The organism is Dietzia sp. 111N12-1, assembly GCF_001658045.1.
GTDB lineage: Bacteria > Actinomycetota > Actinomycetes > Mycobacteriales > Mycobacteriaceae > Dietzia > Dietzia kunjamensis.
The window spans coordinates 1-57,671 of record NZ_LSSV01000031.1; the positions used below are offsets into that span (position 1 = coordinate 1).

55 protein-coding genes, 1 tRNA gene and 1 riboswitch (1 of these 57 running past the window's edge) are annotated in these 57,671 nt (G+C 70.7%); of the genes, 40 read left to right on the top strand and 16 right to left on the bottom strand.

The window, feature by feature from the left end; genetic code table 11:
- The first annotated feature begins 124 nt into the window (after positions 1 to 124).
- The 34 genes from AYO52_RS18695 to AYO52_RS08300 all read left to right on the top strand — a co-directional run bounded on the left by AYO52_RS18695 (position 125) and on the right by AYO52_RS08300 (position 33,698).
- Positions 125 to 1,210, top strand: a complete 1,086-nt coding sequence (locus AYO52_RS18695) for a hypothetical protein (protein WP_216635316.1) — start codon at positions 125 to 127, stop codon at positions 1,208 to 1,210.
- Between the two features lie 5 nt (positions 1,211 to 1,215).
- Positions 1,216 to 2,214, top strand: a complete 999-nt coding sequence (locus AYO52_RS08140) for an HAD-IIA family hydrolase (protein ID WP_067715722.1) — start codon at positions 1,216 to 1,218, stop codon at positions 2,212 to 2,214.
- A gap of 10 nt (positions 2,215 to 2,224) precedes the next feature.
- Positions 2,225 to 2,437: a hypothetical protein gene (locus tag AYO52_RS08145; protein WP_067715725.1), complete on the top strand. Its 213-nt coding sequence runs from the start codon at positions 2,225 to 2,227 to the stop codon at positions 2,435 to 2,437.
- Positions 2,437 to 3,258 (top strand): TlyA family RNA methyltransferase, encoded by an 822-nt coding sequence (locus AYO52_RS08150; protein ID WP_067715729.1) that lies wholly within the window; start codon positions 2,437 to 2,439, stop codon positions 3,256 to 3,258. The genes AYO52_RS08145 and AYO52_RS08150 overlap by 1 nt, the downstream gene beginning before the upstream one ends.
- The gene (locus AYO52_RS08155) at positions 3,255 to 4,184 is read left to right on the top strand and encodes an NAD kinase (protein WP_067715732.1); all 930 of its coding nucleotides are present in this window, start codon (positions 3,255 to 3,257) and stop codon (positions 4,182 to 4,184) included. Before AYO52_RS08150 ends, AYO52_RS08155 begins: the two co-directional genes overlap by 4 nt.
- A 9-nt stretch (positions 4,185 to 4,193) precedes the next feature.
- A complete protein-coding gene (gene recN, locus AYO52_RS08160) occupies positions 4,194 to 5,939 on the top strand; it encodes a DNA repair protein RecN (protein WP_067715735.1) in 1,746 nt (581 codons plus the stop codon).
- A 58-nt stretch (positions 5,940 to 5,997) separates the two neighbouring features.
- A complete protein-coding gene (steA, locus tag AYO52_RS08165) occupies positions 5,998 to 7,170 on the top strand; it encodes a putative cytokinetic ring protein SteA (protein WP_067715738.1) in 1,173 nt (390 codons plus the stop codon).
- Complete coding sequence (locus AYO52_RS08170; protein ID WP_067715740.1) at positions 7,167 to 8,099, top strand: copper transporter; 933 nt, start codon at positions 7,167 to 7,169, stop codon at positions 8,097 to 8,099. The genes steA and AYO52_RS08170 overlap by 4 nt, the downstream gene beginning before the upstream one ends.
- 58 nt (positions 8,100 to 8,157) lie before the next feature.
- On the top strand, positions 8,158 to 9,987 hold the full coding sequence (locus AYO52_RS08175) for a CTP synthase (protein ID WP_067715743.1): 1,830 nt from the start codon (positions 8,158 to 8,160) through the stop codon (positions 9,985 to 9,987).
- 5 nt (positions 9,988 to 9,992) lie between these two features.
- Positions 9,993 to 10,562, top strand: a complete 570-nt coding sequence (locus AYO52_RS08180) for an NUDIX hydrolase (protein ID WP_067715746.1) — start codon at positions 9,993 to 9,995, stop codon at positions 10,560 to 10,562.
- Between the two features lie 16 nt (positions 10,563 to 10,578).
- Positions 10,579 to 11,529, top strand: a complete 951-nt coding sequence (locus AYO52_RS08185; RefSeq protein WP_082923875.1) for a site-specific tyrosine recombinase XerD — start codon at positions 10,579 to 10,581, stop codon at positions 11,527 to 11,529.
- Positions 11,530 to 11,631: 102 nt separating this feature from the next.
- A complete protein-coding gene (locus AYO52_RS08190; RefSeq protein WP_067715749.1) occupies positions 11,632 to 12,507 on the top strand; it encodes a ParA family protein in 876 nt (291 codons plus the stop codon).
- A gap of 7 nt (positions 12,508 to 12,514) precedes the next feature.
- Entirely contained in the window at positions 12,515 to 13,360 is an 846-nt protein-coding gene (locus AYO52_RS08195) for a ScpA family protein (RefSeq protein WP_067715751.1), read from the top strand.
- The gene (scpB, locus tag AYO52_RS08200) at positions 13,351 to 14,064 is read left to right on the top strand and encodes an SMC-Scp complex subunit ScpB (RefSeq protein ID WP_067715754.1); all 714 of its coding nucleotides are present in this window, start codon (positions 13,351 to 13,353) and stop codon (positions 14,062 to 14,064) included. Before AYO52_RS08195 ends, scpB begins: the two co-directional genes overlap by 10 nt.
- Complete coding sequence (locus AYO52_RS08205) at positions 13,988 to 14,830, top strand: pseudouridine synthase (protein ID WP_371517504.1); 843 nt, start codon at positions 13,988 to 13,990, stop codon at positions 14,828 to 14,830. Before scpB ends, AYO52_RS08205 begins: the two co-directional genes overlap by 77 nt.
- A complete protein-coding gene (cmk, locus tag AYO52_RS08210; RefSeq protein ID WP_067715760.1) occupies positions 14,827 to 15,555 on the top strand; it encodes a (d)CMP kinase in 729 nt (242 codons plus the stop codon). The genes AYO52_RS08205 and cmk overlap by 4 nt, the downstream gene beginning before the upstream one ends.
- On the top strand, positions 15,552 to 17,018 hold the full coding sequence (gene der, locus AYO52_RS08215; protein WP_067715763.1) for a ribosome biogenesis GTPase Der: 1,467 nt from the start codon (positions 15,552 to 15,554) through the stop codon (positions 17,016 to 17,018). Before cmk ends, der begins: the two co-directional genes overlap by 4 nt.
- Positions 17,019 to 17,089: 71 nt before the next feature.
- Positions 17,090 to 17,163, top strand: a tRNA-Pro gene (locus AYO52_RS08220).
- A gap of 174 nt (positions 17,164 to 17,337) precedes the next feature.
- Positions 17,338 to 17,964: a DUF4178 domain-containing protein gene (locus AYO52_RS08225; protein WP_067715765.1), complete on the top strand. Its 627-nt coding sequence runs from the start codon at positions 17,338 to 17,340 to the stop codon at positions 17,962 to 17,964.
- Positions 17,961 to 18,581, top strand: a complete 621-nt coding sequence (locus AYO52_RS08230) for a DUF2617 family protein (RefSeq protein WP_067715768.1) — start codon at positions 17,961 to 17,963, stop codon at positions 18,579 to 18,581. Before AYO52_RS08225 ends, AYO52_RS08230 begins: the two co-directional genes overlap by 4 nt.
- Positions 18,578 to 18,997 (top strand): DUF4247 domain-containing protein, encoded by a 420-nt coding sequence (locus tag AYO52_RS08235; protein ID WP_067715770.1) that lies wholly within the window; start codon positions 18,578 to 18,580, stop codon positions 18,995 to 18,997. The genes AYO52_RS08230 and AYO52_RS08235 overlap by 4 nt, the downstream gene beginning before the upstream one ends.
- Positions 18,998 to 19,040: 43 nt before the next feature.
- Complete coding sequence (locus AYO52_RS08240) at positions 19,041 to 19,493, top strand: DUF350 domain-containing protein (protein ID WP_067715773.1); 453 nt, start codon at positions 19,041 to 19,043, stop codon at positions 19,491 to 19,493.
- Positions 19,494 to 19,515: 22 nt separating this feature from the next.
- Positions 19,516 to 21,117: a polyamine aminopropyltransferase gene (locus AYO52_RS08245; RefSeq protein WP_067715776.1), complete on the top strand. Its 1,602-nt coding sequence runs from the start codon at positions 19,516 to 19,518 to the stop codon at positions 21,115 to 21,117.
- Positions 21,118 to 21,232: 115 nt separating this feature from the next.
- Complete coding sequence (locus tag AYO52_RS08250; protein ID WP_067715779.1) at positions 21,233 to 22,372, top strand: hypothetical protein; 1,140 nt, start codon at positions 21,233 to 21,235, stop codon at positions 22,370 to 22,372.
- A gap of 87 nt (positions 22,373 to 22,459) precedes the next feature.
- On the top strand, positions 22,460 to 24,757 hold the full coding sequence (secA2, locus tag AYO52_RS08255) for an accessory Sec system translocase SecA2 (RefSeq protein ID WP_067715782.1): 2,298 nt from the start codon (positions 22,460 to 22,462) through the stop codon (positions 24,755 to 24,757).
- Positions 24,754 to 25,518, top strand: coding sequence for a CDP-alcohol phosphatidyltransferase family protein (locus AYO52_RS08260; protein ID WP_082923877.1), 765 nt, complete (start codon positions 24,754 to 24,756; stop codon positions 25,516 to 25,518). Before secA2 ends, AYO52_RS08260 begins: the two co-directional genes overlap by 4 nt.
- A 47-nt stretch (positions 25,519 to 25,565) precedes the next feature.
- On the top strand, positions 25,566 to 25,970 hold the full coding sequence (gene gcvH / locus AYO52_RS08265; protein ID WP_067715784.1) for a glycine cleavage system protein GcvH: 405 nt from the start codon (positions 25,566 to 25,568) through the stop codon (positions 25,968 to 25,970).
- A 121-nt stretch (positions 25,971 to 26,091) separates the two neighbouring features.
- Positions 26,092 to 26,511 carry an FHA domain-containing protein gene (locus AYO52_RS08270; RefSeq protein WP_172812138.1) on the top strand — a complete coding sequence of 140 codons (420 nt, stop codon included), beginning with the start codon at positions 26,092 to 26,094 and terminating at the stop codon, positions 26,509 to 26,511.
- Positions 26,508 to 27,242 carry a MerR family transcriptional regulator gene (locus tag AYO52_RS08275; protein WP_067715790.1) on the top strand — a complete coding sequence of 245 codons (735 nt, stop codon included), beginning with the start codon at positions 26,508 to 26,510 and terminating at the stop codon, positions 27,240 to 27,242. The genes AYO52_RS08270 and AYO52_RS08275 overlap by 4 nt, the downstream gene beginning before the upstream one ends.
- A gap of 80 nt (positions 27,243 to 27,322) precedes the next feature.
- Positions 27,323 to 27,823 (top strand): bifunctional nuclease family protein, encoded by a 501-nt coding sequence (locus AYO52_RS08280; protein ID WP_096907250.1) that lies wholly within the window; start codon positions 27,323 to 27,325, stop codon positions 27,821 to 27,823.
- 350 nt (positions 27,824 to 28,173) lie between these two features.
- Positions 28,174 to 28,713 carry a MerR family transcriptional regulator gene (locus tag AYO52_RS08285; RefSeq protein WP_235027748.1) on the top strand — a complete coding sequence of 180 codons (540 nt, stop codon included), beginning with the start codon at positions 28,174 to 28,176 and terminating at the stop codon, positions 28,711 to 28,713.
- 34 nt (positions 28,714 to 28,747) lie between these two features.
- Positions 28,748 to 28,846: riboswitch (glycine riboswitch) on the top strand.
- 177 nt (positions 28,847 to 29,023) lie between these two features.
- Positions 29,024 to 31,903 (top strand): aminomethyl-transferring glycine dehydrogenase, encoded by a 2,880-nt coding sequence (gene gcvP, locus AYO52_RS08290; protein ID WP_172812136.1) that lies wholly within the window; start codon positions 29,024 to 29,026, stop codon positions 31,901 to 31,903.
- A gap of 50 nt (positions 31,904 to 31,953) precedes the next feature.
- A complete protein-coding gene (locus AYO52_RS08295) occupies positions 31,954 to 32,781 on the top strand; it encodes a hypothetical protein (RefSeq protein ID WP_067715796.1) in 828 nt (275 codons plus the stop codon).
- A 26-nt stretch (positions 32,782 to 32,807) separates the two neighbouring features.
- The gene (locus AYO52_RS08300) at positions 32,808 to 33,698 is read left to right on the top strand and encodes an alpha/beta fold hydrolase (protein WP_082923882.1); all 891 of its coding nucleotides are present in this window, start codon (positions 32,808 to 32,810) and stop codon (positions 33,696 to 33,698) included.
- Here the strand turns inward: AYO52_RS08300 and AYO52_RS08305 are convergent.
- The gene (locus AYO52_RS08305) at positions 33,673 to 35,229 is read right to left on the bottom strand and encodes a fatty acyl-CoA synthetase (protein WP_067715801.1); all 1,557 of its coding nucleotides are present in this window, start codon (positions 35,227 to 35,229) and stop codon (positions 33,673 to 33,675) included. The two genes, AYO52_RS08300 and AYO52_RS08305, sit on opposite strands and share 26 nt — an antisense overlap.
- A gap of 42 nt (positions 35,230 to 35,271) precedes the next feature.
- Positions 35,272 to 35,520, bottom strand: a complete 249-nt coding sequence (locus tag AYO52_RS08310; protein ID WP_120283106.1) for a hypothetical protein — start codon at positions 35,518 to 35,520, stop codon at positions 35,272 to 35,274.
- 140 nt (positions 35,521 to 35,660) lie between these two features.
- On the opposite strand from AYO52_RS08310, the gene AYO52_RS08315 reads away from it, so the two are divergent.
- Entirely contained in the window at positions 35,661 to 36,044 is a 384-nt protein-coding gene (locus tag AYO52_RS08315) for a YchJ family protein (RefSeq protein ID WP_067715806.1), read from the top strand.
- On the opposite strand, the gene AYO52_RS08320 is transcribed toward AYO52_RS08315, so the two are convergent.
- From AYO52_RS08320 to AYO52_RS08350, 7 genes are all read right to left on the bottom strand, one after another.
- A complete protein-coding gene (locus AYO52_RS08320; protein ID WP_067715809.1) occupies positions 36,041 to 36,580 on the bottom strand; it encodes a hypothetical protein in 540 nt (179 codons plus the stop codon). The two genes, AYO52_RS08315 and AYO52_RS08320, sit on opposite strands and share 4 nt — an antisense overlap.
- 55 nt (positions 36,581 to 36,635) lie before the next feature.
- Complete coding sequence (locus tag AYO52_RS08325) at positions 36,636 to 37,637, bottom strand: hypothetical protein (RefSeq protein ID WP_067715812.1); 1,002 nt, start codon at positions 37,635 to 37,637, stop codon at positions 36,636 to 36,638.
- Between the two features lie 79 nt (positions 37,638 to 37,716).
- The gene (locus tag AYO52_RS08330; RefSeq protein ID WP_067715878.1) at positions 37,717 to 38,532 is read right to left on the bottom strand and encodes an NUDIX hydrolase; all 816 of its coding nucleotides are present in this window, start codon (positions 38,530 to 38,532) and stop codon (positions 37,717 to 37,719) included.
- A 52-nt stretch (positions 38,533 to 38,584) separates the two neighbouring features.
- The gene (locus AYO52_RS08335) at positions 38,585 to 39,205 is read right to left on the bottom strand and encodes a TetR/AcrR family transcriptional regulator (protein ID WP_067715815.1); all 621 of its coding nucleotides are present in this window, start codon (positions 39,203 to 39,205) and stop codon (positions 38,585 to 38,587) included.
- Complete coding sequence (locus AYO52_RS08340) at positions 39,202 to 39,660, bottom strand: DUF3817 domain-containing protein (protein WP_172812137.1); 459 nt, start codon at positions 39,658 to 39,660, stop codon at positions 39,202 to 39,204. The genes AYO52_RS08335 and AYO52_RS08340 overlap by 4 nt, the downstream gene beginning before the upstream one ends.
- An 85-nt stretch (positions 39,661 to 39,745) precedes the next feature.
- Positions 39,746 to 42,292, bottom strand: coding sequence for an RNA helicase (locus AYO52_RS08345; RefSeq protein ID WP_067715821.1), 2,547 nt, complete (start codon positions 42,290 to 42,292; stop codon positions 39,746 to 39,748).
- Positions 42,293 to 42,319: 27 nt separating this feature from the next.
- Positions 42,320 to 43,270: a proteasome assembly chaperone family protein gene (locus AYO52_RS08350; protein ID WP_067715823.1), complete on the bottom strand. Its 951-nt coding sequence runs from the start codon at positions 43,268 to 43,270 to the stop codon at positions 42,320 to 42,322.
- A 286-nt stretch (positions 43,271 to 43,556) separates the two neighbouring features.
- Between AYO52_RS08350 and AYO52_RS08355 the strand changes: the two genes are divergently transcribed.
- Positions 43,557 to 44,714: a DUF4192 family protein gene (locus AYO52_RS08355; protein WP_253702005.1), complete on the top strand. Its 1,158-nt coding sequence runs from the start codon at positions 43,557 to 43,559 to the stop codon at positions 44,712 to 44,714.
- Between the two features lie 11 nt (positions 44,715 to 44,725).
- Here the strand turns inward: AYO52_RS08355 and galE are convergent, their stop codons facing one another.
- On the bottom strand, positions 44,726 to 45,706 hold the full coding sequence (gene galE, locus AYO52_RS08360; RefSeq protein ID WP_067715826.1) for a UDP-glucose 4-epimerase GalE: 981 nt from the start codon (positions 45,704 to 45,706) through the stop codon (positions 44,726 to 44,728).
- Positions 45,703 to 46,392, bottom strand: coding sequence for a metal-dependent transcriptional regulator (locus AYO52_RS08365; protein WP_067715884.1), 690 nt, complete (start codon positions 46,390 to 46,392; stop codon positions 45,703 to 45,705). Before AYO52_RS08365 ends, galE begins: the two co-directional genes overlap by 4 nt.
- Positions 46,393 to 46,621: 229 nt before the next feature.
- On the opposite strand from AYO52_RS08365, the gene AYO52_RS08370 reads away from it, so the two are divergent.
- Both AYO52_RS08370 and AYO52_RS08375 read left to right on the top strand, forming a co-directional pair.
- Complete coding sequence (locus AYO52_RS08370; protein WP_067715829.1) at positions 46,622 to 47,854, top strand: acetoin utilization protein AcuC; 1,233 nt, start codon at positions 46,622 to 46,624, stop codon at positions 47,852 to 47,854.
- 57 nt (positions 47,855 to 47,911) lie between these two features.
- Positions 47,912 to 50,662 carry a GNAT family N-acetyltransferase gene (locus tag AYO52_RS08375; RefSeq protein ID WP_082923878.1) on the top strand — a complete coding sequence of 917 codons (2,751 nt, stop codon included), beginning with the start codon at positions 47,912 to 47,914 and terminating at the stop codon, positions 50,660 to 50,662.
- Positions 50,663 to 50,825: 163 nt separating this feature from the next.
- Here AYO52_RS08375 and AYO52_RS08380 read toward each other — a convergent pair whose 3' ends face one another.
- The 4 genes from AYO52_RS08380 to AYO52_RS08395 all read right to left on the bottom strand — a co-directional run bounded on the left by AYO52_RS08380 (position 50,826) and on the right by AYO52_RS08395 (position 54,423).
- A complete protein-coding gene (locus tag AYO52_RS08380) occupies positions 50,826 to 51,794 on the bottom strand; it encodes a sigma-70 family RNA polymerase sigma factor (RefSeq protein WP_067715832.1) in 969 nt (322 codons plus the stop codon).
- 162 nt (positions 51,795 to 51,956) lie between these two features.
- Positions 51,957 to 52,394 carry a D-aminoacyl-tRNA deacylase gene (gene dtd, locus AYO52_RS08385; RefSeq protein WP_067715834.1) on the bottom strand — a complete coding sequence of 146 codons (438 nt, stop codon included), beginning with the start codon at positions 52,392 to 52,394 and terminating at the stop codon, positions 51,957 to 51,959.
- Positions 52,391 to 53,986, bottom strand: coding sequence for a class I SAM-dependent methyltransferase (locus tag AYO52_RS08390; RefSeq protein ID WP_067715837.1), 1,596 nt, complete (start codon positions 53,984 to 53,986; stop codon positions 52,391 to 52,393). The genes dtd and AYO52_RS08390 overlap by 4 nt, the downstream gene beginning before the upstream one ends.
- Entirely contained in the window at positions 53,983 to 54,423 is a 441-nt protein-coding gene (locus tag AYO52_RS08395) for a DUF3099 domain-containing protein (RefSeq protein ID WP_082923879.1), read from the bottom strand. Before AYO52_RS08395 ends, AYO52_RS08390 begins: the two co-directional genes overlap by 4 nt.
- 58 nt (positions 54,424 to 54,481) lie before the next feature.
- On the opposite strand from AYO52_RS08395, the gene AYO52_RS08400 reads away from it, so the two are divergent.
- Together AYO52_RS08400 and AYO52_RS08405 are read left to right on the top strand one after the other, a co-directional pair.
- On the top strand, positions 54,482 to 54,727 hold the full coding sequence (locus AYO52_RS08400; protein WP_017837712.1) for a DUF3039 domain-containing protein: 246 nt from the start codon (positions 54,482 to 54,484) through the stop codon (positions 54,725 to 54,727).
- Complete coding sequence (locus AYO52_RS08405; protein WP_067715840.1) at positions 54,720 to 56,558, top strand: DEAD/DEAH box helicase; 1,839 nt, start codon at positions 54,720 to 54,722, stop codon at positions 56,556 to 56,558. Before AYO52_RS08400 ends, AYO52_RS08405 begins: the two co-directional genes overlap by 8 nt.
- Before the next feature lie 216 nt (positions 56,559 to 56,774).
- Here AYO52_RS08405 and AYO52_RS08410 read toward each other — a convergent pair whose 3' ends face one another.
- Positions 56,775 to 57,671, bottom strand: the 3' portion of a protein-coding gene (locus AYO52_RS08410) for an RNA polymerase sigma factor (protein WP_067715843.1). Its footprint extends 480 nt past the window's final position; the window shows 897 of its 1,377 coding nt (coding positions 481-1,377); its start codon lies beyond the right edge, outside the window; its stop codon occupies positions 56,775 to 56,777.

Consider the following 57,671-nt stretch of genomic DNA (forward strand, 5'->3'; position numbering starts at 1 on the left):
TAGGTCACCGCCGAACACAACTTCATGACCAGCGGGAGGGACTATATGTTCCTCCCGCTGGTCGCATTTGTACCCTTCTACCCACTCCAGTGCCGGTCTGCCCGGCGCACGTAAGGTGAACGACGTGAACGAACCTCGGTCCGAGAACACCGACCGCTCGCCCCGACGCGGCGACCGCGACGTACCCCGCCGGGGAGATCGGGTGCCACAGGAGCGTCGGAGAGACAACAGCTCGTACGGCGAGCGTCGCGGAAAGCGGTACGACGGCTCGGAGACAGGCCGGTCGGACGGTGCGAAGCAGGCCGATCGACAGGATGCACGTCCGCGTTCCGCCGGCGACGACACCGCACGCCGCGGTGCCGCCTCTGACGGGGGAAGCGGTCCCCGGCGGGCCTCCGTCGGCGGTCGCGGCGGCGGAAATCGACGCGACGGCGGAGACCGACGCGGAGCCGGCGCCCCGGGCGGAGCCCGGCGGGGTGGCCGTACCGGAGACGACCGTAGATCGGAAGGTCGTCCCGGTCAGGAGGCACGCCAGGCGGCCAGAGCTGACGAGCCGCAGCTCCCCGATGACATCGAGGCCGCCGACCTCGACCTCGAGATCCGTCGTGACCTGCGCAGTCTGGACAAGTCCAACGCCGAGTCCGTGGCCAAGCACATGGTGGCGGCGATGTACCTCGTCGACGAAGACCCGCAGCTCGCGCTCGCGCACGGTCGCGCGGCCAAGAACAGGGCCGGGCGCATCGGTGTCGTCCGGGAGACCCTCGGTGTGTTGGCGTACCGCGCCGGCGAATGGTCGGAAGCGTTGAGCGAACTCCGGGCGGCCCGCCGGATCTCCGGCGGGCCGGGCCTGCTGGCGATGATGGCCGATTGCGAACGAGGCCTCGAGAGGCCCCAACGTGCCATCGAACTGGCCCGTGGAGAGGAATCCCGGTTGCTCGAAGGTGACGAGCTCATCGAACTCCGCATCGTGGAGGCCGGTGCCCGGGTGGACATGGGCCAGTTGGACGCTGCCCTGGTGACCCTCCAGGACGCCGGCCTCGACAAGGACGCCCGCGGTGAGTCCGCGGCGCGTCTCGACTACGCCTACGCCGAGGTGCTGCTCGTCGCCGATCGCAAGAAGGAGGCGGCCAACTGGTTCGGTCACGCCGTCACCGCGGACCCCGAGCAGACCACCGACGCGGAGGCGCGTCTCGCGGAGCTCGAGGCGTAGGTCAGTTGAGCTCCCTTTCGCTGGCCGCACGGCACGACGCCCTACTCGTCGATCTCGACGGCACTCTCATCCGCGGTAGCCAGCCGATCCCGGGGGCCGCGGAGGCGCTCGCGAACGCGGGGCTCCCCGTGGTCTACGTGACGAACAACGCGAGCCGCTCGCCCAGGGACACCGCCGACCATCTTCGGTCGCTCGGCTTCTCCGCCGGTGCCGACGACGTCATGACCAGCGCGCAGGCCGCGGTGGTGATGGCTGCGGACCATGTCGATCCCGGTGCCAGGGTCCTGGTGGTGGGACACGACAGTTTCCGCGACCTCGCCCGGCAGGCCGGGTACGAGGTCGTCCTGTCCGCCGACGACGATCCGGAGGTCGTCCTGCAGGGACTGTCCCGGGAACTGACCTGGTCGGATCTGGCCGAGGGATGTCTGGCGATCCGTCGGGGTGTGCCCTGGGTCGCGTCCAACGTGGACGCCACGTTGCCCACCGAACGAGGCCTGCTCCCCGGGAACGGGTCCCTGGTCGCCGCCCTCCGTGCGGCGACCGATCGCGAGCCCCTGGTCGCGGGCAAACCGGCCGCCGGCGTGTTGACCGCCGCCGCGGATCTGGTCGGTTCCACCCGCCCGCTGGTCATCGGTGACCGCCTCGATACGGACATCCAGGGTGCGGTCGCCGCCGGGATGCCGTCGCTCATGGTGCTGACCGGCGTCCACGGCGTCGACGATCTCCTGGTCGCGGATCCCGACAGCCGGGCCACCTACCTGGCGGACGATCTCTCCGCACTGTCTGCCTCGGCGGAGGCCAGCCGGATCGACGCCGCAGTGGAGTTGGACGGAACGGTCGAGAACGGTGCCCTGCACCTGGCCAGCGCGCCGGAGGCGCTCGATCGGCTCGATCTCGCCCGTGCGGTGGTCAGACTGGCGTGGCGTCACGAGTCGAAGGCATTCCGGGCGGCCGACGAGGGTCTGCGATCCCGGCTGGCGGGTGCAGGCCTCGGCGTCGGCTAGCGTGTAGGCCGTGACGACCCCCGGACCACAGCCACGCCCCGGGCCCGCGGGCCCCGACACCGACGAACTCCGCTCGACGTTCGACGATCTGCTCGCCGATTCCGTCGGGGGCCAGGGCGCTGGACCGGACGGCTCATCTGTCCGGGACGACCAGGTGGCCGCCCTCGACGCCGCCCACGAGCTCCTCGCGCTGGCGCTGACGGCGCTGGACAGTCGGCGCTGATGGTCGCGAAGCGGATGCGGCTGGACGCCGAACTGGTTCGCCGCAAGATCTGTGACAGTCGGGAACGCGCCCGTGATCTCATCGATTCCGGGCGCGTGATCGTCAACGGGGTGGCAGCCACCAAGCCCGCGACCCAGGTCGAGCCGACCACATCGATCGCGCTCACCGCCTCCGATGAACCGGACTGGGCATCCCGCGGAGCCCACAAACTGGTCGGAGCCCTCGAGGCGTTCTCCGACGTGCCGGTCTCCGGAGCTCGGTGTCTCGACGCAGGCGCGTCGACCGGCGGGTTCACCGATGTCCTGCTCTCGCGTGGCGCCACCCGCGTCGAGGCGGTGGACGTGGGGTACGGACAGTTGGTGTGGCGCCTGCGCAGCGACGAGCGCGTGGGCGTGCACGACAAGACCAACGTCCGCTCCCTGACCCCGGACGACATCGGTGGCCCGGTGGACCTCGTGGTCTCCGACCTGTCGTTCATCTCGCTCGCACTCGTCCTGCCCGCGCTCGCAGCGTGCGTGCGCCCGGGAGGCGACCTGTTGCCGATGGTCAAGCCCCAGTTCGAGGTGGGCCGCGAGCGTGTCGGCCAGGGCGGTGTGGTGCGCGACCCGGCACTGCGGATCGAGGCGGTCACCGGTGTCGCCCGGGCTGCCGCGGCACTCGGACTGGAGCCGCTGGGATGCGTCGCCAGCCCGCTCCCCGGCCCGTCCGGGAACGTCGAGTACTTCCTCCACCTCCGTAAGGTCGGCGCGGGAGAGCGACTCGAGATGAGCGCCGAGGCGCAGCAGGCCATACGGACGGCAGTAGAGGAGGGCCCGCAATGAACGGCACGCCCGGACCGGTGCACTCGCGCAGGATCCTGCTCGTCCCCAACGTCGCCCGGCAGGACATCGTCGCCACCGTCGCCCAGGTGGTCAACGCGTGCGCGACCAGGGGCATCGCGGTACGGATGGTGGAGGGCACCAGCGAGAGCGTCGCCACGGGGGCGGGCGTGGAGACGGTCCCTGACATCCCCGAGGCCGCCGAAGGGTGTGAACTCGTCCTGGTCCTCGGTGGTGACGGCACGTTCCTGCGCGCCTGCCAGTACGCCAACGCCGCGGACGTGCCGATCCTGGGGGTCAATCTCGGACACATCGGCTTCCTCGCCGAGTCGGAGGTCTCCTCGCTCAGTGGCGTCGTCGAGCAGATCGCGGCGAAGGACTACAGGGTGGTCGAACGGATGACGGTGGAGGCCACCGTCATCCACGGGGACACCGTCCTGGCCCGGGACTGGGCACTCAACGAAGTCAGCATCGAGAAGGTCTCCCGGCAGGGCGTCCTCGAGGCGTCCGTGGAGATCGACGGCCGACCGGTCAGTGACTACGGCTGTGACGGCATGTTGGTCTCCACGCCGACCGGGTCGACCGCCTACGCGTTCTCGGCCGGCGGGCCGATCGTCTGGCCCGAACTCGACGCCATCCTCGTGGTCCCCAACAACGCCCACGCGCTGTTCGCCCGTCCGATGGTCGTGGCACCCTCCTCCAGGGTCGCGGTGGAGACCGGGGTGCATTCCGGCCCGGCAGTGGTGGTGGTGGACGGACGACGCCTCGTCGACGTCCCGCCGGGCAGCCGGGTCGAGGTGGTGCGGGGCGCGCGCCCGGTCAAGTGGGTCCGACTGGACGACTCGCCGTTCACCGACAGACTGGTCACGAAGTTCGAACTGCCCGTCACCGGGTGGCGTGGGCGGTCCGCTGTCCGGCCCCTCACCTAGGGTGGGTGCGTGCTCACGGAACTTCGGATCAGCGGCCTCGGCGTCATCGACGAGGCCGTGGCCGATTTCTCGCCCGGGCTGTCGGTGCTCACCGGCGAGACCGGCGCGGGCAAGACGATGGTGGTCACGGGACTGAGGCTCCTGGCCGGAGGGCGCGCGGACCCCGGGCGTGTCCGGCGCGGTGCGGAGAAGGCACTCGTCGAAGGGCGCTTCGACCTGGCCGCGACGGCCACTATGGACGCCGCCGACCGACGCGACCTCGACGAGTTGCTCGAGGACACCGACGTCGAACTCGACGAGGACGGCAGTGTCATCGCCGCACGCCGGGTGGGTGCGGACGGCCGTTCGCGTGCCCGGCTCGGGGGGAGGTCTGTCCCCGCCGGGACCCTCGCCCGCTTCTGCGCGCCGGTGCTGGCCGTGCACGGCCAGAACGATCAGCTGCGTCTGCTCCGTCCGGACAGGCAGCGAGACGCCGTCGACGCCCACGGTGGGGACGAGGCGCGGGCGGCCCTCGACGCCTACCGCGACACCTATCGGCTGTGGCGGGACGCCGAGCGTTCACTGGCGGAGCGCACCGGTCGGGCTCGTGAGCTGGCCCGGGAAGCCGACCTGCTGCGGATGGGACTCGAGGAGATCGATGCCCTGGGGCCCGAGCCCGGGGAGGAGGCCGAACTCGACGCCCGCATCCGCCGACTCACCGATTCCGAGGAACTGCGAGAGGTCGCGGGGCAGGCCCACGACGTCCTCGCCGGTGACGGCGAGACCAGCGAGCCGGTGGTGGGCGTCCTCGACCAGTTGCGGCACCGTCTGGCCGCTGCCGGTGACCCCGCGCTCGACCCGATCGCCACCAGCATCGGCCAGGCCGTCGCGGCGCTCGGAGATGCCGCGACCGAGCTCGGCCTGTACCTGGCCGAGCTGCCGGTCGACGCGGCGGTCCTCGACTCGGCATTGGAACGACGCCACGACCTCAGGGCGTTGACCCGGAAGTACGGCACCGATGTCGACGACGTGCTCGCGTGGGCGGACAGGGCCCGTACGCGGCTCGGTGAGGTCGACACCTCCGACTCCGCCGTCGCCGAACTCCGTTCCACCGTGGAGCGCCTCGCTGCCGAACTCGACGAGCGCGGAGCCACACTGACGCGCATCCGACGCGCCGCCGGGGACGATCTCGCCGAGAGGGTGTCCGCCGAGCTGGCAGAGCTGTCGATGGGCGGGGCCCGGCTCGTGGTCCGGGTCACCCGATCAGGCGAAGGCCTCGACGGCGCCTCGGAGTCGGGTCTCGACGACGTCGAGCTGGCGCTCGACGGGCCGTCGGGCATCGTCCCGCTCGGCCGAGGCGCGTCGGGAGGCGAGCTGTCGAGGGTGATGCTCGCGCTCGAGGTGGTGCTGGCCGAGAGATCCGGGGGAGGGACCCTGGTGTTCGACGAGGTCGACGCGGGAGTGGGCGGCCGGGCGGCGTTGAGCATCGGTAAGCGGCTGGCCAGACTGGCCAGAACCCACCAGGTCATCGCGGTGACCCACCTCGCCCAGGTCGCGGCGTACGCCGACACGCACCTGGTCGTGCACAAGGACACCGGCGCCGGGGGATCGGACGGGGTCGTCTCCGGGGTCACGGCGGTCGCCGACTCCGATCGGGTGACCGAACTCGCCCGGATGCTCGCCGGTATGGAGGACACCGACACAGGTCTGGCACATGCGCGGGAGTTGCTGGAGAAGGCACAACGGGAAAAGTCTCAAGCTCAAGTCGACCGTTAATCCGACACGCCGGGCAGACCTCCCTGGTCACGTGAATCACACGCGTGATACTCGGCGCATGAAGATGTCGGGTCTGCTCAGCCGCCGTTCCACTGACCTCGCCGGTGTCGTGGGCACCGTCCGCCAGATCGAGGTGGGGTCACAGGTCCCCAGGAAGCTCGGCGCCAAGGACGTCGCCGTGCTCGATCTCAACCGCGCGCCCGCCGACACCGCCCGCGCTCTCGTCGACGCCGGGGTGACGGCAGTGGTGCACGTGCCCCGTCAGGGGGAGGAGATGCTCCCCCGCGCCGCGTTCCGGATCCTCGCCGCGTCGACGATCCCGGTCATCGAGGACGCGGACCTGTCCGGGGTCGCCGACGGGACCCGGGTGCGGATCGACGACGGTGTCGTCTACTCGGTCAAGTCGGAGGACGAGATCACGAGCGGCCGCGAGGTGGACTCGGCCACGCTCCTCGCCGAGGTGGACACCGCGGAGAGCGGGTACGTCGAGTCGGCGCTGGCGCACCTGGCCAACGCCACCGAGTTCCTCAGCCTCGAGCACCCGCTGCTGCTGGACGGCGAGGGCCTCCCGTCGATCGACGTCGACTTCACCGACCGCCATGTCGTGGTGGTCACCGGTGACGCGGCCGCGCGCGGCCAGCTCGCCGAGCTCAAGCCGTTCATCCGGGAGTACCGACCGCTGCTGGTCGGCGTGGGTGCCGGCGCGGAGTTCCTGCGCTCCGCTCGGCTGACGGCCGACGTCGTCGTCGCGACCCCCACGGACGTGTCCGACGAGGTCCTCACCGACGGCGCCGTCCTGGTGGTGCCCGCCGACCGCGACGGGCGCGCGGAGGGCCTCGAGAGGATCACAGAGCTCGGACTGGGGGCCACGACATTCCCCGCCGCCGCGACCGCGAGGGACATGGCGCTGCTGCTGGCCTACCACGGGGGCGCCGAGATGATCGTGGTGACCGGCGACGACAGGGGGCTCGAGAACGCGTTCCGCGACTCGTCCGCGCCCTCGTCCACGATGGTCGACACGACCGTCTCCTCCCGCTTGGTCCACGCCGACGCCTGCGCGACCCTGTACCGGTCTCGTGGCGCCGGGATCGGACTCGCCCTGGTCGTGCTCGCCGCCCTGATCGCGGTGGCCGCGGTCGTGGTGGCTCGCGACGCCGCCGCGGACCTGCTCATCTGGGCCGTCGAGACCTGGAACTCCTTCGCGCTCTGGGTCCAGGGGCTCTTCCGTTGATCTCCCTGCGTCGCCACGTCCTGACGCTGGTGGCCGTCTTCCTCGCTCTCGCGGTGGGGGTCGTCCTCGGGTCGACGTCCGTGGCGACGTCCATCAGGGACGCGGTGGTCGAGCGTGAGGAGACGACGGCGGCGCGGCTCGAGGCGTCGCAGGACGATCTGGCCGCGGAGCGGCTCGCCGTCGACCGACTCGACTCGCTGGCGGGAGACCTCACCCCGGCCGTCGTGGACGGTCGGCTCGACGGGAGGCCGGTCCTGACGATCGTGGCACCCGGCGCCTCCGACGAGGACGTCTCGGCGGCCCGCGAGGTCATCGACGCCGCCGGCGGGATCGACGCCGGCCGCGTCACCCTGACGGACATGGCCGTCGACCCGGAGGCGGACGCGGAACTCCAGGCGCTCGTCGCGAACCTGCCCATCGGCACCGCCCCGGCCGCTGATGCGGACCTCGGTACCCAGCTGGGCACGGCGCTCGGTCGCGCGGGGCTGCTGCGCGCCGAGGACGCGGAACCGCACCTCGAGGACGACGACCGGGAAACGGTCCTCACCACCCTCGCGGATGCGGGGATCATCGGCTACGAACCCGGGACCCTTCGGCCCGGACAGCTCGCGTTGGTCGTGACCGGGCCCCGGGACGAGGAATCGACCGGGGTCCGTGTCGCCGCCCTGGCCCGCACCCTCGACGGTGAGGGCGCCGGCGCGGTGGTCGCGGTGCGGACGGGCGACTCCGGGGGACGCGACGCGGTCAGCATCCTGCGGTCCTCGGCGGAGGAGGACGTCTCGACCATCGATGACGCCGGTACCGAGGCGGGACGTCTGGCGACGACGCTGGCGCTGGCGGAGCAGCTCGACGGTGGGCAGGGTCACTACGGGCTGAGGCCGGACGCGACCGCCGCGGCGCCGTCGCTCCCCCCGACGCCGGAGCGGTGATAGCCTGAAGCCCCGTGGGGTGCACCGGAGCCACACCAGCATTCATCCATTCCGGCGTATGGACACGGGAGTCCCGTTGGCACTGAACCGAACCGCATCGCGGTCCGAGACCAAGCACATCTTCGTCACCGGCGGCGTGGCGTCGTCGCTGGGCAAGGGGCTCACCGCCTCGAGTCTCGGGCAGTTGCTCACCGCCCGCGGTCTCCGTGTGACCATGCAGAAGCTGGACCCGTACATCAACGTGGACCCCGGCACGATGAACCCCTTCCAGCACGGCGAGGTGTTCGTCACGGAGGACGGCGCCGAGGCCGACCTGGATCTCGGCCACTACGAGCGGTTCCTCGACCGCGATCTGGACGCGAAGGCCAACGTCACCACCGGGCAGGTGTACTCCGCGGTCATCGCCAAGGAGCGCCGCGGCGAGTACCTCGGTGACACCGTGCAGGTGATCCCGCACATCACTGACGCCATCAAGGACCGCATCATCGCGATGGGCGATTCCGATGACCAGGGGCGCCGCCCCGACGTGGTCATCACCGAGGTCGGTGGGACCGTCGGTGACATCGAGTCCCAGCCCTTCCTCGAGGCGTGCCGGCAGGTCCGCCACGAGGTGGGCCGCGAGAACATCTTCTTCCTGCACGTGTCGCTGGTCCCGTACCTCGCGCCGTCGGGTGAGCTCAAGACCAAGCCCACGCAGCACTCGGTGGCCGCGCTGCGCTCGATCGGCATCGTCCCCGACGGGTTGATCCTGCGCTCGGACCGGGACGTCACCGACGGGCTCAAGGCCAAGATCGCGCTGATGTGCGACGTGGACCTCGAGGGCGTCGTGTCCACCCCGGACGCCCCGAGCATCTACGACATCCCCAAGGTGCTGTTCAACGAGCACCTCGACACGCACGTCATCCGGCGGCTCAACCTGCCATTCCGGGACGTCGACTGGACCGTGTGGGGCGACCTGCTCCAGCGCGTCCACGAGCCGCGCGAGGAGGTCGAGATCGCCCTCGTGGGCAAGTACATCGACCTGCCCGACGCGTACCTCTCGGTCACCGAGGCGCTGCGCGCCGGCGGCTTCGCGCACCACGCCCGCGTCAACATCCGGTGGGTGGAGTCCGACGCCTGCACCACCGAGGCCGGCGCGCGCGAGGCGCTCCGTGGTGTGGACGGCATGCTCATCCCCGGCGGGTTCGGTATCCGGGGGATCGAGGGCAAGCTCGGCGCGATCTCGTGGTCCCGCAAGAACCGCATCCCGCTGCTCGGGCTGTGCCTCGGTCTCCAGTGCTCGGTGATCGAGGCTGCCCGCTCGGTCGGGCTCGAGGGCGCCTCCTCCACCGAGTTCGACCCCGATGCCGAGCACCCGGTCATCTCGACCATGGCCGATCAGGTGGACGCGGTCGCCGGCAACGCCGACCTCGGCGGCACCATGCGTCTGGGCTCCTACCCGGCCACGCTCACCAAGGGCTCGGTCGTGGCCGAGGCGTACGGGTCCACCGAGATCACCGAACGCCACCGCCACCGCTACGAGGTCAACAACGCCTACCGCGACAGGATCGCCGAGTCCGGCCTGCAGTTCTCGGGGACCTCCCCGGACGGGCACCTGGTCGAGTTCGTCGAGTACCCGCGCGAGCATCACCCGTTCTTCGTCGCCACCCAGGCTCACCCGGAGTACAAGTCGCGTCCGACCCGCCCCCACCCGTTGTTCGTCGCGTTCATCAAGGCCGCGCTGGACTACGAGAACGAGATGCGGCTGCCCGTCGAACCGTGGCGCTCCGGTCAGGGCGGGGGCTCCACTCCGGAGACGGTGGACGCGCCGGACGCCAAGACGTCCAGCGTCCGTGCCGACGAGGTGGACACCGAGACGGCCTCCGACCCCCGCGCGGACGGGAGCTGACCGGCGTGTCCGAGCGCGGTGCCCCCGGGACGCACGACTACCGCACCGTCGCGAGCCGTGAGATCTTCGACGGCCGCGTCGTGCGGCTGCGTGTGGACACCCTGACCATGCCGGGCGGGGGCACCGCCGACCGGGAGATCTGCGGGCACGACGACGCCGTCGCGGTGATCGCCCTCGACGACGACGACCGGATCACCCTCGTCCGGCAGTACCGGCACGCCGTGGGGGAGCGACTCTGGGAACTGCCCGCAGGGCTGTGCGACGTCGACGGCGAGGAGCCCTTGGCGACCGCGCGCCGTGAGCTCGCCGAGGAGACCGGTCTCGAGGCCGAGCACTGGCGCCCGGTGATCGAGATGATCCCGTCCCCGGGGTTCTGCACGGAGCGCGTCCACGTGTACCTGGCCACCGGACTCCGGCAGGTCGAGCGCCCGGAGGCGGAGCACGAGGAGGCGGACATGGAGGTCGCGCGCATGCCGTTCGCCGAGGCCGTCGACGCCGTGCTGGACGGCCGGATCGTCAACGGTATCGCCGTGGCCGGCATCCTCGCGGCCCACTCGGTGATCGACCGGTCCTGACGGGATCGGACCCCCGGTGACCTCGGAGGGCGGCGCCACCGTGCAGATCCGCGGGTATCTGGACCACCTCGCCGTCGAGAAGGGGGCCTCGGCCCACACCCTGGCCGCGTACCGCCGCGACCTGGAGAAGTACCACCGCTATCTCGCGGCTTCGGGCGTCGACGACCTGACGTCCGTGACCGAGGCGCACGTGGAGGAGTTCCGCACCCGGTTGGCCACCGCCGACCCGGACGAGGGACGGAAGGCCCTGGCCCCCAGCTCGATCGCGCGGACCATGGCGGCGGTCCGCGGTCTCCACCGGTTCGCCACCCGTGACGGGGTGACCGCCCTCGACGCGGCCGCCGCCGTCACCCCGCCCCGTCCGCCGCGGCGGCTCCCCAAGGCACTGCCGGTCGACCGGATGATCGCGGTGATCGAGGCGGCCGGCGCCACCGAGACGGACACCGACCCCGCACGCCTGCGCGATCGCGCGATGCTCGAGTTGCTCTACGCCTCCGGTGCCCGGGCCGCCGAACTCGTCGGGCTCGACGTCGACGACCTCGACGGTCTCGACCACCCGGACGGTGGAGCGGTGATCCTGCGGGGCAAGGGTGGTAAGGAGCGGATCGTCCCGGTCGGGCGTCCGGCGTGCGAGGCGGTGGGGGCCTATCTGGTGCGTGCCCGACCCGCGCTCGCCACCCGAGGGGGCCCGGCCCTGTTCCTCAACGCCCGCGGTGGGCGCGTCACCAGGCAGACCCTGTGGAACGTGGTGTCGGTCGCGGCACGACGCGCCGGTGTGCAGCAGGACGTCTCACCACACTCGTTCCGGCACTCGTTCGCCACCCATCTCCTCGACGGCGGGGCGGACATCCGTGTGGTCCAGGAGCTGCTGGGACACTCCTCGGTCACCACCACGCAGGTGTACACCCTCGTCACCGTCGACACGCTCCGAGAGGTCTGGGCCGAGTGTCACCCCCGGGCACGGTAACGTGACCGTGGATACGGCCCGGCGCGCTCGAGACGGCACGCTCGACACGGCACGGGTGAGACGGCGAGGAGAGGAGATGCGGTGGCGCTGAACACTGGGGCGATGGACCCCGCGTTGTTCTCCCGCGCCGAGCTCCTGGGCGCCGACGACCCGGCGGCCGGCGAGGGGTTCTCCGCGATCCCCGAACCGGAAACACTGTCCTCGCACGGGCCCGCCGTGGTGTTGTCGATGTGCAACCAGAAGGGCGGCGTCGGCAAGACCACCAGCACGATCAACCTCGCGGCGGCACTGGCGGAGTACGGCCGCAGGGTGCTCGTTGTGGATCTCGATCCCCAGGGGGCGCTGTCCGCGGGCCTGGGCATCCCGCACCACCAGCTCGATCTCACCGTCTATAACCTGCTCGTGGACAACTCCGTGTCGACGGAGGAGGTCCTGGTCCGGACCCGTGTCGAGGGCGTGGACCTCATCCCCGCCAACATCGACCTGTCGGCCGCGGAGATCCAGCTCGTCAACGAGGTCGGTCGCGAGCAGGCGCTGGGCCGCGCCCTGTACCCGGTCCTGGACCGCTACGACTTCGTCCTCGTCGACTGCCAGCCGTCGCTGGGCCTGCTCACCGTCAACGCGCTGGCGTGCTCGGACGGCGTGCTCATCCCCATGGAGTGCGAGTACTTCTCGCTGCGCGGGTTGGCGCTGCTGACGGACACGATCGACAAGGTGCGCGACCGCATCAACCCCCGACTGCACCTCACAGGCATCCTCATCACGATGTTCGACCGTCGGACGGTCCACGCCCGCGACGTGCTCAGCCGGGTCGTGGAGGTGTTCGGAGACAAGGTGTTCGACACCCTCGTCACCCGCACCGTCCGGTTCCCGGAGACCACCGTCGCCGGCGAGCCGATCACCACGTGGGCTCCGAAGTCCGCGGGTGCGCAGGCCTACCGCGCCCTGGCGCGCGAGGTCATCCAGCGCGGCAGGTGACCGGGCGGTGACCGGCGTCGGGCCCCCGTCGGGTCAGGACCCGGTCGGGTCGGCGACGGAGGTCGGGGACCCGCGGGCGTTCACCGTCCACCTGACCAACTTCACCGGTCCGTTCGACCTGCTGTTGGGGCTCATCGACTCCAAGCGCCTCGACGTCACGGAGGTGGCCCTCCACGCCGTCACCGACGAGTTCATCGCGCACACCCGCCGCCTGGGCACGGAGGCCGGGCTCGAGGAGGTCACCGAGTTCCTGGTCGTCGCGGCGACACTGCTCGACCTCAAGACGGCCCGACTCGTCCCGTCCGGCGAGGTCCAGGATCCCGAGGACCTGGCCCTGCTCCAGGCCCGGGACATGCTCTTCGCCCGCCTGCTGCAGTTCCGGGCGTTCCGTCAGGTCGCGGAGCTGTTCGGTGAGCTCGACCGCACCGCGCGCCACGCGTACCCGAGGACCGCCGGGCCCGACGAGGAGTTCCTGGGACTGCTCCCCGAGGTGGAGCTCGGGGTGGATCCCGACCAGTTCGCCACCATCGCCGCGGTCGCGTTCCGGCCACGGCCGGTCGACGAGGTGGGGGTGGGGCACATCCACGCTCCCGTCGTCTCGGTCCCCGAGCAGGCGGGCCGCGTCCTCGAGCTGTTGAAGTTCCACGGCGAGGGTCGGTGGGTGGACTTCCGCGACCTGATCACGGGGTGCGACGACTCCCTCGTCGTCGTCGCCAGGTTCCTCGCCCTGTTGGAGTTGTACCGGGCGCGCGCGGTCGCGCTCGCCCAGGACGAGGCACTGGGGGACCTGTTGGTGAGGTGGACGGGCGTGGACGCCGACGAGGTGACGAAGGGAAGGGACGAGTGGACGTGAGCGACGTGTCGGGGCCCGGCGCCCCCGAGCCGGTGGCGATCGGGGACGACGACGAGCCCGGTGTGCCGGAGCCAGAGGGGCCGCCGCTCCGTGCCCGGCTCGAGGCCCTGGTGCTGGTGGTGGACCAACCGACACCGGAGAGTGCACTGGCCGCGGCCGCCGGGTCGACGGCGGCCGAGGTCGAGGCCGAGCTGCGGGCGTGGCGCGACGAGCTCACGGCCGCGGGGAGCGGGATGGACCTGCGTCGCAGCGCCGACGGCTGGCGTCTCTACACCCGCCGAGACCTGGCGCCGTACGTGGAACGGCTCCTCACGGACGGCACCCGATCCACGCTGACCCGGGCCGCGCTGGAGACCCTCGCCGTGATCGCCTACCGGCAGCCGGTCACCCGGTCGCGGGTCGCGGCGGTCCGCGGGGTGAACGTCGACGGCGTGATGAGGACACTTGTGGCGCGCGGGCTGGCGGTGGAATGCGGCACAGATGCGGACACCGGGGGCATCCTGTATAGGACCACAGAGCTATTTCTGGAAAGATTGGGACTCACGTCGCTCGACGAGCTGCCGGACATCGCCCCGTTGCTGCCGGATGTCGACCTGGTCGACGAGATGAGCGACGACCCCGCGGACGATCCGCGGATCCCACTGGGGCGGCGCCGAACCGCGGCGCCCGACCCCACTCCCCGAGACGACGACGAAGAGATGTGACGTTTTCATGACTGAATCCGCTGGCCGAGACGGCGCACCGGTCCGCCTCCAGAAGATCCTGGCCCAGGCCGGGGTCGCCTCCCGCCGGGCCTCCGAAGAGCTCATCGCCCGGGGACGGGTGGAGGTCGACGGCAAGAAGGTGCGCGAGATGGGCGTCAAGGTCGACCCCGCCACGGCGGTCATCCGCGTGGACGGCACCCGCATCGTCCTGGACGACACCCTGGTCTACCTCGCACTGAACAAGCCCCGCGGCTACCACACCACCATGTCCGACGAGAAGGGCCGGCCCTGTGTCGGCGACCTCGTCGCGGACCGCGTGGACGCCGGGCAGCGGCTGTTCCACGTCGGGCGTCTCGACGCCGAGACCGAGGGGCTGCTCCTGGTGACCAACGACGGGGAGCTGGCGCACCGCCTCATGCACCCGTCCTACGAGGTCTCCAAGACCTACATGGCGACCGTCACCGGCGTCGTGGGTAAGGGCGTCAACAAGCAGCTGCGCGCCGGGGTGACCCTGGAGGACGGACCCGCCAAGGTCGACCAGTTCTCGATCCTCGACGTCCACGACGGGCGCTCGCTGGTCAAGGTCGTGCTCCACGAGGGTCGCAAGCACATCGTCCGGCGGCTGCTCGCCGAGGTCGGGCACCCGGTCGAGGCGCTCGTCCGGACCCGGTTCGGGGCCATCGCGCTCGGTGACCAGCGCGCGGGCACCTTCCGCAAGCTGGGCCGCAAAGAGGTCTCCGACCTGTACGAGGCGGTAGGCCTGTGAGCGCCCCGAGCGCCCCGGCCGCGCGTCGACGTATCGCGATCGACGGCCCCGCCGGCACCGGGAAGTCCACCCTGGCCCGCACCCTGGCACGGCGTATCGGCGGCGCGTACCTCGACACCGGCGCGATGTACCGGGTGGCGACCCTGCAGGTCCTGCGCGCCGGGATCGACCCGGAGGACGCGGCCGCCGTGATCGCCGCCACGGCCGACCTGCCTCTGGAGATCGGCACCGACGCCGGAGCCGAGCGCGTCCTGCTCGCCGGTGAGGACGTCAGCGAGGAGATCCGCACCGCCCGCGTCACGGCTGCGGTCTCGGCGGTGTCCGCCGTGCCCGAGGTCCGCCAGAACCTGGTCCTCCTGCAGCGACGGCTGGCCGCCAGCGGGGGCACCGTCGTCCTCGAGGGGCGTGACATCGGCACAGTCGTGCTGCCGGACGCCGAGGTGAAGGTCTACCTCACCGCCAGCCCGGAGGTGCGGGCCCGGCGCCGCACCGACCAGGACCTGGCCGCCGGCCGCAGGGCCGACTACGACGAGGTGCTGGCCGCCGTCATCGAACGCGACCGCAAGGACTCCACGCGCGCCGCGAGCCCCCTGAGGCCTGCCGACGACGCGGTCGTCATCGACACCTCCGACCTGACCCTCGACGAGGTGCTCGACCGCCTGGTCGCGCTCGCCGAGGGAATCCACGCGTCGCACGGCGCCACCGCAGAAGGGACCGCACTGTGACCACCAACGAGGACAGCACCGACTTCGACCTGCCCACCGGGCCCGGCGAGGAGACCATCGAGGACGGCTGGAACGACGACACCGACTGGGAGGCGGTCGCCGCGGAGTTCGCCGACGAGATCGGGGCCGTGACCGAGGGCGTGGAGATCCTGCCCACCGTCGCGATCGTCGGCCGACCCAACGTCGGCAAGTCCACCCTGGTGAACCGCATCATCGGCCGCCGGGAGGCCGTCGTCGAGGACGTCCCGGGCGTCACGCGCGACCGGGTCTCCTACGAGGCGCTGTGGAACGGCCGCACCTTCATGGTGCAGGACACCGGTGGCTGGGAGCAGGACGCCAAGGGCATGCACCGCTCCATCGCGCAGCAGGCCGAGATCGCCATGGGCACGGCCGACCTCATCGTGCTGGTGTGCGACGGCACGGTGGGCATCACCGCCGCCGACGCCACGGTGGCCAAGAGCCTGCGTCGGTCCGACACCCCGGTCATCCTCGCCGTCAACAAGGTCGACAGTGAGAAGGCCGAACTGGAGGCGGCCGAGTTCTGGTCCCTCGGCCTGGACGAGCCCCACGCCATCTCCGCCGCCCACGGTCGCGGCACGGCGGATCTCCTCGACGAGATCCTCCGGCAGCTGCCGTCCAAGGCGAGGATGCGCGAGGCCACCGACGTGCCGCGGCGCGTCGCGCTCGTCGGCAAGCCCAACGTCGGCAAGTCGAGCCTGCTCAACAAGCTGACCGGCGAGGAGCGCTCCGTGGTCGACAACGTCGCCGGCACCACCGTCGACCCCGTCGACTCGCTCGTGGAGCTCGGGGGACGCACCTGGCGGTTCGTCGACACCGCCGGCCTGCGCCGCAAGGTCAACCAGGCCTACGGTCACGAGTACTACGCCTCTCTGCGTACCCGTGGCGCGATCGAGGCGGCCGAGGTCGTCGTCCTGCTCCTCGACGCCTCGGAGCCCATCACCGAGCAGGACCTGCGGGTGATCTCGATGGTCGCCGACGCCGGCCGGGCGCTGGTGATCGCCTTCAACAAATGGGACCTGGTCGACGAGGACCGGCGGTACGACCTCGACAAGGAGATCGACCGCGAACTGTCCCGGGTGCTGAGCTGGGCCCACCGGGTCAACATTTCGGCCAGGACCGGCCGCGCCTTGGCCAAGCTCGTGCCCGCGATGGAGACGGCGCTGGACTCCTGGGACAAGCGGATCCCCACCGGGCCCCTCAACACGTGGATGAGCGAGGTCGTCGCCGCGACCCCGCCGCCCATGCGTGGTGGTCGTCTGCCGCGGATCAGGTTCTGCACCCAGGCCACCACCCGGCCCCCGACGTTCGTGTTCTTCTCCACGGGGTTCCTCGAGGCCGGATACCGGCGCTTCCTCGAGCGTCGCCTCCGTGAGACCTTCGGCTTCGATGGTTCCCCGGTCCGGGTGAACGTGCGGGTCAAGGAGCGTCGACAGCGCAAGTGACCTGCCGATTGGAGTCCGACGGAACCGGTGCGCTAGGGTAATCGAGTCGCCGCGCGAGCCGCGGTGGCGGACGGGCTGTGGCGCAGCTTGGTAGCGCACTTGACTGGGGGTCAAGGGGTCGCAGGTTCAAATCCTGTCAGCCCGACACAGATCAGGGCCGGTTTCCCGAGAGGGGGACCGGCTCTGAGTCCATTTCCGCGGTTCACTCCGGTTCAAGCGGCGGGTCACGCCCGCAGAATCCGGGGTGCGTTAGCCTGGCCTGGTCACGAAACGGCGACCCGGGTCGACCGTCAGTCTTCGATCCAGGAGTGAGCGCGCGGTGGGAGAGCTACTCGTCATAGCGGGGCTGGTAGTCGCGGTGATCGCGGTCGTCGGGATCATCGTCAAGGCACGGGGTGGCACGAAGCCCGAGGCGGCCGGACCCCGCCTCGACCCGCTCGCCGCCGACCGGCCGGTCCACGGCTTCGGCCCGCGAGAGCTCGGCCCCGGTGCGATCGTCTCCTACGGCGGCATCGACTATGTGGTCCGCGGCTCGGTCACCCTTCGCCAGGGCCCGTATATCTGGTGGGAGCATCTCCTGGAGGGCGGCGACGGAGCGCAGTGGTTGGGCGTCGAGGAGGACGAGGGAACCCTCGAGCTCACCTGGTGGAACACCCGCAAGGGACTCGGCGTCAGCCCCGGATCCGAGGTGATCGTCGACGATCGGGTCCATCGGCTCGAGGAGTCGGGTGAGGCGGAGTACTCGTGCGAGGGAACCACCGGTCTGCCCGAGCGCGGCCGGATGCGGTACCAGGACATGCGTACCGGGGACGGCAGCTCGCTGCTGTCCTTCGAGGACTGGGACGGGGCCGGCTGGGAGGTCTCCTCCGGACGCCCGATGTCCCGGGGTGAGCTGACCGTCTACCCGGCGCCCCCCGTCGCCGGCGACCCGGACTACAGACGGTGACCGTCCACGACCTCGCCACGGAACCGAGTGATGTGGCGGCCGCGGCACTGGGTTACCGGGTCGGCGTGACGCCCGAGCGGAACGCCCTCGTCTCCACCGTTCTCGAGCACCCCGCACTCGACAGCGCTCTACGCCTGTCCATCCTCGGGGCGTCACACGCGGTGACGCTGATGATCGACGGACGCGACGCGATGACCGAGGAGGTGTCCTGCCGCGCAACGGCAGACGGCGGGGCGCCTCTGCCGGCCGAGGAGTCCTTTCCCGGTCCGTGGGGTGTCCACCATCTGCGCGGGACCACCGAGACCCTCGCCGCCGCCGACTTCGGGGCGGTCGTGGAGCGACTGACGTCGCTCGCGGCAGCCGATCCGACCGTGCTCGCGGGACGGTTCCCGGGCTCTGACGGGGCGCTCACGGTGGTGGCTCCGACGCCGGACGACACGGGCTGGTCGTGGGTCACCTGGCATCTCTACCCGGCTGGAGACGACTCCGGGGAGTGCGGTGGCGACGTCGTCGCCACCACGTCCCGGTTGCACGTCGCCGGGGTGCACGTCGCCGGGGTGCACGTCGCCGGGCTGGCCGGCGCTGGGGTGGACGTTGCAGAGGGGGTGGCCTCGTGAAGCCCTACCGCGGGTGGATCATCGCGCTCGTCGCCGGACTGTGCGCGGTCCTGCTGGGCCTCGTCCTGGTGGGGTCCGGCACGAATGCCGTGCGTTATGTCCGTGAGAACTACTCCCCGGTGGCCGGCGCGTCCCAGACCTACGAGTGCCGGGGCGACCGGGACTCCACGGCGAGGGACATCAGCAACCACGAGCGGCCGGACGCCGACCAGCTGAACGAGGACACCCGGTACCTGAGGTACGGGGACGACATGATCGTCGTCGGCCGCTCCGGCGATCTCGCCTGTCGTGTCCAGCTCGACGAGAACTCGCGCACGCTCCGTTCCGGAGGCTTCATCTTCCTCGGCGGGGCCTTCGGGCCGGGCAGCCCGGCGCGGTCCGCCGGGGGCAGCTCCGGCGGGGTCGGCGTGAAGTGACCCACGAGACGCCCACAGATCACCCGAACCCCGAGGAGACACGGTGACCATCGCCGCCGGAACCGCCGACCACGTACCCGAACTCCTGGACGGGATCGGGGTGTCGCTGGCGTACTTCGGCGTCGGCGCCCTGGTCCTGGCGCTGGGTTTCGTCATGCTCGACCTGCTGACGCCGGGCAGCCTGCGCCACCACGTGTTCGTCGACCACCGTCCCAACGCCGCGGCGCTGTTCGTGTCCTCGGCGTTCTCCCTCGCGATCATCGTCGTCACCGTGATGACCAACGCCTCGGACTCCCTGGTGTTGGGCCTGATCGACGTCGCCGTCTACGGCCTGCTCGGCGTGATCTTCCAGGCCGTCACCCTGGTGATCCTGGAACTGCTGGTCCCCGGCAGGTTCCGCGACCTCGTCGGCGCGCCACGGTTCAGCACCGCCGCACTCGCCGTCGCGGCCACACTCCTCGCCGTCTCCGCCGTGAACGCGGCCGCCATTGCCTGACGAGGTCGGCACGGCGGTTCCCGTGCCGACGGAGGCGGACCCTGCCGGAGAACCCCCGCCGCGCGCCGGCCGCTGGTGGCGTCCTGTCGTGCTGGCCTCCGTCGCCGCGTGCGCCGCCTGCGGGCTCATCTACGAGCTCGCCCTCCTCACGCTCGCGACGACAGTCCAGGGCGGAGGGATCGTCGCCACGAGTCTCGTGGTGGCCGGGTACGTCGCGGCCCTCGGCCTCGGCGCATTGCTGGCCAAGCCGTTCGTCGACCGCCCGGCGTCGAGCTTCGTCGCCGTCGAGTCGACGCTGGGGCTCGTCGGTGGGGCGTCGGCCACGGCGCTCTATGTGACCTTCACGACCCTGGGGTCGGACTCGGCGTCGTTGGTGACGCTGGTGGTGGCCACCGCCGCGATCGGCGTGCTGGTGGGCGCAGAGGTGCCACTGCTCATGTCCCTGCTGCAGACCGGCCGCCGGACCGGGTCGGCCGAGGCCGGCCGGGTACTGGCCGATCTCAACGCCGCCGACTACCTGGGGGCGCTCGTCGGGGGACTGCTGTGGCCGTTCCTGCTCCTGCCGTCGTTCGGGATGCAGCAGGCCGCCGCCATCACGGGGGTGGTCAACGTGGCCGCCGCGGCCGTGCTGCTCGCGCTCGCGTTGCGGGGTCTGCTGACCCGGACGCAGACTGCCGTAGCGGCGTTGTCGCTCGCGCTGGTCGCGGCTCTGCTGGGCACGCTGCTCGTCGCGCTCGACGACGTCACCGAGTGGTCGCGGTCCAAGCTGTACCCGGACCCGGTGCTCTCCCACACCCAGTCCGCCTACCAGGAGATCGTCGTCACCAGAGCGAGGTACAACGGCCGCACGGACCGCCGTCTGTACCTCGACGGCACGCTCCAGTACTCGAGTCTGGACGAGTACCGGTACACCGAGGCGCTGGTCCAGCCCGCGATGGCCGAGCGGCCCGGCGACGTGTTGGTACTCGGCGGCGGCGACGGTCTGGCGGCCCGAGACCTCCTGGCCGTGCCGGGCGTTCGGCGAGTGGTCCAGGTGGAGCTCGACCCGGCCGTGCTGGAGATCGCCCGCACCGAGCTGCGCGCGGACAACCGGGGTTCCCTCGACGACCCGCGCGTCGAGGTGGTGGTCGACGACGCCTTCGCGTGGCTGCGCCGGGGCGGCGACGGCGCCGTGCCGCCGGGCGGCTTCGGGGCGGTGCTCGTGGATCTGCCGGACCCGCGCAACGCCGCGCTGTCCCGCCTGTATTCCGAGGAGTTCTACGGCCTCGTGCGCGGGGTCACCGGCGATGACGGCCTCATGGTCGTCCAATCGGGGAGCCCGTTCTCCACACCGCGGCAGTTCTGGCGGACGGTGTCGACAGTCGATTCCGCGGGATGGGGCACGACCCCGTACCACGTTCACGTCCCGACGTTCGGGGACTGGGGTTTCGTCCTGGCTTCGGCCGACGGTGACGCCCCGGATCTCCGACTGCGGCCCGACGTCACCGGCCTGCGATACCTCGACCAGGGGACCCTCGAGGCAGCCGGCCGGTTCGGTCGCGACGTGGCCCCGATGCGACTCGAGCCCTCCACACTCGACCGGCCCCGGATCCTCGATGACGCCCGACGTGGCTATGAACGCTGACCGGTGCGGAGCCGGCCTGCCCCCCGCGGGGGAACACGGGGCCGGGGCCTACCGTTGTAACCGATAGGTATCCCGTGAGAAGAGCCGCGCGCCGGACGCGCGGGCGAGGAGGGGCATGGCCGACGAGCGCACGCCACAGACGGCACGGGACCGGATCGTGTCCGATATCGACCGCATGTGCCGGGGGGAGGGGCAGGCCCCTGTGGCAGAGTTGTCCGACCGGGCGGCTCTGCTCGTCGCCTGCGGGCTGATCGAACCCTGCATCGGCGACGTCGTCCTGGCCCGGATGCACCGCAATCTGCCGTTCCCGACGGTGAACGGATTCCACCAGGTCCGGATCATCGAGGAGCAGCGCCACGATCTGAGGCGGACCCTCGGCACCCCGGTGCCCTCCATGTTGCGCATGGCGCTGCGGACCCGACTCGCAGATCTCGACCGGAAGTACCTCGTCCTGCGGACCGGGTTCACCCGGGGTTCCGGCGTCTGGGCTTTCCGGGTCAAGGACATCCGCGCCGACCGGCGGCGCGGTGTGCACCTGGACACCGATGACCGTGGCCGGTTGTTCGACGCCCTGGCATCGACGCCGACCATGGCCCCCGTCCCGCTCGTGCCCCGGACCCTCGCGGAGCTCGGGACGGTCGCAGCGGCCAGAGGGCAGCGGGAGATGGGCCGGGTGGTGTTGCCACCACGGGTGCAGTCGGTGGTGCAGTCCCTTCCCTCGCTCCCGCACATCCGCGCGGACCGGCGTCGGATTCCCGAGATGTATACGGCAACCCTCATGGAGGTCGGTGGTCTGTACGACCGTCTGTACCGCGCGTACTCGCGGGGCGGACGGTCGGTGGAGGAGATCCGGCTGCAGTTCGACGCCGAATCCGAGGTGGTCGGCCTCGCCGGGGATCTGTGCCGACTGCGCGAGGCCGCGGCCACGGTCGGGGTGCCGCCGGCGAGCGACGGTTTCACCACTCTGACCGGTATGGGCGTCTCCATCGACGAGGTGTGGGCGGAGGTCGTCGACAGGGCGGTCGCGTTCCGGGAGCTCGTCGAGTCGGTGGAGTCGCGGGCCGAGGCCGCGGTGGCGGAGGCGGACCGTCTCGCCGGCATCGCCCGTGACAACGGTGTGGCGTCGCCCTCGACCCCCTACCGTCCCTCCCCGGCGGATGTGGCGGCCGAGCATCTGGCGGCGCGCGCGGGTGACCGGATGCTCTCGACGGAGGCCATGCGGAGGTTGCGCGGCCAGATCGACCCCGACCGCTAGACGCCGCGACCGGAGGGGCGCGTCCCCGACGGCGTCCCGCCTGCGTACGGTGGGAGCATCTGTTCGTCACCGGGAAGGACTCCACGCGTGGGACTGGCCAACCGCTTCTGGAAGCTCATGGGCTCCACCCAGGGACGCGACACCTCGAGCGCGCAGAGCGCGGTCGAGATGTCGCACGGGTTCGACGAGTGGGCGGCAGGACTGGACGACGACGAGTTCGCGGACGCCGCGCACGGGCTGCAGCTCTTCGGTGATCCGCCCGAGGATCTCGCCCGGTTCCTCGCGTTGGCGAGGGAGTCCGCCACCCGGACCGTCGGTCTGAGGCCGTTCGGCGTCCAGCTCCAGGGAGCGTTGCGGATGTTCGCCGGCGATGTCGTCGAGATGGCGACCGGCGAGGGCAAGACACTCTCGGGGGCGGTGGCCGCCGCCGGCTACGCCCTCCAGGGCCACACGGTGCACGTCATCTCGGTCAACGACTATCTCGCCGCCCGGGACGCGCGCTGGATGGGGCCGATGTTCGAAATGCTCGGGCTCTCGGTCGGCCACGTGACGGAGTCCTCGACGCGCGACGAGCGACGTATCGCCTATTCCTGCGATGTCACGTACGGCTCGGTCTCCGAGATCGGGTTCGACGTCCTCCGCGAACAGTTGGTGACCGACCCCGCGGATCTCATCGCCCCGACCACCGACGTGGCCCTGGTGGACGAGGCCGATTCGGTGTTGGTGGACGAGGCGCTCGTGCCGCTGGTCCTGGCCGGCTCGACCTCCGGGGAGGCGCCGACAGGTGAGGTCCTGGCCGCGGTGCGCAAGCTGCGACCGGGTCGGCACTACGAGACCGACGCCGACCGCCGCAACATCTTCCTCACCGACGACGGCGCCGAGGCCATCGAGACCGAGCTCGGCATCCCCGACCTCTACGACGCCGACCACGTCGGTACGACCCTGGTCCAGGTCAACGTCGCGCTCCACGCGTGCTTCCTGCTGCGTAGGGACGTGGACTACATCGTCCGCGACGGACGGGTGCAGCTCGTCAACGCGTCCCGCGGACGGGTGGCCGAGCTCCAGCGGTGGCCGGACGGGCTCCAGGCCGCCGTGGAGGCCAAGGAGGGCGTCGCGGTGTCCGAGGCGGGGCAGATCCTGGACAGCATCACGGTCCAGGCGTTCATCGGCCGGTACGACAAGGTATGCGGGATGACCGGCACCGCGCTGGCGGCGGGTGCCCAGTTGCGCGAGTTCTACTCCCTGGGCGTGTCCCGGATCGACCCCAACGCCCCGAACATCCGGTTCGACGAGGCCGACCGCACCTACATCGACACCGACAGCAAGACCCGCGCGCTGGTCGAACACATCGCTGCTGTCCACGCCACCGGTCAGCCGGTCCTGGTGGGCACCCACGACGTGGCCGAGTCCGAGGAACTGGCCGCACGGCTCGCCGAGAAGGGGGTCGAGTGCTCGGTCCTCAACGCCAAGAACGACGAGGAGGAGGCGGCCATCATCGCCGAGGCCGGTGACGTCGGCAACGTCACCGTCTCCACCCAGATGGCCGGGCGCGGGACGGACATCCGCCTCGGCGGTTCCGACGAGGCCCGACGCGACGAGGTCGTGGAACTCGGCGGTCTCCACGTGGTGGGTACCGGACGGCACCGGACCGAGCGGCTCGACAACCAGCTCAGGGGACGGGCGGGGCGTCAGGGCGACCCGGGCAGCTCGGTGTTCTTCGCCGCCATGGACGACCCCGTGGTGACCTCGGCGCTCGAACCCGAAAAGATCCCGACCAGCCACGACAGGATGTCCGGGTTGCTCAAGGGCAATCGCGGGCGCGACGCCGTCGATCACGCCCAGCGGGTGACCGAGGGGCAGATGCTGGAGATCCACGCCAACACCTGGCGCTACAGTCGTCTCCTCGCCGAGCAGCGCGACATCCTCGCCGAGCGACGTGCCGCGCTGCTCCGCACGGACAAGGCGTTCGAGGAACTCACGGCACATGATCCCGAACGGAGTGCCCGACTGGTGGAGGCGCACGGCCGCGACGCCGTGGTGCAGGGATGCCGCGAGATCATGCTGTGGCATCTCGACCGTGGTTGGGCGCGACATCTCGAGACGATGAACGACGTCCGCGAATCGATCCACCTCCGCGCGCTGGGACGCGAGAACCCCCTCGACGAGTTCCACCGGATCGCGATCGACCACTTCCGCGATCTCGCCTCCGACGCGGTCCGCAAGTCCGAGGCCACGTTCGCCGAGATCGAGTTCACCGCCTCCGGGGTGGACCTCGAGGCCAATTCCATGGCACGGCCCACCTCGACCTGGACCTACATGGTCCACGACAACCCGATGGCGGCCGGCGGGAACGTCTTCTCCGGGATGATGTCGACGTTCCGATGAGTGCGGCGCGTGACGGTCGACGGGAGACCGACCTCCGGGAATGGCGGACCGGCGAGGGCAAGGTCCTCGGGGCCAGGATCCCCCCGCCGCGGGACGGCCACCTGTCCGCGGCGGTCCCGCCCGGCCTGGGGCCCGATACGCCCGCGAGGGTTCCGGAGGTCAGCGACCGGTTCTGGACGTTGCCCAACGCGATCTCCCTGGGGCGCATCGCCCTGATCCCGGTCCTCGTGCTGAGCATCCTGGCGTGGGATGACCCACCCCTGGCGTTGTGGCTCCTCGGGGTGCTGGTGGTGTCGGACTGGCTCGACGGCAAGATCGCCCGCCTGTGGAACATGCGCTCCACCTGGGGCGAGCGTCTGGACCCGATCGCCGACAGGATCCTCGTCGCCGCCGTCCCCGTCTCCTTCGCCGTGGCGGGATACATCCCGGTGTGGATCGTGGTGGTGCTGATCGCGCGTGATCTCCTACTGACGGCCACGCTCCCGGTCTATCGCCGGCGCGGGCTGGACCCCGAGGTCACCTATCTGGGCAAGGCGGCGACCTTCGCCCTGTTCTGGTCGCTCCCACTGCTGCTGACCGGCCACGCCGGAGTACCGGGAGGCCAGGCCTTCGAACTCGTGGGGGAGGCGTGCCTGTACTGGGGTGTCGGCCTGTACGCCTGGAGTGGGGGCATCTACGTCTGGCAGGCGTCGAGGATCGCGCGGGCGGTTCGCCCGCGCGGGGTCCGATCGGCTGATGTGGGGGCGCCCGACGGTGTGTAATGTCGCCAGATGGAATTCGAAGTGAGCCACTCGAGAAGGGCGCGTCAGTGAGCGATCAGAACATCCCCGACCAGCTCCGGTACACCGATGAGCACGAGTGGGTGGAGCGGGTGTCGGACACCCGCGTGCGCATCGGAATCACCGAGTACGCGCAGTCCAAGTTGGGCGACATCGTGTTCGTCCAACTCCCGGACGTCGGTGGGGAGACCGAGTCGGGTGAGCCCTTCGGTGAGGTCGAGTCGCCGAAGAGCGTGTCCGACCTCTACGCGCCACTGAGCGGCAAGGTCGTCGAGGTCAACACCGCCCTCGAGACGTCTCCCGAACTGGTCAACTCGGATCCGTACGGTGAGGGGTGGATCGTCGTCCTCGAGATCGCCGATGTGGACGACCTGGAGTCCCAGCTCGAGCAGACCCTCGATTCGGACGGGTACGCCAAGATCACCGAGGGCTGAGCGGGTAGTCGCCGCCCCCGGGCCCCGCGACCGGGGACTCCGACATAGAATCAACAGCACCGCACGGTGAGCCCCCGCTGGGCTCGGACGAGGAGATACGAACGTGACCGAGAACAAGAACATGCCCGAGGCGACCGCCGAGACCACCTCGGTGTTCCGTGCCGAGCTCCTCAACGAATCCGACCAGCAGGCGGCCCAGTCCGACTCCGCCGTCACCGGTGTCGAGGGGCTCCCCGAGGGGCAGGCGCTGCTCGTGGTCAAGCGTGGCCCCAACGCGGGGTCGAGGTTCCTGCTCGACCAGGCCACCACGTCCGCGGGACGGCACCCGGACAGCGACATCTTCCTCGACGACGTGACGGTGAGCCGGCGGCACGCCGAGTTCCGGAGCGAGAGCGAGACCTTCACCGTCGTCGACGTGGGGTCGCTGAACGGTACCTACGTCAATCGTGAGCCCGTGGACTCGGCGTCGCTGTCCAACGGCGACGAGGTCCAGATCGGCAAGTTCCGTCTCGTCTTCCTGACGGGTACGCCCGGGCAGTGACCGCCGCCGGACAGGGCGCCCCGAGGGAGGAGTACCTCTCCATCGGGGGCGTCATCGCACTTCTGAGTCCGGAGTTCCCGGACCTGACGGTGTCGAAGGTCCGGTTCCTCGAGAACGAGGGGCTGGTCACCCCTGAGCGCACGGCGAGCGGATACCGGCGGTTCAGCGTCGAGGACCGCGAGCGCCTGCGGTACGTACTGACCGCCCAGCGCGATCGGTACCTGCCGCTCAAGGTGATCCGGCAGGAACTCGACGCACTGGACGCCGGCATCGCCGACGGGTCGACCACCGCGCTGCGGCCCCGGTCGGGTGAGGACGGCGTCCCCGGCTCCGCCCCGGACGATTTCCGGAGCGACACCCTGAAGAGGCTCACCCGCGAGAACGTGGTCGAGCAGTCCGGGGTGGACGCCGCACTGGTCGACGCCTTGATCGACGCCGGCCTGATCGCGGCGGGGCCCGGCGGCTTCTTCGACCCGGAAGCGGTCCTGGTGGCGCGGACCGCGCACGATCTGGCCGGGCACGGGGTGGACGTGCGCCACCTCAGGGGTTTCCGCACGGCGGCGGATCGGCAGACCGGCTTGATCACCCAGATCGCCGGCCCGGTGGCCCGCCAGGGCGATGCCGATGCCCGTGACCGGGCCGCGGAGTTGGCGCGGGAGATCGCGGCACTGTCGGTGTCGCTCCATTCGACCCTGGTGACCGTCGCCGTGAGGCACGCCCTCGAGTCCTGACAGGGACAGCGCCCGCTCGCGGTGAACCGGATCGGGGCTACGCTTGAGACGTGGGAGAGGCGGAGAACATGGGAAAGAACATGCGCGAGGTCGACATCGTCGGCGTCCGTTTCGAGGAGCCGGAGTACGCACCCGTACTGATCCTGCACGAGAAGGACGGTGGCCGGTACGTACCGATCTGGATCGGGGCGGCCGAAGCCGCGGCGATCAGCCTCCAACAGCAGGGGGTGCGGCCGAGCAGGCCGCTGACCCACGACCTCGTGGCCGCGCTACTGGACACCTTCTCGCATCCGCTGGAGCAGGTGGAGATCATCGGAGTGTCCGAGGGGACGTTCTTCGCGGAGTTGGTCTTCGGCGACACGAGGGTGTCCGCGCGCCCGTCCGACGCGGTGGCGGTTGCACTGCGGACCTCCTCGCCGGTACTCGTGAGCCGGGAGGTGCTCGACGAGGTGGGGATCTCCCTCGTGGAGCAGGGCGAGGAAGAGGTCGAAGCCTTCCGGGAGTTCCTCGATCAGGTGAACCCTGACGATTTTCTCGGCGGACCGGAGGCGCCCAGAGAACCGGGCGGGTCATCGTCCTGACGCCTGCGACCTGCGAGTTTGGCATTCACAGTGGCCACACCGATACCAGTTCGCAGGTCAGGACAGACTCTAAACTTCAACTTGAGGTTGAGGTTTACCGCGTGTCCTATTGATCAGGGCCCCCGGCGGGCATAGCGTTGCCCTCAGTGAACTACACCGATGGTGTTCACGCGTCCAGGATCCGGGCCTCGTCGCCCGGTACCGTGTCGTCACGATCGTGGCGACACCCGCAGCTTGAGGGAGCAATCGTGGCCGACCACACCCGGGTCTCGGAGCCGTCCGTCGCCGATACGAACACGGAGAGTCTCTTCGGGGACCGAGGAGAGGGCACCCAGGCTTCCTTCGACGAGGTGCAGCCCGGGTTGTTCCCCGATGACGGGATCCCGGACGGCACGAGCGGGTACCGGGTCCCGATCGCATGCCAGATCGCCGGGATCACCTACCGGCAGCTCGATTACTGGGCACGCACCGACCTCGTGGTGCCGTCGATCCGCAATGCGGCCGGCTCGGGTAGCCAGCGCCTGTACTCGTTCAAGGACATCCTCGTCCTGAAGATCGTCAAGCAGCTGCTCGACACCGGCATCTCGCTGCAGAACATCCGCAAGGCCGTGGACCAGATCCGTTCACGTGGTGTGGAGGATCTGGCGACCATCACCCTGTTCTCCGACGGCCGCACCGTGTTCGAGTGCACCTCCAAGGAGGAGGTGTTCGACCTGCTGCAGGGCGGGCAGGGTGTCTTCGGGATCGGGATCGGGGGAGCGATGCGTGAGCTCGCCGGCTCGATCGCCGAGTTCCCCGCCGAGACGGTGTCGGAGGAGGACATCCTGACGCCGGTGGAGGACGAACTGGCGGCCCGTCGGCGCGCACGCGCCTCACGCCGCACGGGCTGATCGGCTCGGGTGGTCTAGACTCGGCCGTGCGTTCACGCGACTCACGGGAGAGCTCCGCGGCCTACGGGCCGTGGGCGCCGAAGGAGCAACTCCTCTCCGAGAATCTCTCAGGCACCCGGACCGTGTAGTCGCCTAACGCCTCTGGAGAGCGGTGGAACAGACCACCCGCCCACGGGGAAAGCCGGGCTCGCCTCGCGAGTCCGGTGAATCTCTCAGGCGCCGGCACCCGTCCGGCAGGGGACAGAGCGGAGAGGGTAGCACCGGCCCGCAGGCCGCCTGTCCGGGCGGCCCCGCCACCTGAGGAGCACCTGTGACGACGACCCCCGACATCTCCCGGACCGGAGGCGAGTTCGTCGCCCGCCACCTGGGTCCCGACGCCCACGGCCTGGAACGCATCCTGGACACCATCGGGGTGAGCTCGCTGGACGAGCTCGCCGAGCGGTCCGTCCCGTCGGTCATCCTCGACGAGGTGGGCGCGGACGGGCGTGCTGAGGGGATCGACGCGCTACCGGAGCCGCTGTCGGAGGCGGACACCCTCGCCGCGCTCCGTGAACTCGCGAACCGCAACACCGTCGCCGTGTCGATGATCGGCCAGGGGTACTACGACACGCTCACCCCGCCGGTGCTCATCCGCAACATCATCGAGAGTCCGGCGTGGTACACGGGCTACACCCCCTACCAGCCGGAGATCAGCCAGGGCCGTCTCGAGGCGCTCCTGAATTTCCAGACGATGGTCTCCGACCTGACCGGTATGGACATGGCGAACGCCTCCATGCTGGACGAGGGCACAGCCGCGGCCGAGGCCATGACGATGCTGCGACGGGCCAACCGCTCCTCCAAGAGCCCCCGCTTCGCCGTCGACGTCGACATCTTCCCCCAGACCGCGGCGATCCTCGCCACCCGCGCCGAGCCCCTGGGCATCGAGATCGTCACCGCGAACCTGGTGGACGACGGCCTGCCCGAGGGAGAGTTCTTCGGGGCGCTCGTGCAGACCCCCGGCGCGTCCGGTCGTGTCGCCGACGTGTCCGGGCTCATCGAGCAGTGCCACGAGCGGGGCGCCATGGTCGCCGCGGGTGTCGACCTGCTGGCGGCGACGGTCCTGACCCCCGCGGGGGAGAAGGGCGCGGACGCGTGCTTCGGCACCACCCAGCGCTTCGGGGTCCCGATGGGCTTCGGCGGGCCGCACGCCGGTTTCCTCGCGTGCCGCAGCGCGCACGCCCGCAACCTGCCGGGTCGTCTGGTCGGGGTGTCGACAGACGCCGACGGACGGGTCGCGTACCGTCTCGCCCTCCAGACCCGTGAGCAGCACATCCGTCGTGAGAAGGCGACGTCCAACATCTGCACCGCCCAGGTCCTCCTGGCGGTCCTGGCCGCGATGTATGCGTCCTATCACGGCGCCGACGGTCTCTCGGCGATCGCCCGCCGGGTGCACGCCCACGCCGATGCTCTCGCCCGGGGACTGCGCTCGGCCGGGGTCGAGGTGGTCCACGACGCGTTCTTCGACACGGTCCTGACCCGTGTACCGGGACGCGCTGATGAGGTACTGGCCGCCGCCGCCGAGCGTGGGGTCAATCTGTGGAAGGTCGACGACGACTCCGTGTCGATCGCGTGTGACGAGGCCACCACCGCCGAGCACGTCGGGGTCGTGCTCGAGGCATTCGGCGCAGGTGCCGTCGGGGCCGTCGAGATCTCGGTGGATCCGGGCCACGGGGATCGCACGAGCGAGTTCCTCCAGCACGAGGCGTTCGTGCGGTACCGGACCGAGACCGCGATGCTGAGATACCTGCGAGCGCTCTCGGACAAGGACATGGCGCTGGACCGGACCATGATCCCACTGGGCTCGTGCACGATGAAGCTCAACGCCACCACCGAGATGGAGCCCATCACGTGGCCGGAGTTCAACCGACTCCACCCGTTCGCCCCGGCGGACCAGAGCGCCGGACTCCGCGAACTCGTCGCGGATGTCGAGCAGTGGCTCGTCGACATCACCGGGTACGCGGCGGTCAGTCTGCAGCCCAACGCCGGTAGCCAGGGCGAGTACGCCGGACTCCTCGCGATCCGCGGTTACCACCGATCGCGCGGGGAGGAGGACCGGACGGTCTGCCTCATCCCGTCGTCCGCGCACGGCACCAATGCCGCCTCCGCGGTCATGGCCGGGATGAAGGTCGTCGTGGTGGCGTGCCGTGAGAACGGCGACGTCGACGTGGACGACCTGCGCGCGAAGGTGGACAAGTACGGCGCCGAACTGTCGGCGATCATGATCACCTACCCGTCCACACACGGCGTGTACGAGCACGACATCGAGCAGATCTGCGCGATCGTCCACGATGCCGGGGGTCAGGTCTACATCGACGGGGCCAACCTCAACGCGCTGGTCGGGGTCGCGCGCCCGGGCCGGTTCGGGGGCGACGTGAGCCACCTCAACCTGCACAAGACCTTCTGTATCCCCCACGGTGGCGGTGGACCGGGCGTCGGCCCCGTCGCGGTGGCCGAGCACCTGCGCGATTTCCTGCCCGGGCATCCCCACGAGGACGGCCTGGGCGCGGGTGGCGTGGTCTCCTCGGCCGCGTTCGGCTCCGCGTCGATCCTGCCCATCACGTGGGCGTACGTGCGGATGATGGGGGCCGACGGACTGCGCCGGGCCACGCTCACCGCCATCGCCAGCGCGAACTATCTGGCCCGGCGTATCGGGGAGCACTTCCCGGTGCTGTACTCCGGTGACGGCGGGTGGGTCGCCCACGAGTGCATCCTCGACCTGCGCCCGCTCATCGACTCGGTCGGCATCTCGATCGACGACGTCGCGAAGCGTCTCGCCGACTACGGCTTCCACGCGCCCACCATGAGCTTCCCGGTGCCCAACACGCTCATGGTCGAGCCGACCGAGAGCGAGGACCTGTCCGAACTGGACGCGTTCTGTGATGCGATGGCGGCCATACGCTCCGAGATCGACCGCGTCTCCGACGGTGAGTGGACCGTGGACGACAACCCGCTCAGGGGCGCGCCCCACACGGCCGAGAGCGTGTCCGCCGACGAGTGGACGCACGCCTACCCGCGCAGCGTCGCGGGGTACCCCCTGGGGTCGACCTGGCGCCCGAAGGTGTGGCCGGCCGTCCGCCGGATCGACGGGGCCTACGGCGACCGCAACCTGGTCTGCTCGTGCCCGCCGTTGGACGCGTTCGCACAGGACTGAACCGGCGCCGGGGTCCGGTGTTGTCGTACCCGCATGACACGGTACGGGGCATGACGACGACCGGACCCCACCCGATCCCCGCACTCCCCGCGGCCTGCCGCGAGTGGTGCCGCGCGCAGCCTCCCGCGCTGCTGGTCGCCGACGAGTACGTCGGGATCGATCTGGACCTGTGGAACCTGCGCCTCGCAGAGAAGGGCGTCGACCTCCGCCTGGTCGCCGGTGGCCTCGACGGCGGGCGGGTCGAGTCCGGGTCCGGGTACCTCCGCAGGAGCGACCTGTGGGCGGCGGGTCGGCGCGCCCGGGGCAGTCTCGAGGAATCCGTGGTGGCGCTCTACATGTGCGCCGCCTGGCTGTCCGGCCACCCGTCGCGATCGGGGGTGCGGCGCGGGCTGCCGGACTTCCGGGTAGCCGAGCGGGACCGGCACGGTCGGGTATCGGTCTCCTCCCACGGATACCCACTCGTGCTGCACGAGGTGGTGGACTGGCTCGACGCGCCGGTTGAGGCGATGAACCTCCTGCGGCACGGAGCTCCCGCCGGCAGAGCGGGGCGCGGCGTTCCGGACCTGGGGTATCCCCTGGCATCGCTGTACCTGTCGTCGTTGGGCATGGCCTGGTCGGCGCCGCATATCGTGCCGGTCGATCCGGCGGGGATCGGCACCCTGATCCACGCCGGCTGGACCGAGATCGACTCGGCCGCCCGGCTGACCCCCCGGCGCTACCAGCGATACCTGGACGTGGTCGCCGCGTGGGTGCGCGAGGCGGCCGTCGACCCGCTGGTTATCGAGATGTGGCTCGTCCGGGAGTGGCACGACCGGCGGGCGCCGGCCGGCTGCTCGAGCGCGTCCGCCCGGACGCATCGGGGAACCCGCCCGCGCTGACCCGGTGGCGCGCTAGGGTCCGCTCCATGGAACCCCGGAGAACGACCGTGGACGTCCCGGCAGGCACCCTCGACGTCCTGGTGTGGGAGCCGGACGGCCACGCGGCCGACACTGCACCGGTGCGGACGGTGTTGGCCCTGCACGGCTTCCCCGAGTCGGCGTGGGAATGGGAACGCGTCGCCGCGGACCTGGTGACTCAGGGGGTCCGGGTGGTGGCCCCCATGCAGCGTGGATACTCGCCCGGAGCGCGTCCGCACGATGTGGCGGACTATGCCATCGAGCACCTGTCGGCTGACGCCCTCGCCGTGGCGGACGGTCTGGGGCTCGAGCGTGTCCACGTGGTGGGTCATGACTGGGGGGCGTCCGTGGCATGGTGGTTGGCCGCCCACCATCCGGATCGGGTCGCCAGCCTCACGGCCATCTCGATCCCGCATCTCGCGGCGTTCTCCGACGCGATCGGGACGGATCCCGATCAGCAGGCCCGGTCGGCGTACTTCGGATTGTTCCGACAGGAGGGCAAGGCCGAGGACGTGCTCCTCGAGGGAGATGCCCACCGACTGCGCGCCATGTTCGGCGGGCAGGTACCGCCGGATCTGGTGGACCGGCATCTCGAGGTGCTCGGGGAGCGCTCGGCCCTGACCGCAGCCCTGCACTGGTACCGCGCGATGCGGCGGTATGACCTCCCCGACGTCACCGTCCCCACCACCTTCCTGTGGGGCGGGCAGGATCCCGCGGTCGCGCGCAGCGGGGCCGACGCGACGGCGGAGCGGGTGACGGCCGAGTACCGTTTCGTCCCGCTCGATGACCTCGGCCACTGGATACCGGAACAGGACCCCCGCGTTGGTGGCACGCGAGGTCCTGGCCCGGATCGCCTGACCGCCCCGAGGCGTGTCAGTCCTGCCGCAACTCCCGCTTGAGGAGCTTTCCGGACTGGTTGCGGGGCAGTTCATCGACGAACACCACCCGCTTGGGCACCTTGAACGGGGCGAGGTGCTCGCGCGTGCCCGCGACGATCTCGTCCTCCGTGGCGTGAGCTCCGTCCTTGAGGACGACGACCGCGGTCACCGCCTCGATCCACTTGGGATCCGGGGTGCCGATCACGGCGACCTCGGCGACCCGCTCGTCCCGGTACACGGCGTCCTCCACCTCGCGGGAGGCCACCAGGACACCGCCGGTGTTGATGACGTCCTTGATCCGGTCGACCACCTCGACGAACCCCTCCGGGTCACGCACCACGAGGTCCCCGGAGTGGAACCACCCGTCGCGGAACGCCTCCTGCGTGGCCTCGGGCTTGTTCCAGTACCCCTGGCACAGTTGCGGGGAGCGGTAGACGATCTCACCCTGCTCGCCGGCCGCGACCTCCGCGCCGCTCTCGTCGACGACGCGCGCCTCGACGAAGAAGACGGGACGGCCGGCACTGGCCGGGCGTGCATCGTGCTCCTCGGGACGCAGGACGCACGCCAGCGGCCCGATCTCGGACTGCCCGAAGCAGTTGTAGAACCCGAGCTCGGGGTACTTGTCGCGCAGGCGCTGCAGCACGGTGACCGGCATGATCGACGCGCCGTACTGGGCCTTGCGCAGGCTCGACAGGTCACGCGTGTCGAGGTCGGGGTGGGAGGCCAGCGGAACCCAGACCGTCGGTGCGAGGAACAGCGACCCGATCCCGTCCTCCTCGACGCGCCGGAGGATCTCCGGGATGTCGGGCGCGGCCATCAGGTGCACCGTCGCCCCCAGCGAGAGGTACGGCATCGCGAACACGTGCATGGCCGCGGAGTGGTACAGCGGCATCGTCACCAGTGGTGCGTCATCCGCGGCGAGGTCGAGGGAGAGGATGCAGCTGACGTACTCGTGCGCCAGTGCCGCGTGCGTCATCATCGCGCCCTTGGGCCGCGAGGTGGTGCCCGAGGTGTACAGGAGCTGCGCGAGGTCGCTCCCGGATGCGGGGGAGTCGACGGGCCGGGCCTCGCCCCGATCCACTGCCGCGCCCAGCAGCGTGCCGTCGGCGGGGTCCCCGGCGGCGGGTTGCAGCGCGAGCGTCTGCAGCGACGGCAGGGTCTGGACGACGGTCTCGAGGGTCGGCGCCTGTGCGGGGTCGACCAGCACGAGTGAGGCGCCGGAATCCGTCAGGAGGTACTCGAGCTCTCCGCCCGTCAGGGCGTAGTTCACCGGGACGTGGGTGTACCCCGCCCGTGAGGTCGCGAGGAAGCCGATGAGGTAGGCGTCCGAATTGACCCCGTAGGCGGCGATCCGCGCACCGTCGTCGAGCCCCCGAGCGGCGAGCAGGGAGGCGACCCGGTCGACCGCGGTGTCGAGTTCGGCGTAGGTCCAGCGACGGTCGGCGAAGGTCAGGGCGACCCGGTCGGGGAACCGGGAGGCGGACCGTCGCAGGATCGCGTCGACGGTCCCGGCGCCGGCGGACGAGAGGGGGGACAGAGGGGTCGTTGTCATGGTCCGACTCTATAGCGGACGGTGACGTCGTACCCCGGGTGGTCAGTCGCCGGACCGGAGGAGGTCCAGGACGGCCCGGGGGATCTCCCCGGTGGCCTCGCGCGGGGTCCACGGTTCACTCGGGACCCACTGGGATCCGCATCCGCGGCACGCGAACAGCGGCTCTCCCCGACGTTCGACCGGGGTCTCGTTCCAATTGCACAGGTCGCGGCAGGAGCGCACGCGAAGGGGTGCGAGGTCGGGGTCCGGGCGGCGTCGCGTGAGCGAGCGGAGGGAAGCGAAACCAGTCATGTCACCAGCGAGGATAGACCGCCGGGAAGGCCGGGGGTAGGCGGGCGGCGTCCGGTGGCGGGGCTGGGCGGGTCGGTGGCCGCCCGGTGCGGCGGCGGTAGCCTGAGGGGATCGGATCGCAGGGGGAACGGAGTGGACCGATGAGCGCATGCCCGTGTGGCAGTGGGGACGGGTTCGGGACGTGCTGCGGTCCGTTCGTCGAGGACGGCCTACCCGCGCGCACGGCCGAGCGGCTGATGCGGTCGCGGTACACGGCGTTCGTGCTGGGGCACACGGACCATCTCTGGCGCACGTGGCATCCCCGGACCAGACCGCCGACGGTCGAGGCATCCGACGTGGAGTGGACCGGGCTCACCGTCGTGGAGGTGGTCGCCGGAGATGAGGGCGACGACGACGGGGTGGTCGAGTTCGAAGCGCGGTACACCGGCCCGGAGGGCCCGACCGTGATGCGGGAACGGTCGCTGTTCGAGCGCAGGGGCGGGCGCTGGACGTACCTGACGGGGTCGGATCCCGCGGGCGACTAGGACCGGGCGGGGTCGTCCGGCTGGCGGGTCACGATGAACGAACCGATCGTGCCGGGGGTGGTCACATCGATCCGGCCGATCCTGACACCGCGGGGCACCGTCCAGGCCACCATTCCCCGGATCTCCTCGCCGGGGGTGGCCAGGACCGAGGGGACCAGCGGGTCGTCGACGATTCCCGCGGGGTTCTGGATCCGCTCGAAGGGTCGTCCCGAGGGGTCGAAGGCGGAGAAGTCGGCCGGACCCAGCTCGGGCTGCCCGGACGACTGCACGGCACGGACATCCACCACCAGCACGGCGTCCGAGTACGCGGAGGACGGCTCGATCCGCAGGTTCGACACGGTGACGGTGGCGTCCCACAGATCGCCCGAGACGGGGAACGGGCGGTCGAACTGCTGGGATGAGGGCAGCGGGCCGCTGGGCTCGGCGGTGGGGACGGGCACGGCGCGTTCGTCGTCGTCGCCGAGGAGCGACGGAGAGCAGGCACTGGTCAACACGGTCGCCGCCGTGACCACGGCGGCGAGGGCGGCGCGACGCATAGGGGCGCTCCTGTGGCGGGATCGTGCGCCGGGCCGGTCCCGGCAGTCCCTGATCCTACGGCCCGTCGGGGTCGGGGTCATCGGAGGCTCGCAGGTCCCGCGAGTGTTTGCCCGCGACCCGGCGTACGAGGTCCGGGTAGACGTCATCGAGCTCCGCGGAGATCTCGGCCAGCTGGATCTTGAAGTTGACCGGCACGAACACCCGGTCGACGAACTCCGACTCGGCGGTGATCGCCTCGCCGTCGAAGACGTACCGGCACCACAAGGAGTCGCGGTTGAGGATCGCGACCTCGGTCTCCGCGGCGGCCGCGTCCTCCACCGCCGACACCAGCGGACTGCGGAACACGATGAGCGGCAGGGAACGGTGCGCGCGCACGAAGAGCAGGACGCACCCGGCGGGGACGGTGAAGACATCGTGCTCGTCGGCCCGGACGCGCCGCCGGTAGACCTCGGTGAGGGCCGCTTCCACAGCCCGGGTCGCCTGGTCCGGATCGGTGATCGGCTGCGGGCGGAAGTCGTCCTCGCCGCCCGGGGGGCTCCCGGCGTCGGACGGGTCCCCGTCCGGGTCCCCGTCCGGAGGCCCGGGCTCGACCGGACGCGCGCCGACGAGGTCATCCGGATCGGAGTCGGTGACATCGTGCAGGAACACCGGGTGTCGGATCCCGAACACCTGTTCCAGGGTCCCGGCGACGAGGTGGGACAGCTCGCGGGCCCGGTCCGTCGTCAGGCTGACACGTGGGCCGGCGGCGGGATCCGGTTCACGACCCGTGTCGGCGGCCTGCCATCCGAGGGCCGAGAGCTGCGCCAGTTGCGCGGGGCGCAGGGGGGTGGGGGTGTCCTCAGAACCGCCGCCGGAGACCTCGGCGTCGACCCGCCCGGAGGCGACGGCGGTGAACCGGATGTACGGCGTGTGCGCGGAGGGCGCACCGAGGACGGGTACCGCCAGGTCGAAGATCGCGCCGGGGACCAGGTCGCGCAGGAGATCGGCCAGGTGGGAGGCGAAACGGTCCCACCCGGCCGCGATCGACGCGTCCACGTCGAACTCGAATGCCGGCATGCAAGGCAGTCAACCACCGAGCCACCGTCTCCGTGAGCGGTTCGACAGGGTCCGGCGCACGGGTCCCGGCGCGCGCCGATCAGTTCCCGGTCGGCGGATGCCCTGCCTGATAGTCCGACCAGTACTCGTCGGAGCCGTCGAACCCGACCCTGATGCCGCCGCGGTGCTCGATGATCTCCGGTTGGATCGGCGCGATGGTCCGGGACGCGGCCAGTGCGGAGTCGACGTCAGCGAACTCGGCGAGGTGGCGTAGCTGGGTCCAGGTGGGCGGCAGCAGCATCGAGTGGCCCGTACGGAAGTCCGCCAGCAGGTCCACGGGGCGGGCCCACATGGTCAGGTCCACCTCGGTGGTCAGGTCGTCCGGCTCCTGCCCGCCCGGCAGTGCGGCGAGGAAGAACCGGGTGTCGTACCGGCGCTTCTCGACCTCGGGAGTGATCCAGTGGTCGAACGGACGGAGACGGCCGGCGGCCAGCGAGAGCTCCTCCCGCTCCAGGAAGCCGCTGAACGACAATTCGTGGGCTTCGAGCTCGGCCCGGGCCGAGTGGTACCTGCCGGCATCCGAGACCGCGGCTCCGTCGAGGTGATCCGCCAACAGGACACCGCACTCCTCGAACGTCTCCCGGGCGGCGGCGCAGACCAGCCGGCGGGCCCGCGGCTCGTCGCACCCGAGGCGCTCGGCCCACCAGGTGGGGGCCGGGCCCGTCCACGCGAGGTCGGGGTCGTCGTCGGCGGCGTCCACCCCTCCACCCGGGAAGACGGTCATCCCACCGGCGAACGCCATACCCTTGACGCGGCGGGCGACGAACACCTCCGGGCCGGCGGTGGAATCGCGGATCACCATCACGGTGGAGGCGTCCTTGACGGGGCGGGCGGTGCTCTGGTCAACCTCGGTCATGCTGTCAGTCTCGCCCGACGCGGTGGCGCGCCCCACACCGGGGTGGGTGTGGTCAGTCGGAACCCGTGGCGGCCGGAGGCAGGACGCCGTAGAGCACGTGGCGGACCTGCTCGGTGACAGTCCCGCGGCTGTCGCTGACGGGGGAGCGCTCCACCCCGCACCGCACGATGGTCATGTAGAGCACGTCGAACACGGTCTGGGCCGGACCGGCGAGGTCGTCCGCGGTCGCGGAGGTGCCCGAGTGACCTGCGAGGACGCCGGCGATGAGGTCGCGAAGCTCTCCGAGGATGCGTTGCGCCTCCGCGCGGTGCGGCCCGGGCTCCCCGAACAGCGTCTCGCGGTGGTACGCCGCGATGTTCTCCGGCTGCCTGTCGAGCGCCACCAGGAGAGGTTCGCACAGGGTGACGAGATCGTTCACCGGGTCGCCGGTGGCCGGGACGGTCTCGACCATCGCGCGGAACTCGTCGTTGGCGACCATGCACAACAGTTCGCCCTTGGACTGCGCGTACCGGAACAGCGTCCCCGTCCCGACCTCGGCCAGATCGGCGACCTCCTGGGTGGTCACCGAGGAGTAGCCGCGACGGGTGAACAGGTCGCGGGCGGCCGCGTGGATGCGCCGCTGCTTGTCGGCCTTGTTCAACTCCCGGCGGCCGGGTTCGCGGGTGGGGGTCACGAGAACCACTCGGTCGGCGGGCCGGCCATCAGCAACAGCGAGAACACGATCGCCACCACGACGAGCGTCGCCACCAACGCGAGGGCGGGCGACCGCACCGCGAAGGCCAGCACGCGCTCCGGGAGCGTACGCGGGGCGTCGCCCTCCGGGCCGACCCGCCACGGGCCGTCGAGCAGTCCACGACGCTCCACCGACCGCTCGAACGGGACGGTCGCATAGGGGATCACGGCGGAGGCCAGACCGAGGACCCCGGTTCCGGCGCCCCACCGCTTGTCGGTCCACACCGCGACGGTGGCGACGGCGTAGCAGAGGAACACGAACCCGTGGACGCTGCCGCCGACCATGGTGGCCCAGTCGAACCCGAAGGCGTACTTGCCGATCATGCCGAGGATCAGGAGCGTCCAGGTGACCACCTCCGCCAACGCGAGCCTCTTGTACAGGATGCGGGGGGTCACAGCTGTCCTCCATCGGTCGGGTCCGGGTCCGTCGGACATCGTACGGACCCGGGCCCCGAGAGCCGGTTCCAGGGCGTGGGCGGGTTCACCCGTGGAGGGCGAGGGAGGCGAAACGCACCTCGCCCGCCTCGTCGCAGGCCGCCAGGTCCACCACACCCTCGATCGCCCAACCGTGGTCGCCCTCCGGGTCGTCGAGCACCTGACGGACCCGCCACGTATTGGTCTCCACGCCGGGGCCCGACTCGGTGACCGTGAACAGTGCGGGGCCACGGGCCGCCGGCCCGGTTCCGATGGCGTCGTACTCGTCCCAGTAGGCGTCGATCTCCGAGTCCCAGTCGGGGTGGTCGGGCACGTCGGCGTCAAGTTCCGCCAACCGCTCGATGTCGTCGCGCGAGAGCAGTTCGACGCGGCGGAACATCGCGTTGCGCACCATCACGCGGAACGCGCGCCTGTTCGCGGTGACGGGCCTGGTGTTCCCGGCGGACTCACCGAACGCGAGCTCCGCGACCTGGGCGGACGACACATCCGGGTCGGTGAGGAGCTCCCACTCGTCCAGCAGGCTCGAGTCCACCTGTCGGACCAGTTCGCCCAGCCACTCGACCAGGTCCTCGAACTCCTCGGAGCGTCGGTCGGCGGGGACGGTCTGGCGCAGTGCCCGGTAGGCGTCGGTGAGGTAGCGCAGGACGGCTCCCTCGGAGCGGCCGAGCCCGTAGGCCGAGACGAGGTCCGAGAACGTCATGCCCCGTTCGACCATCTCCCGGATGACCGATTTCGGTGACGGTTCGATCCCGGCGACCCACGGATGCCCTGCGCGGTAGGCGTCGTAGGCGTCGGCGATGAGGTCCCCGAGCGGCTTGGGCCACGAGATGTCCTCGACCAACTCCATGCGCTCGGAGTACTCGACCCCGTCGGCCTTGAGCGCCCCGATCGCCTCCCCACGGGCCTGGCGCTGCTGGGCGTACAGGATCGGCCGGGGATCGTCGAGCACGGCCTCGATCACCGAGACCAGGTCCAGCTCGGGGGTGGGGGACTCCGGGTCGAGCACCTCCATCGCGGCGATCGCGAACGGCGCCAGCGGCTGGTTCAGCGCGAAATCCCGTTGGAGGTCCACCGTCAGCCGGACGTGCCGCCCGTCGCCGTCGGGCTCCGGGAGCCGTTCCACGATCCCGGCGGCCTCCAGCCCTCGGAACAACTCGATCGCGCGCAGCACGTGTTGGCGGATGCGCGCGCGGGTCTCGTGAGAGGACAGCAGCAGGTGTCGCATGTGCTCGTAGCAACTGCCGGGACGGGAGATGATGTTGAGCAACATCGAGTTGCTCACCTCGAAGCGGCTGGTGAGCTGCTCGGGCTGGGCGCCGACGAGTTTGTCGAAGGTGGACCGGGACCAGTTGACGAACCCCTCGGGGGGCTTCTTCTTGCCGGCCTTGGCCTTCTTCTTGGGGTTGGCGGCGGCTTTCGCGGCGGCCTTGGCGTTCTCGATCTCGTGCTCGGGGGCGAGCACCACCACGAACCCCTCGGTGTCGAACCCGGCCCGACCGGCACGGCCCGCGATCTGGTGGAACTCGCGGGCCTTGAGGACCCGCTGACGACGGCCGTCGAACTTGGTCAGGCCGGTGAACAGCACGGTCCGGATGGGCACGTTGATCCCGACGCCGAGGGTGTCCGTACCGCAGATGACGGTGAGCAGGCCGTCCTGCGCCAGCCGCTCCACCAGCCGCCGGTATTTGGGGAGCATGCCCGCGTGGTGGACGCCGATCCCGTGGAGCAGGAGTTTGCGCAGGGTGCGGCCGAACGCGGTGCTGAACCGGAACCCGCCGATCTCCTCGGAGACCGCGGCCTTGCGCTCCTTGGTCGCCACCGAGAGCGAGGTCAACGCCTGGGCCTGTTCGAGTGCGGCGGCCTGGGTGAAGTGGACGATGTAGACGGGGGCCTTGCCGTCACGGAGGAGCAGTTCCACCGTCTCGTGGACGCCGCTGAGCTCGTACTCGAACGACAGGGGGACGGGGCGTTCGGTGCCGCCGATGTGCACGCACTCCCGACCCGTGCGCCGACGCAGGTCCTCCCGCAACCAGTCGACGTCCCCGAGGGTCGCGGACATGAGCAGAAACTGCGTGTCGGGCAGTTCGATGAGCGGCACCTGCCAGGCCCACCCGCGGTCCGGCTCGGAGTAGTAGTGGAACTCGTCCATCACCACCTGGCCGATGTCGGCGGCCGACCCCTCTCGCAGGGCGATGTTGGCGACGATCTCGGCGGTGGCGCAGACGATGGGGGCGTCGGCGTTGACCGAGGCGTCGCCGGTGAGCATGCCCACGTTCTCGGCGCCGAAGACCTCGCACAGGGCGAAGAACTTCTCGCTGACGAGCGCCTTGATGGGGGCGGTGTAGTAGCTACGGACACCTCGTGCCATCGCCGAGAAGTGGGCCCCCAGCGCCACGAGGGACTTGCCGGAGCCGGTGGGGGTGGCCAGGATCACGTGGCTGCCGGCGGCGATCTCGAGGACGGCCTCCTCCTGCGCCGGGTACGGCGTCAGCCCCCGGTCGGCGGCCCACGCCACGAACGCGTCGAACACCGCCTCGTCGTGCAGGTCGGCGGGGACGTCGTCGAGGTCGGCGAGGAGGTGGGGCAGATGCACCGGTCCGAGCCTAGTCGCCGAGGTCGGTCAGCCGTTCATCTCCGGGCCCCGGCCCGACCCGTCGTCCTCGGCCTGCTGGGCCAGGAACCGCTCGAACTCGGCACCGATCTCGTCGCCGGAGGGCAACGGCTTGCCGCCGGGGTTGAGTGAGTCGGAGCCCAGGCGCGTCTCCATGAACTGGTCGTACTGCTTCTCCATGAGCTCGACGGCGGTGAGGACCTCGGGGTTGTTCTCGATCTGCGCGTTGACCTGCGCGGTGAACTCCTCGGCGGCCTTCTCCAGTCCGGTGGTCGGCAGCTCGAGGTCCGCGAGCCGCGAGACGTTGTCGACGAGGTTGAGCACCGCCGCGGGGTACGCGGTCTGGGAGAGGTACTGGGGGACGTGCACGGTGAAGCCCGCGGACGGGATCCCGTGCTCGGCCATCCGCAGCTCGAGCAGTGAGGTCACGTTGCCGGGCACGGAGAACTCGCCGGGCCAGGCGGTGAACCCCTGGATGAGGTCCACATCACTGGCGTGGGCGCTGGAGTTGGTCGGCCGGGTGTGCGGCACGCCCAGCGGCATGGCCCCGAGTCCGATCGACATGCGGACGCCGAAGGTGGCGGCCAGATCGATCACGGAGTTGGTGAAGCCGTCCCACTTCAGGTCGGGTTCGAGGCCCGAGAGCAACAGGAACGACGTGCCGTCGGTGGCCTTGACGGCGTGCAGTTGGATCGTCGGCTGGTCGTACTCGGAGAACCGATCGAACGAGTATTTCAGGTGGGGGCGGCGGGACCGGTAGTCCACCAGCTCGTCGACGTCGAACTCGACGATCAGCTGGGAGTCCAGGGTTTCGCGGAGGTGTTCGGCCACGCCCTGGATCGCCTGGCCGGCGTCCGAGAACCCCTCGAGTCCGTGTACGAGGACCGGTCCGCGGCCGTCCTCAGAACGCAGGTCGGGAACGGGTTCGATCATTCGGTACAGATCGCTGTGCCTGGCCATGTCGACTCCTCTCGTCACCACACCCCGTCCGTCGGGAGTACGGGGTCGCCCGGTCGTCCATCCGGGACGGGGTTCACAACTGTGACAACGACACCGCGCCCGGGTTGATTCCCCGGTGGCGGTGCCCCTGCCGTTCCCCACAGGTCGTCCCCCTCTCCACAGGCGGGGCGCGACAGGACGCCCGCAGGCCTCCGGTGGCCGACCACGTGCCCGATGGTGAGACCGGTGCACGGCACCTGCGGGCCGGGACCCGGGCGGGGCCCAGGACGCGCGAGACAGGAGACGGATGAGGACGATGACGACCGGCGAGATGATCGACGATGACGGGGCGGACGGACGGGCGACGGTGGTGATCTCCTCGCCGGAGGAGTTGATCGCCTCCATACCGGCGATGCTCGGCTTCCTACCGGGCCGGGGGTCGGTGGTGGTGCTGTGCGGCGAGACGGCGGACGGCGGGCAGGGGCCGGTGGTCCGTATGGATGTCGACGGGTTGCTGGGGGCGGGACGGGGCGACCCCGATGACGACGAGTTGCTCGACGGTGACGGCGACGTGGACGGTTATCACGACGGCGGTCCCGACGACGCTTTCGTGGGGCGCTCGAACCCGGCTGTCGATCCCGGTCCCGCGCGCGGGTTGGCGCAGTTCTGCGCGCGGGAGGGGATCGGGTCGGTGCATCTGGTCGTGGTGCACGAGGACTGCGTGGAGGACTACCACGCGGGCTTGCGGGCGGAGGACGCCGCATCGGCGTTCGAGTACTGGCTGGGTGTCGCGGGCACAGAGGTCTCGGCGGCCTACGGCGTCGGCGAGTTCGCCGAGGGCGCACCGTGGGTGGACCTGTTCGGGATGGTCCGTGGGGTCCAACTCGATCCCGATTCGACGCAGATCGCCGCGGTCCACGCGTACGGTGGCCGGGTCCGGGCCGGCTCGCGGGACGAGATAGACCGGATGTACCTCGTGCGGGACGCGGACGCCTGCGACGAGGATCCCCACGAGTCGGGGCCGCCGCGGGTGGACGGGGCCCGTCGGGTGGCGGAGGCGGTGGTGGCCGAGGCGGTCGAGCGTCACGACGACGCCGCACGTCGACTGGAGGTGGGGGAGAGTGTCGACGACGACGAGCTCGCCGGAATCGGCCGGGACCTGCTCGTCATCGCGGTTCGGGACGAGATCTACCGGCGGCTGGCCCAGCGGGGTCTGGGCGACGGCGACGGCCGACGTCTCGTGTGGTGGGCGGTCGCGCGCCGGAGGCCGGGGCGTGAACGCTCGGTGGCGCTCCTGCTACTCGGCGCCGCGGCCTACTTCGACGGTAGCGGGGTGCACGCCTGGTCGGCCCTGTCGGCGGCCCTGGACGCCGACGCCGGCAACTCCCTCGCCCGGCTCCTGATCGACAGCCTGCACGCGGGCCTGTCTCCGGAACGGCTCAGGCAGGTGGCCGCGGCCGCCTGAGCCGCTCCGGGTCAGCGCGGAGCCGAGTGCGCGCGGTCGCCGAGCGCCTCGGTGAACGCCCAGGCGTCCTCGACGACCGTACGCAGGTCGGTGCGGGAGGGTTTCCACCCGAGTTCGGCGATCGCCCGGGCGCTGGAGGCCACGAGCACCGCCGGGTCGCCGGCGCGACGTGGGGCGACGACGTCGGGGATGGGATGTCCGGTGACCTCCCGGCACACGTCGATGACCTCACGGACGGAGAACCCCTCACCGCTGCCCAGGTTGAGCACCCGGTGGGTGCCGGGAGTGTTGGTCTCCAGCGCCAGCAGATGGGCGTCGGCGAGGTCGGCGACGTGGATGTAGTCGCGGATGCACGTGCCATCGGGGGTGGGCCAGTCGTCACCGAAGACCTTGATATCGGCGCGATGGCCGAGCGCGACCTGCAGCACGAGGGGGATGAGGTGGGTCTCCACGACCCGGTTCTCGCCCGCACCGTGATAGGCCCCGGCGACGTTGAAGTAGCGCAGGCTGGTCGCGGCGAGACCGTACGCGGTGGCGTACGACGTCATGGCGTGATCGATCGCGAGTTTGGTGGCCCCGTAGGTGTTGGTCGGACGCGTGGGCATGTCCTCGGTGATGGGGACCTGCTCGGGCTCGCCGTAGGTGGCGGCGGTGGAGGAGAACACCAGGTTGCCCACCCCGGACTCACGCATCGCGTCGAGGAGGGCCAGGGACGTGACGACGTTGCCCTGCCAGTACTCCCCGGGCTTCTCGACGGACTCGCCGACGAGGGAACGCGCGGCGAAGTGCAGGACACCGTCGAACGAGGAGTCGAGAACCTCCGGCGCGCGTACGGCCACGTCCCCCTCGACGAACGTCGCCCCCTCGGGAACCCCGTCCCGGTTACCCGTGGACAGGTCGTCGAGCACCACCACCTCGTGACCGCGCTCGATCAGGACCGTCGCGCAGACCCCGCCGACATACCCGGCGCCGCCGGTGACGAGCAGCTTCACGAGACGATCTCGACCTGGATCGCGTGGGCGTGGTCGCCGTCGAGTTCCACCGTGCGCCCCTCACCGGAGTCGAGCTCGACGAGGTGCCCGCGGCGGGTGGCGGTGACGGTTCTGAGCGGTTCGACGCCCACGGCCCGGAGCTCGGAGATCAGTTCCGTGTCGATCTGCACGTTCTCACCGATCGCCCGGATCCGGACCCGGTGGGCCACGTCGCTCTCCAGCGCCGAGAGCCTGATCTGGTTGGGGTCGTCGAGGGCGGAGGCGGGGTACCCGATCCGCTCCAGCCCGGGGATCGGGTTGCCGTAGGGAGAGGTCCGGGGGTCATCGAGGACCTCGATGAGCCGCCGCTCGACGTCGTCGCTCATCACGTGCTCCCAGCGGCACGCCTCGGCGTGGACCTTCTCGAGCTCCAGTCCGATCACGTCGACCAGGAGACGCTCGGCGAGGCGGTGCTTACGCATCACACCCACCGCGAGTTCCCTGCCCGTGGCGGTGAGCTGGAGATGCCGGTCGGGGGCCACGAGGACCAACCCGTCGCGCTCCATCCGCGCGACGGTCTGGCTCACGGTCGGCCCGCTCTGCTCGAGGCGCTCGGCGATCCTCGCCCGCAGCGGGATCACGCCTTCCTCCTCGAGTTCGTAAATGGTGCGGAGGTACATCTCGGTGGTGTCCACCAGGTCCTTCACGCTGCAGTCCTCCACGGTCGGATCGTCGATAGGTGTGCGACTCCCCGCAGGCGCGGGCGCCGTCAGGGTTCTGCCTCCGAGACTACCGTCGGGCCACCGACCGGGGTGGAGAGCGGACAATCGGGGGCCGGGCCCGGTGCCACACGCGTAGATTCACGGGTGACGTGCCCCACTGCTCGCTCGGGGTGCTCGGGCCGGGAACGACCCGGCCCACGGGAGGACGGTGGCTATGGCCGGGATCGGGGACGGCGTCGCGGCGAAGGTCGTGTGGAGTCCGTCATTGCTGGAGTATCGACATTCCGCTGACCACCCGATGAGTCCACGGCGGCTCGATCTGACCATGTCGCTCGCGACCGAGCTCGGCGTCCTGCAGGGTGTCGAGCTGCTGGACCCCGGGTCGGCCAGCGAGGACGAGCTACTGAGGGTCCACACCTCCCGCTACATCGACGCCGTCAAGGCCGCCGGCGACCTGCCGCCCGGTGAGCATGTCGGGATGAGCCACGGGCTCGGGACGGCCGACAACCCGACGTTCCCGGCGATGCACGAGGCCAGCGCGGCGGTCGCGGGCGGCACGCTGACGGCCGCCCGGGCCATCGCCAGCGGGGCCGCGACGCGTGCGGTCTCCGTCGCCGGGGGGATGCACCACGCCATGCCCGCTGCCGCCGCCGGGTTCTGCGTCTACAACGACGCGGCGGTGGCGATCAGCTGGTTGCTCGACAACGGGTACGACCGCGTCGCCTACGTCGACATCGACGTCCACCACGGGGACGGCGTCCAGACCGCGTTCTACGAGGACCCGCGGGTCCTGACGGTGTCCCTGCACCAGCACCCAGCCACCCTGTGGCCGTCCACCGGCTGGGCGTCGGAGACCGGTGTCGGCCGCGCGGAGGGCACCGCCGTCAACCTGGCGTACCTCCCCGCGGTCACCGATGATCTCTGGCTGCGGGGCTTCCACGCCGTGGTCCCCGGAGTGCTGCGGACGTTCGAACCCCAGATCATCGTCATGCAGGCCGGGTGCGACTCGCACCGTGAAGACCCGCTCGCCGACCTCTCGTTGACCGTCGACGGTCACCGGCAGTCGTATCTGGAGGTCGTGGCGCTGGCTGACGAACTCTGCGAAGGGAGACTCATCGCGATCGGCGGGGGCGGCTACGAACTGGTGCGGGTGGTCCCGCGGTCGTGGACCCACCTCATCGCTGCCGTGCTGGGGGTCCCGCTCGACCCGGCGACCGCGATCCCGGACCAGTGGCGGGCCGCGGCCGGCAGGTTCACCGTCCCCGACCGCGTCCCGCAGACGATGGGGGACGGGGAGACCCCCGGCTACACCCCGTGGGAGCCCGCGGGATCCGATCGGGGGGTGGAGATGGATCGTTCGCTCGCCCGACTCGACCAGTCGATCCTCGACACCCGCCGCTCGGTCTACCCCCTGCTCGGACTCGACCCGGACGATCCCCGCGACTGACCGGCGGCGCTGCAACAGACTCATCGACCCCCTACCCCTCAGTCCCTGGAGGACCCCATGGCGCACCCCGGCGACCGCGAGACCGTTGACACGGTGACCGAGAACCCGACCGACGCCACCCCGGCGGTGGACCCACCCGAGCACGCGTCGACCGACACCTCCGTCGACGAGTACCCGGAGGGCTATCCCCACGAGTGGGCTGCGGACGTACTCGGATCCGACGGGCGGGCCGTGCGCGTGCGGCCGATCCTGCCCAACGACGCCGAGAAGATCTCCCGGTTCCACACCAGCCTGTCCGAGCGCACCCGCTACCTGCGTTACTTCGGATCGCACGATGTGCTGTCCGACCGTGAACTCGCCCGGATGACCAACGTCGACTACCGCGACCGGATGGCGTTCGTCGCCGAGTTGGGCGCGGAGGTCATCGGCATGGCGATCTACGAGCGACTGCCGAACTCGACCTTCGCCGAGGTCGCGTTCACCATCTCCGACCAGCATCAGGGGCGTGGGCTGGGGTCGATCTTCCTCGAGCACCTGGCCGGCGCCGCGGCCGAATGCGGGATCGACCACTTCGAGGCCGAGGTGCTCTCCGAGAACCGGTCGATGATCCAGGTGTTCCGGCGGGCCGGGTACGAGATCTCCCGTTCGTTCGATGGGTCCACTCTCCACCTGGAGTTCGCGATCGACCCATCCGAGGCCCTGACCAATGTCCGGAACTCGCGGGAGGCGGCGGCGGAGGCACGGAGTCTGGCGCGTGTGCTCAACCCCAGTTCCGTCGCCGTGATCGGCGCCTCGGACCAGGTGGGCAAGATCGGGCACACGGTACTGCGCAACCTCATCGGCAACGGGTTCTCCGGTCCCGTGTACCCCGTCAATTCCGATGCCACGTCGGTGCAGTCCGTGCGCGCCTATCCGAGCGTCAGGGACATCCCGGATCCCGTGGACCTCGCGGTAGTGGCAGTACCGGCGGCGTCCATGTCGGAAGTCCTCGACGACTGCCTGTCGAAGGGCGTGTCGACCCTCGTCGTCATCTCCGCCGGGTTCTCGGACGTCGGCAGCGCCGGCGTCGTCTCCGAACGGCGTCTGGTCAGCGAGGCCCGCGCCCACGGGATGCGCGTGGTCGGCCCCAACGCGCTCGGGGTGATCAACACCTCACCCGACGTGCAGCTCAACGCGACCCTCGCAGAAGTCGTTCCGGGACCCGGCCGCACGGGGTTCTTCTGCCAGTCGGGTGCGCTCGGGATCGCCATCCTCGCCGCCGCGGCCCGACGTAGGCTCGGGCTGTCCACGTTCGTCTCCGCCGGTAACCGCGCCGACGTCTCCGGCAACGACCTGCTGCAGTACTGGGACACCGACACCGCCACCGAGGTGGTGCTGCTCTACCTGGAGAGCTTCGGTAACGCCCGCAAGTTCTCCCGGATCGCCCGGCGCGTGGCGCGCAACAAGCCGGTGGTGGTGGTCCGCCGAGCGGCCGACGATCTGGAGTCGGGCGTCGAGGGGCTGACGGCGAACGCCATCGGTGGACTGTTCCGCGACTCCGGCCTCATCCAGGTGGATTCCATCACGGACATGTTCGACACCGCCACGCTCCTGGCCTACCAACCGCTGCCCACGGGAGGTCGCCTCGGCATCGTCGGCAACTCCTCCGCGGTCGGACGCCTCGGCGGGGACTCCGCGCGTCAACAGGGCTTCACCGTGGCGCATTCGGTCGATCTGGGTGCCGGCGCGTCCCCGGAGGAGTTCCGCGAGGCGATCGCGGACGTCCTCGCACGTGACGAGGTCGACTCGGTCCTGACGGTGTTCGTCCCTCCGGTCGCGACGGAACCCGACGCCTATGCCGAGGCGATCCGTACCGCCGCGGGCGAGAGCAGCAAGCCCGTGGTGAGTACCTTCCTCGCGGGGGAAGGGCTGCCGGAGGGACTGACGGTGACCGACGAGTCCGGGGTGGCGGCGCGGGGCTCGATACCCTCCTACCCGTATCCCGAACGAGCGGTGTCCGCACTGGTGCGCGCCCGCCGGTACGCCGAGTGGCTCGACAAGCCGGCCGAGGAGCCCGCCGAGTACGAGGACATCGACCGCGCACGCGCGCGGGAGCTCGTGGACTCGCTCTGCCAGCTCCACGCCGGAACCGAGTCGTTCGAGCTCACGCAGGGCCAGGTCCGGGCCCTGTTGGAGTGCTACGGGATCGACATCGTCGACTACCGCGTCGTGACGGATGTCGACCAGGCCGTGATGGCCGCCGACGAGTTGGGCTACCCGGTGGCGGTCAAGGCGATGAGTGACCGGTGGCGGACCCGCAGCGATCAGTCCGGGGTGCGACTCGACCTCGTCGACTCTGCCGCGGTGCGGCATGCCTTCGCGTTCCTCCAGTCCACGACGGGCTCACGTTCCCTGCACGTGCAGAAGATGGCGACCAAGGGGGTCGCCGTGACCATCCGGGTCGCCGATCACCCGATCTTCGGCACCCTCATCTCGTTCGGACTGTCCGGGATGTTGTCGGATCTGCTGGCCGACCGGGCGTTCAGCACGCTGCCGATCTCACCCCGCGAGGCGGCCGCCCTGCTCGACCGGCCCCGGGCCGCAGCGCTCCTCGACGGGTATGCCGGGGACGCGCCTGTGGACCGTGACGCGTTGGTGGAGCTCATGGGGCGGGTTTCATGCCTGGTAGAGGACGTGCCGGAGATGCGGCGCCTGTCGGTGGACCCGGCGCTCGCCGGACCCGACGGTCTCGCGGTGCTCTACGCAACGGTCCGGCTGGGGCCGCCCCCCAGGTTCAGCGCCGACGAGGGGCCCCGCCGGCTGCGCTAGGCGCTGTGGTCGGCCCTGGACGGCACCGCGAAGGCCCCGCCCCTCCCGATCGGGGGAGGCGGGGCCCTGGGATTGCGACCTCACGGTGTGAAGGGCTCCGGGGAACCCGGCTCGCGTCCGATCGGGCAGCGTCTGATCGTGCGGCGTGCGATCCGGCGTCCGGTCAGACGGCGTAGGAGCGGAGCTTGTCCGCGCGACGACCCTCGCGGAGCTTGGCCATGACCTCGCGCTCGATCTGGCGGACCCGCTCGCGCGACAGTCCGAAACGCTTGCCGATCTGGTCGAGGGTGCGAGGCTGGCCGTCGTCGAGACCGAAACGCAGCGTGATGACCTGCTGCTCGCGCTCCTCGAGGGTGGCCAGGACCGCGCGCACGTCGGAGTGCATCACATTGGTCACCACGGTGTTCTCCGCACTGGTGGCCTCGGCGTCCTCGATGAAGTCACCGAGCGGCGCCTCCTCGTCCGCGCCGACCGGCATGTCGAGGCTCACCGGGTCACGCGAATGGTCCAGCAGCTCCTCGATCTTGTGCGCGGGGATGCCCGACTCCTCGGCGAGTTCCTCGAGGGAGGCCTCACGGCCGAGCTGCTGGTGGAGTTCACGCTTGATCCGGGCGAGCTTGTTGACCTGCTCGACCAGGTGGACCGGCAGACGGATGGTGCGGGACTGATCGGCCATTCCGCGGGTGATCGCCTGACGGATCCACCAGGTGGCATAGGTCGAGAACTTGAAGCCCTTCGCGTAGTCGAACTTCTCCATCGCACGGATCAGGCCCAGGTTGCCCTCCTGGATGAGGTCCAGCAACGGCATGCCGCGGCCCGTGTAGCGCTTGGCCAGCGACACCACCAGGCGCAGGTTGGCCTCCAGCAGATGGGCGCGGGCGGCCTCACCTTCCGCGACGATCGCCTTGAGGTCGGCCTTGCGGACCGGACCCAGACGCTTCCTGGTCTCCAGCACGTGCTTGGCGTAGAGACCGGCCTCGATCCGCTTGGAGAGCTCGACCTCGTCCTCAGCGTTGAGCAGTGCCGTCTTGCCGATCCCGTTGAGGTAGACACGGACGAGGTCAGCGCTCGGGCTCTGGCCGTCCGGCCCCGCCTCCGTCCGACGGTCCGATCGGGTGGTGGCTGACGTCATGTCTCCTCCTCCTGCCTGGCCATGTGACGAGGCCGGCGTTCGGTTGCTGGTGGACGGATCAGGCGCGTGGCCGGGTCACGGTCACGTACCTCTACAACGACGGGGGTACCGGGAATGTTCCCGCGCCGATGATGTCGGTCACGATCCGTCGAGGAAACCCGCTCAGCCCGAGCCGGGGGTCTCCACCAGCAGCGTGAACGGGCCGTCGTTGACCGAATGGACCTGCATCATCGCGCCGAAGACTCCCGTGGCCACCTCGAGGCCGCGTTCGCGCAGACCGTGGACCACGGCGTCCACCACGGGTTCGGCCACCTCGCCCCGAGCCGCTCTCGACCACGACGGCCGCCTGCCCTTCGCGGTCGACCCCATGAGCGTGAACTGGCTGACGACCAGGACGGGGGCGCCCACCTCCGCGGCGCTGCGTTCCTCCCGCAGGATCCGCAGGTCCGAGATCTTGCGGACCATCGTGGCGACGTCGGTCTCGTCGTCGTCGTCCGACACCCCCAACAGGACCAGCAGTCCGGGGCGTGACAGGGCCCCGACGACCTCACCGTCCACCGTCACCGACGCCTCGGTGACCCGGGAGACGACGGCCCTCATCCCGCCGCCCCTGCGGCCACGGCCGCGGCGACCCCCGGGGGCAGGAGGCCTGGCATCCCCGCCGGGACGACGAACCCGTGGAGGAACAGGTCGGCGACCACCCGGCGGACGGGGCCGGCGAGGGCGTCGGGATCCTCCCCGGCACCGACCGCGGCGAGCACCACCAGGTCCTCCAACTGCAGCGCGCCCGTCCGCGCCCCACGCAGGACGCTCGCGGTGAGCGGATCGATCTCGTGGCGCCACCGGGCGCCGGTGACCCGCTCCACCACGACGGTGGACGGACCGGGGGAGCCGACCTCGTCCGGCCCGGCGGGGGCGAGGGATTCGGAGAGGTGGAGGTGGACGTCCGGCGACACTGTGAAGACCGTGGCATCGAGGGCGCGCTCCTGTCCGCCGTGTTGCTCCGCGGCCTCCCGCAGCCACGCCGTGCGCGCGAAGTAGGCCTCCGCCTCGTCACCGAGGCCGTCGCCGAACGGGTGCGTGAGGTCCTCGCACAGGACGGACGACGGCCCGTCGATCCGCCGGAGGTAGACGTAGCCGAACCCGATCCCGGCCACACCCTCCTCGGCGAAGTGGTCCAACCAGGCGTCCGCGGCCCGCGTGGTGGCCTCGTCGCGTGGGTCCATGCCCTCGTCGGTGAGCCAGGTCCACACGTAGAGGCCGGGGTCGGAGACGTCCCGCCGCACGATCCATGCGTCGACGCCCTCGGCCGGCACCCACGACGACACGTGGGCCCGCCAGTCCGAGTCCTCCCGCTCCACCCAGGACGCCAGCAAAACCGCGGTGCCACCGTCGGCCAGATGCTGCGGCGCGCCCGACACGACCGTCCGACTGGCACCGTCGAGCTTCAGGCCGGACTCGCGGTAGGAGTGCCCGGTCTCGGGCGGGCCCACCACGAACGGGGGATTGGCGACGATACGGTCGAACCGGCGCCCCGCCACGGGCTCGAACCACGGACCGTGCAGGAGCTCCGCACGCTGGCCGTTGATCGCCAGGGTGGCGGCCGCCAACTCGAGGCACCGAGGGGTGATATCGGTCCCGGTGACGGTTCGGGCGGACCCCGACGCGTGGACCATCTGGATCCCACACCCGGTGCCGAGATCCAGGACCGACCCGGTGGTGGACGAGGGCGTGACACGCAGCAGCGAGAGCGTCGCCTGCCCGACCCCCAGGACGTGGTCCGGCCGGGTCGTGGTGTGGACCATCGACCCGTCGACGTCCGCGAACACCCAGCGGGTCCCGTGCCCGGTGTCGACCGGACGCAGGTCGATCTCCGCACGCAGGGAGGCACCGTCGTCGATCGCGGTCCACAATCCGGCAGCGACGCCGTCCCGCACGTCGACCCCGGGCAGGGTCGCGGTGACCTCGGAGCGGGGGAGCGGATCGCCCAGGACGAACAGCCGCACCAGGGTCCCGACCCCCCTCGCGTCACGCGCGTGACGGCGGACCGTCGCGGCATCCGATCTGTCCAGGGCCGAGACCGCCTCGGGCCCCAGCGCGCGCTCCAGTCCCTCCACCGTGTAGTCGTGCCGCCGGAACGCCTCGGCCAACGCGGGCGCGAGTTCGGCGAGGGTCGGGTTCGGGCTGCTCACGTGTCGGGGTCGCTCTCGTCGGCGGACGGGGTGGGATCGGGTGCGGCGTCGGGGGCACTCGTGCCCCGGGGCGGTGAGTCGGTCCCGGTGAGCCCGGGTGGCAACGCGTACGGGATGTTCGACGAGAGCCGCCCCGCGGTGTAGGTGCGGGCCTGTCCCTTGGGCAGGGGAGGCCGGTCATTGGCCCCGATGACGGCGATCCACGGGATCGGGATGGACGCCGCCACGATCGCCAGGGCGATCCACGGGTTGTTCCAGAGGGCCAGCGACCCCGCCGCCAGGAAGAGCGCGGGGATCCGGATACTCATCAGCAGGAAGTAGCGCTTCTTCCGGGCCGCCAGCTCGTCGTGGTACGACTCGCGCGCGCCCGTGATGAGAACGGGCCTCGAGGTGTCGTCCCGTTCCCCGGATCGCTGACGGCGGAAGTCGGGTGCCATGGGGCCCAAGGTACTCCGGCGTTGGCGCCGCGACGCCCGGGTGCGGCATCATGAGGGGGTGAGTACCACCCGGACGAAGACACTCGAGCGTCCCGAGGTCACGACGACCGAGGAGACGCAGGACGACGCACCCAAGTTCTTCCACTATGTGGACAAGAGCAAGATCGCCGAGAGCGCGGTCATGGGTTCCTACGTGATCGCCCTGTGCGGTGAGGTCTTCCCGGTCACCCGATCCGCGAAGCCCGGATCGCCGGTGTGCCCGGAGTGCAAGCGCGTCTACGAGACCCTGAAGCCTGGTGAGTGATCCCGGCGCGGTCCCGGGCCCAGACGAACAGACCGCAGAACACTCCACCCCGCCGGCCGGGGGTGCGTCGCTGCGCGCCTGGCAGCGCACCGCGCTGCGCAAGTACCTCATGGCGCGGCCGAAGGACTTCCTCGCCGTGGCGACCCCGGGCGCCGGCAAGACGACGTTCGGCCTGAGAGTCGCCTCCGAACTGCTCGCCGACCGCACGGTCGACGCGATCACCGTGGTGGCCCCCACCGAACACCTCAAGTACCAGTGGGCCGCCTCGGCCGCGCGCGCCGGCATCGCTCTCGACCCCGAGTACTCCAACACCTCGGGCGCGCTCGCCCCGGAATACCACGGCGTGGTGGTGACATACGCCCAGGTGGCCGCGCACCCGTTCAAGCACCGGGAACGCACCGCGTCCAGGCGCACCCTGGTGATCCTCGACGAGATCCACCACGGTGGTGACGCCAAGAGCTGGGGCGACGCGATCCGCGAGGCGTTCGAGGACGCGGAGCGCCGCTTGTCGTTGACCGGCACCCCGTTCCGGTCCGACGACAGTCCCATCCCGTTCGTCACCTACGAGCCCGACGGGCAGGGACACCAGCGCTCCAAGGCCGACCATTCCTACGGCTACGCCGATGCTCTGGCCGACGGCGTCGTCCGCCCCGTGGTGTTCCTCGCCTACTCGGGCGAGGCCCGGTGGCGCAGCAACGCCGGCGAGGAGTTCTCGGCCCGCCTCGGCGAGCCGCTGAGTGCCGACCAGACGTCCCGTGCCTGGCGCGTCGCCCTCGACCCCCACGGTGACTGGATGCCCGCCGTGCTCCAGGCGGCGCACACCCGGCTCCGGCAGATCCGCGCCGGCGGAGTGCCCGACGCCGGCGGTCTGGTGATCGCCACCGACCAGGAGCGAGCCCGCGAGTACGCGGCGCTCCTGACGGAGATCACCGGTACCCCGCCGACCGTCGTCCTCTCCGACGACCCGACCGCCTCGAGTCGGATCGGTACCTTCTCCGACTCCACCGACGAGTGGATGGTCGCGGTCCGGATGGTCTCCGAGGGCGTCGACGTGCCACGACTGAGCGTCGGCGTGTACGCCACCAGTGCCTCGACACCCCTGTACTTCGCGCAGGCGATCGGGCGGTTCGTCCGGTCCCGTCGGCCCGGGGAGACCGCGTCGGTGTTCCTCCCGTCCGTACCCGTGCTGCTGCAACTGGCTTCGCAGATGGAGGCGCAGCGCGACCACGTCCTGGGCAAGCCCCACCGGGAGGAGGGGCTGGAGGACCAGCTGCTCGCCCAGGCGAACCAGCAGCAGGACGAGAACACCGAGGACGACGAGGACCGCGGTTACATCTCCCTCGGCGCCGACGCAGAGCTCGACCAGATCGTGTACGAGGGCTCGTCCTACGGCACGGCCACATTCGCCGGCAGCGAGGAGGAGGCCGACTACATCGGGCTCCCCGGGCTGTTGGGCGCCGACGATGTCAAAGCCCTGCTGCGGCAGCGCGAGAAGGAACAGATCAAGCGCACGTCCGCCCAGTCCGCCTCCGGGGCGGGGTCGGTCGCGGTCGTGGGCGCCGACCCGGCGGTGTCCGGGGCGACCATCCCCGGCAACGCCGCCGGACCCGGCGCGCACGCCGGCGCGGCCGCGGAGCGGGTCGCCTCCGCCGCCGAGCTCAAGGACCTGCGGCGTCAGCTCAACACCCTCGTGTCGGTGTACTCGGGTCGCCTGGGCAAGTCGCACGGGGCGATCCACACGCAGCTCCGCAATGCGTGCGGCGGCCCGCCCGTGCCGATGGCCTCCGCCGAGCAGATCCGCGAGAGGATCACCCTCCTGCGGAGCTGGTGACCGGCGGCGTGGGGTAGGCCCCGAGCGCAGGATACGCAAGAGAACGCCCCGGCCGCACTGGCCGGGGCATTCTTGTCGGACGGGAGCTCAGGTGCCGTTCGTCGTCTCTCCCAGGCTGATGCCGGAGATCGTATGCCCCCGTCCCTCCCGGGTGTCCCGGACACGCCGCGGCCCCGTCGGGCGAGCACAACGGGGCCGGAGAATGCGTGAAAGGGCTCAGTCCAGGTAGTCGCGCAGCACCTGGGACCGCGACGGGTGGCGCAGCTTCGACATCGTCTTGGACTCGATCTGCCGGATCCGCTCGCGTGTGACCCCGTAGACCTGCCCGATCTCGTCGAGGGTGCGCGGCAGCCCGTCGGTGAGGCCGAAGCGCAGCCGCACCACGCCCGCCTCACGCTCGGACAGCGTGTCGAGGACGGAACGGAGCTGGTCCTGCAGGAGTGTGAAGCTCACGGCGTCCACGGCCACCACGGCCTCGGAGTCCTCGATGAAGTCACCGAGCTGCGAGTCGCCCTCGTCGCCGATGGTCTGGTCGAGCGAGATCGGCTCCCGGGCGTACTGCTGGATCTCCAGCACCTTCTCCGGCGTGATGTCCATCTCCTTGGCGAGCTCCTCGGGGGTGGGCTCGCGGCCCAGGTCCTGGAGCAGCTCACGCTGGATACGCCCGAGCTTGTTGATGACCTCGACCATGTGCACCGGGATACGGATGGTGCGGGCCTGGTCGGCCATCGCGCGGGTGATGGCCTGCCGGATCCACCAGGTGGCGTAGGTCGAGAACTTGTAGCCCTTGGTGTAGTCGAACTTCTCGACCGCGCGGATCAGACCGAGGTTGCCCTCCTGGATGAGGTCCAGGAACGCCATGCCGCGGCCGGTGTAGCGCTTGGCCAGCGAGACGACGAGTCGCAGGTTGGCCTCGAGCAGGTGGTTCTTGGCGCGGACGCCGTCGCGCTCGATCCATCGGTAATCACGCTTCTGCGCGGTGGTGAGCTTCTCCCCGCGCTCGGCGACCTGCGCCTGGAACCAGGTGGCGTACAGGCCGGCCTCGATGCGCTTGGCCAGCTCGACCTCCTCCTCGGCGTTGAGGAGGGCGACCTTGCCGATCTGCTTGAGGTA

Bases quoted from the DNA above. Each gene is read 5' to 3' on its own strand.
- AYO52_RS08150 (WP_067715729.1), top strand. From the start codon at position 2,437: ATGGTCGCGAAGCGGATGCGGCTGGACGCCGAACTGGTTCGCCGCAAG.
- AYO52_RS08155 (WP_067715732.1), top strand. From the start codon at position 3,255: ATGAACGGCACGCCCGGACCGGTGCACTCGCGCAGGATCCTGCTCGTC.
- steA (WP_067715738.1), top strand. From the start codon at position 5,998: ATGAAGATGTCGGGTCTGCTCAGCCGCCGTTCCACTGACCTCGCCGGT.
- AYO52_RS08175 (WP_067715743.1), top strand. From the start codon at position 8,158: ATGGACACGGGAGTCCCGTTGGCACTGAACCGAACCGCATCGCGGTCC.
- AYO52_RS08190 (WP_067715749.1), top strand. From the start codon at position 11,632: ATGGACCCCGCGTTGTTCTCCCGCGCCGAGCTCCTGGGCGCCGACGAC.
- AYO52_RS08250 (WP_067715779.1), top strand. From the start codon at position 21,233: ATGGCCGACGAGCGCACGCCACAGACGGCACGGGACCGGATCGTGTCC.
- AYO52_RS08260 (WP_082923877.1), top strand. From the start codon at position 24,754: ATGAGTGCGGCGCGTGACGGTCGACGGGAGACCGACCTCCGGGAATGG.
- AYO52_RS08270 (WP_172812138.1), top strand. From the start codon at position 26,092: ATGCCCGAGGCGACCGCCGAGACCACCTCGGTGTTCCGTGCCGAGCTC.
- AYO52_RS08280 (WP_096907250.1), top strand. From the start codon at position 27,323: ATGCGCGAGGTCGACATCGTCGGCGTCCGTTTCGAGGAGCCGGAGTAC.
- AYO52_RS08295 (WP_067715796.1), top strand. From the start codon at position 31,954: ATGACGACGACCGGACCCCACCCGATCCCCGCACTCCCCGCGGCCTGC.
- AYO52_RS08300 (WP_082923882.1), top strand. From the start codon at position 32,808: ATGGAACCCCGGAGAACGACCGTGGACGTCCCGGCAGGCACCCTCGAC.
- AYO52_RS08305 (WP_067715801.1), bottom strand. From the start codon at position 35,229: ATGACAACGACCCCTCTGTCCCCCCTCTCGTCCGCCGGCGCCGGGACC.
- AYO52_RS08310 (WP_120283106.1), bottom strand. From the start codon at position 35,520: ATGACTGGTTTCGCTTCCCTCCGCTCGCTCACGCGACGCCGCCCGGAC.
- AYO52_RS08315 (WP_067715806.1), top strand. From the start codon at position 35,661: ATGAGCGCATGCCCGTGTGGCAGTGGGGACGGGTTCGGGACGTGCTGC.
- AYO52_RS08320 (WP_067715809.1), bottom strand. From the start codon at position 36,580: ATGCGTCGCGCCGCCCTCGCCGCCGTGGTCACGGCGGCGACCGTGTTG.
- AYO52_RS08325 (WP_067715812.1), bottom strand. From the start codon at position 37,637: ATGCCGGCATTCGAGTTCGACGTGGACGCGTCGATCGCGGCCGGGTGG.
- AYO52_RS08330 (WP_067715878.1), bottom strand. From the start codon at position 38,532: ATGACCGAGGTTGACCAGAGCACCGCCCGCCCCGTCAAGGACGCCTCC.
- AYO52_RS08350 (WP_067715823.1), bottom strand. From the start codon at position 43,270: ATGGCCAGGCACAGCGATCTGTACCGAATGATCGAACCCGTTCCCGAC.
- AYO52_RS08355 (WP_253702005.1), top strand. From the start codon at position 43,557: ATGAGGACGATGACGACCGGCGAGATGATCGACGATGACGGGGCGGAC.
- AYO52_RS08370 (WP_067715829.1), top strand. From the start codon at position 46,622: ATGGCCGGGATCGGGGACGGCGTCGCGGCGAAGGTCGTGTGGAGTCCG.
- AYO52_RS08375 (WP_082923878.1), top strand. From the start codon at position 47,912: ATGGCGCACCCCGGCGACCGCGAGACCGTTGACACGGTGACCGAGAAC.
- AYO52_RS08380 (WP_067715832.1), bottom strand. From the start codon at position 51,794: ATGACGTCAGCCACCACCCGATCGGACCGTCGGACGGAGGCGGGGCCG.
- dtd (WP_067715834.1), bottom strand. From the start codon at position 52,394: ATGAGGGCCGTCGTCTCCCGGGTCACCGAGGCGTCGGTGACGGTGGAC.
- AYO52_RS08395 (WP_082923879.1), bottom strand. From the start codon at position 54,423: ATGGCACCCGACTTCCGCCGTCAGCGATCCGGGGAACGGGACGACACC.